This window comes from Gottfriedia sp. OAE603, from assembly GCF_040543965.1.
Taxonomy (GTDB): domain Bacteria; phylum Bacillota; class Bacilli; order Bacillales; family Bacillaceae_G; genus Gottfriedia; species Gottfriedia solisilvae.
Window position 1 is genome coordinate 57672 of sequence record NZ_JBEUNN010000001.1, and the last position, 57671, is coordinate 115342.

Below are 57671 nucleotides of genomic sequence, written 5' to 3' on the forward strand. Positions count from 1 at the left end.
TTGCCAGTATTCAACAAGAGCAAAACCAAATCATTCGGCATGATCAAGGAAGATTGCTCATTGTTCAAGGAGCGGCGGGCAGTGGAAAGACTTCAGCTGCCTTGCAGCGAATCGCGTACTTACTCTACAAATATAGAGAATGGTTAAAAGCCGATCAAATCATATTATTTTCACCAAATGCTATGTTTAACAGTTATGTATCAAGAGTGCTGCCTGAGCTAGGTGAAGAAAATATGCAGCAAGTTACATTTCAAGAATACTTAAGCCATCGATTAAGCGATCAATTTCAAGTCGAGGATAATTATAGCCAATTAGAATATGTTTTAACAAAAACAAGTGATCCTTCCTACCAAGCTAGGACTTCAAATATCCAGTTTAAAGCTTCGACACGCTTTTTTGAGGTTATTAAAGCGTACAGACAGTCACTTGAATTATCTGGAATGATCTTTAAAGGAATTAAGTTTAGAGGAAAAACGCTGGTCTCTGCTAAAGAAATGAAAGAAAGATTTTATAGTAGCGACACATCACTTCGCTTTTACAACAGAATTGAGAAGTTGACAGAATGGTTGAATAAACGAATAGATGAAACAGAGAAAAACGAACTGAAAAAGCCATGGGTAGAAGAAGAAATCGAGCTTCTTAGTAAAGATGATTACCAGAAGGCCTATAAGTTCTTACAGAAAAAAGAAGGCTATGCGAATAATTCATTTGACGACTATGAGAAAGAGTACAAGGTGCTCGGCAAAATGGTTGTTCGAAGAAAGTTAAAGCCATTGCGTAAATGGGTTCAAATGCTCCATTTTGTTGACATGAAGGGTGTTTATAAGCAGTTATTTGCAAATTCAACAAAGATTGAACAGTTAATAGAGGGAGACATTCCTAAGCATTGGGAAGATATATGTCAACTGACGTTTAACATGCTAGATGAAGGTAAATTGTATTATGAAGATGCTACTCCATTTCTACTTTTAAAAGAATTGATTCAAGGTTTTCAGACCAATGCATCAATTAAACAGGTACTAGTTGATGAAGCACAAGATTATTCACCGTTTCAATTCGAGTTTTTAAAACGTCTGTTTCCTGCTGCAAGGATGACAGTACTTGGTGATTTTAATCAAGCAATATTTGCCCATGCCAGTGAAATGGTTAATTTTCACGTACTTAAAGACTTATATGGGCCAGAAGAAACACATGCTATAAACTTGACTCGCAGTTATCGATCAACTAAACCAATCGTTGAATTTACAAAGAATCTTGTTCCTGGTGGTGAACAGATTACGGCTTTTGAACGAGAAGGCGAAGTGCCTGTATTAACACAAGTGTTAAATCGAGATGAACTGCACCGCCAAATAACTTCTAAGATCGTAGAATTGAAGCAACGTAATTACAATACAATAGCTGTTATATGTAAATCCGCTGCGGAAAGTGCAGCTGCCTTCGAGGCCTTAAAAGATATTGAGGGAATCAAGCTTGTTAAGAGCGGGTCGGTTGAGTATGAGCAAGGCATTGTGGTCATACCTGCATATTTAGCTAAAGGTATCGAATTTGATGCTGTAATCATTTATGACGCTTCCAAGGATGTATATGGTGAGGAAAGTTTACGTAGATTGTTTTACACCGCATGTACGCGAGCTATGCACCATTTACAGCTGTACAGTATGGGAGAACCAAGTCCAATTTTAAAACATAGTACAACGAAAAGCTTAGTTCTAAACTAGAAAATAAGTACAGTACTAGCAATCTCTATATTCCATAGAGCTGAAAATTTCTAAAGAGAACTCATTATTAAAGTAATGAGTTCTTTTTTACTTTGTATCTTGAAGTTCATAATTTATTCATAAATCATTGATACCATCACTATGTATTTAAAAGTAGAGGAGGTATAAAATGGAATTTTTAAATAAAAAAGTAATCACACCAGACAATGGTGATTGGGCTGTTGAGGCACGTGGACTAGTCAAAGTATTTGGTGATAATCGCGCGGTAGACGGAGTAGATCTAAATGTGCGTGCTGGTTCGATCTATGGTGTGCTTGGTCCAAATGGGGCTGGTAAGACTACTACAATTAGAATGCTTGCAACTTTATTACGTGCAGACGCTGGTTCGGCAAAAATATTTGGACACGATGTGATCAAAGAGGCTCAGATTGTAAGGCAATTGATTGGCGTGACAGGTCAGTATGCTTCGGTTGATGAGTCACTTAGTGCTACTGAGAATCTAGTCATTTTCTCGCGACTATTAGGGTTAGGGCGAAGAGAGGCAAAGAATAAGGCTGCAGAGTTATTAGAGGAATTTGGATTAACCGAAGCTGCTAAACGCCCCTTAAAAAATTTCTCAGGCGGAATGCGTCGTAGATTAGATTTAGCCGCTAGTCTAATAGCGCAACCACCGCTCATTTTTCTTGATGAACCGACAACAGGGTTAGATCCTCGTACTCGTAATCAAATGTGGGAAACCATCCGCAGATTGGTGAACAATGGGTCAACGGTGTTATTAACGACACAATACTTACAAGAGGCGGATGAACTTGCTGACCGAATTGCAGTTATTGATCACGGTCGAGTTGTTGCGGAAGGTACTGTTGATGAGCTAAAAGCGTCAGTTGGAAGTTCTTCATTACATTTAACAATTCAAAATCCTAGAGAGATCGAAACAGCACGTCTGACGGTGGAAAGACTGCTAAATGTCCAGTCTAAAATATCAAGAGAAGATGGGAAGATTACTGCGCCTATGGCAGACGCGGATAAAGTAACAGATTTACTGATCGCTCTTCGTGAAACGGATATTCAACTGGCCGAATTAAGTGTTCAGAAACCAACGCTGGATGAAGTCTTCTTAACGATTACTGGTAATGATATCGATAAGGAAAATTCTGAGATGTCCCACGAATCAATCAAGGTGGGGGAGGTAAGAGTATGAATCAAACATATCAAAGTACCGTTAACAATCGTCAACTAAAAAACAGAACTAGCTTTCGTCAGTCAGTAAGGAACTCGCTTACAATGGCTTACCGTGGACTGCTAAAGATTAAACGTACACCCGAGCAATTATTCGATGTTACACTTCAACCAATCATCTTCACTCTTATGTTTACTTATATTTTTGGTGGAGCAATTTCTGGTGATGTAAAAAGTTATTTACCAGTCATTATCCCTGGAATACTTGTGCAAACAGTCATTACTACCTCCATTGTAACTGGTGTTCAGCTGCGAGAAGACATGGATAAGGGTGTGTTTGATCGGTTCAAATCACTCCCTATTGCACGAATTGCTCCTTTAGCAGGAGCTTTGTTGGCGGATACAATCCGTTATACAATAGCGACTGTCCTAACGTTTACAATGGGATATATCATGGGCTATCGTCCAGAAGGTGGTCTAGGCTCTGTTATCATTGCGGGACTTATTGTGATTGTTTGTTCTTGGGCAATTAGCTGGATCTTCGCATTCTTTGGCGTGATTGCTCGAACAGCTTCAAGCGTACAAGGTATTTCGATGCTGGTTCTTTTTCCTATGACTTTTCTGTCTAATGCATTTGTACCAGTTGATACAATGCCAAACTGGCTCCAATGGTTTGTAAAAATAAACCCAATCTCTCATCTAGTAACAGCAGTTAGAGAACTTGCTAATACTGGGACAGCAGGTTGGGACTTATCTATCTCACTTATTGGGGCTGCTGTGATTGTAATAATCTTTGCCCCTCTTACTGTTAGTGCTTATATGCGACGAACGTAGTTAAGCTTTAACAATTAAAAATTAACTAAAAATCTAGTTCAAATACTATAGGTTTTCCATAAGTTTACTAACTTGTGGGAAACCTTATTTTTTTGAAGTCAGCCTTTCATTAGAATTTTATAGATTGATGTATGGTATGATAAAGCTCTCTTACGGTTCTTTTCAAAAGATTGTTGTTTTAAAACTACATCTTAACGAAAGGGTCTGTTATTATTAAATATTGATTTTAGCTAAATACATTAATAGTATGAAAAGAGAATTGCCTGTGCGAGAGTAATTGGAATGGAAGGTGCGAAGACTCCTATGGGAAATGCGGGAAACTTGAGCCCCCGGAGGCCAAGCAAGGTAGGCATGCTAAAACCACGAAGTCCTGTCGTAACGCATGCATGAACCACATGGTGTGGATCCGGAGGCTCAGGGTCGTCACGCCCCATGGAAAGCGAAGTACCTGGAATGGAAATCAACATTTTTCTTTAACAGAGCCTAACGAAAGAAAATAGACTATAAAATAATGTAATAGAAATAATAAGAATAAATTCTAAAATAAATGAGGCCAGATTATGGGGAAAAAAAGCTTTATAGATTATCAACTAAGTAATGAAATCGTAAATGCACTGGAACAATTAGGTTTTAAAAATCCTACGGAAGTTCAGAGCAAAGTTATACCTCTTGTGTTAAATAAAACGGACCTAGTAGTAAAATCGCAAACAGGTAGTGGTAAGACAGCATCATACGGTATACCAATTTGTGAACTAATAAAATGGGAAGAAAATAAGCCACAAGCACTTATTTTAACACCAACTAGAGAACTTGCAGTTCAAGTAAAAGAAGATTTTACTAATATTGGTCGATTTAAGAGAATTAAAGCTGTTGCAGTCTATGGAAAACAACCGATAGCCATCCAAAAAACAGAACTAAAGCAAAAAACTCATGTAGTTGTAGGCACACCAGGTCGAGTGTTAGACCATATTGAAAGAGGTACATTAAGCCTAGAACAAATTAAATATCTTGTTATTGATGAAGCAGATGAAATGTTAAACATGGGATTCATTGACCAAGTTGAAGCCATTATCGACGAGATGCCTAGAAATAGGATAACTATGTTATTTTCGGCGACTATACCAGATGAGGTAAAAAATCTTGCAAATCAATATATGAAAACCCCTACAAACATTGAAATTAAAGCAACGGGTCTTACAACAGATAAAATTGATCATTCGCTATTTGAAGTTGAAGAAGAGCAAAAATTATCCTTGCTAAAAGATTTAATGATTGTACAAAATCCTGATAGTTGTATCATCTTTTGCAGAACAAAGGATAGAGTGGATAATTTATATGATCATCTAGCAGATTTAGGTTATAGCTGTGATAAGATTCATGGCGGAATGGAACAAGATGACAGACTGCATGTAATGAATGATTTTAAAAGGGGAGATTTCCGTTATCTAGTAGCAACGGATGTTGCTGCAAGAGGAATTGACATTGATAATATTACTCATGTAGTTAACTATGATCTTCCATTAGAAAAAGAAAGCTATGTCCACCGAACAGGTCGAACTGGACGAGCAGGTCAAAAAGGAAAAGCCATTACGTTTGTTACACCTTTTGAAGACCGATTCTTAGCATCAATTGAAGAATACATCGGTTTTGAAATTCCGAAGATGACCGCCCCTACAAGAGATGAAGTAGAAAATAACATTGCTGCCTTTGAAACGAAAATGAATGTCGAACCGACTATTAAACAAGCTAAAAGTGAAAAGTTAAATAAGAAAATTATGAAATTGTATTTTAATGGTGGTAAGAAGAAGAAGCTTAGAGCGGTTGACTTTGTTGGAACGATTGCAAAAATCGAAGGAGTAACAGTGCAAGATATAGGCATTATCACGATATTAGATACTGTTTCTTATGTTGAAATATTAAATGATAAAGGTCCAATTGTGTTGAAAAAGATGAAGAATACTACAATAAAGGGTAAGTTATTGAAGGTACATGAAGCAAAAAAATAAAGCCTGTACTGTATTAGGCAAAGAAGTCTCCCAGATAAGTTTTTACTATTTGGGAGACTTTTTTAATTGATTGTGTTCTGATATACAATAATAACTTTTACCAAACTGACGCGTAGAGACAAGAAGGCTCACCGCGTACAACTTACTTAAAAGTAAGCATCCTGATCTAAACTCTTTTATCAGAGTCTTTTAAACATGGTCAATTGATTCTGAAGAGCTTACTTCAATTTTTGGTTCTGAAACCTTTGTTAAAATAAAGATGCCTATAACAAATAATATAATCAAACTAAATACGCCCATATTTGAACGTCCTGTCATTTGTGCAGTTAAACCTACTAATAAAGGCCCCATAATCGAAGCGAATTTACCAAATATATTGTAGAAACCAAAAAACTCATTTGATTTTTCTTTCGGTACAAGCTTTGCATAAAAGGATCGACTTAACGATTGAATGCCACCTTGGGAGGTTGCGACAAGCATTGCTAAAATCCAAAAGTCTATAGTTGTTTTTAAGAAGAATGCATAAATACATATGATAATATAAACGATTATTCCAACATAAAGCATTTTTTTACCAGAAAACTTTTCTGATAATCTTCCAAAAAAGATTGAAAAAGGAGCAGCTACAGCTTGTGTAACAAATAAAATAATCAATAGATTTGTTGAGCTAATTCCAAGGTCAGAGCCATAAGCTGTAGACATCGTAATAATGGTTCCAACACCATCAATATAAAAGAAATAAGCTAGTAAAAATAAAAATAAAGCACGATATTGTCGGATATTTTTAAAGGTTTTTCCGAGCCTTTTAAAGCTATTTATAATTGGTTTTTGTTCGGGTTCAATGAAATAAATTTGATGAACAATTCGTAAAATGGGGATTGAAAATAGCCCCCACCAAATTGCTGTAATCAAAAATGCAATTTGACTTGCTGTAGTTGTAGTGATCGGAAGAATTTCCTGTTGTGCTAAAATGATGATCGCAATGCTAATTAGAAAAGGAATTGTACTTCCAATATATCCTAAACCAAAGCCGCGAGCTGATATACGGTTCATTCGTTTCTCAGTAGTGACATCTACTAAAAAGGCATCATAGAAAACATTTGCTCCAGCGGATCCTATAGCCGCAATCGTATAGCAGATTAATAATAGTAACCAATTATCACTAGGAATAAATGCAAGAAGTGCCGTAAAGGATACACCAAGTGTTAAAAAGAAGGTTAAAAACTTCTTTTTAAAGCCCTTATAATCAGCGATTGTTCCAAGAATTGGTCCTAACATTGCCAAAATGAATGTGGAAATTGCAATGGTGTAACCTAAATAAGCAGTAGAATCTGAAGCGCTCATTCCGGCTTTTGTAGCTGCAGCCTTATAAAATAGTGGGAAAACAGCGGTTGTAATAATAATAGAATAAGCTGAATTGGCCCAATCATATAACATCCAACTATTCTCTTGCTTTGTAAAACTCTTCATGAGTTTTTCCTCCTAGTAAACTAGTACTTTCTATTATTATTTTACATAAAAATAAAGCCTATAAATATGAATTGTTATAAAATTTTACATCAGTTTTACACTAATTATTCCTAGTGAATGAGAGAATTGTTAAGAAGTAAATTAAGTGAAGCATAATAGAGTAAAGTCTTACTCCATTTCTCCTAAACAAGCGCTGTATTTTTTATTTCATTAATTTTTAATACTTTGTTAATATCTTGTTCTCCGTGAGTTAAGTATTCGAGGTTACTATGTAGTTAAGTCGACAAATGATACTATGTAAGGACAACTTTTCTTTTAAGTTTGATCTAATTAGGGGGGATTGCATGTCAATCCGATTGAGAATGCTATTATCTTATACAGCTATGCTAGTCGTAACTATTGGACTATTTATTATATCGGGGTTATTAATGATTTTAGCTATAACAGGAGATATGGGTAGTATCAAACACTTATTTGCAAATCATTATTCACATAAACCTATAACGGCTCAAGAAGAAAGTGTATTTTTAGATTTGAAATATTTAGCGTTGAAACAACCTGAACAACTCTTAGATGAAGATACTTTAAAGGCATATGATGAACAGTTAAAGGACGTACAGTCAGCCCTTATTATTCGAAAGGGAGATTCGTTTGTTTATAAGACAGATAAATTAAAATCTATCCATAGTGTGAAGAATCTTCCGAGATTTGAACCTTCAAATATTCATATTAGAGATACAATTAGTTACGGTAAGTATTATTTTTCTTATGTAAAATTTGATTTTTATTTTAATGATAAAGATTTAGGTAGCATTTTTGTAATAAAGAAAGTTAGTCCATACGTGGCTTTATCTAAGAATTTATTTCCAATCTTAATTGGTGTTTTACTTATATTATTAATTGTAACGAATGGCATATTAAACTTCCTGGTAACAAAAAGTATCGTAACACCCTTGTCTGCGTTAAAGCTAGCTACACAAAAAATTAGAGATGGAAACCTAAATTTCAAAGTGACAGCAAGATCAAATGATGAAATTGGACAGCTAAGTGTAGCTTATGAAGAAATGCGTCAGAGGCTAAAGGAATCAATAGATCTACAGTTAAAATATGAGGAAAACCGAAAAGAACTTATTTCAAATATATCCCATGATTTAAGAACACCTATCACAGCCATTAAAGGATATGTAGAAGGTATCAAAGATGGAGTCGCTGATTCTCCTCAAAAAATGGAGAGTTATCTTTCAACAATATATAATAGAGCAACTGATATGGATGCTTTGATTGATGACCTATTTCTATTTTCAAAATTAGATTTAAAGAAGATACAGTTTAATTTTGAAGAAATAGATATGGTACGTTACATTAACTATTTTATAGAGGAACTAAGCTGGGAATTTGAAGAACAGGGTATCGAAGTACGCTTTCATATAAATGAAAACAACCAAGAATTGGTTATTGCAGATAGAGAGAAATTAAAGAGAGTATTCGTTAATATCATTCAGAATTCAATTAAACATATGAAAAGTAATGAGAAAATTATAGAGTTCTCAATAGAAAATACTAATGAATTTATTAAAATTGAAATAAGGGATAATGGTAATGGAATAGAACCAACTTCTATACCTCATATATTTGATCGATTCTATCGAGCAGATAATGCTAGAAATGCTTTAACTGGTGGAAGTGGACTTGGTTTAGCTATTTCTAAACAAATCATTCATGAACATGGTGGAGAAATTTGGGTAGAAAGTGAATTACAGAAAGGAACGAGCATATTTTTTACACTTCAATATGCAAAAAAAGTGAGGGAAGTTAATTGAAAAAGATATTAATAATTGAGGATGATCCAAGTATCGGCGAACTTCAAAGAGACTATCTTGTGATCAATGGATTTAACGTAGAATTGGTCACATCTGGAAAGGAAGGGCTTAACCAAGCACTTTCAATAGATTACGATTTAATCATTTTAGATTTAATGTTACCTCACGTAGATGGATTTGAGATTTGTCGTCAAGTTCGCGCTGTAAAAGAAATTCCTATATTAATCGTATCAGCTAAAAAAGAAGACATTGATAAAATTAGAGGTCTAGGCCTTGGCGCGGACGATTATATCATTAAACCATTTAGTCCGAGTGAACTTGTAGCGAGGGCAAAGGCACATCTAGCGCGTTATGAAAGATTGAGTGGCAACAAGCAAGTTGAAAAAAAAGAAATTCGAATTAGAGGGTTAATTATAGAGGAAGCATCACGGAGAGTCTATGTTAATAATAAGGAAGTTAATCTAACTGCAAAAGAGTTTGAACTATTAACCTTTCTTGCAAAGCATCCTAATCGAGTTTTTAGTAAGGAAGAACTGTTTGAACTGATTTGGGGATTCGACTTAGCGGGAGACATTTCTACTGTTACAGTACACATTCGAAAGATTCGTGGGAAAATCGAAATAACTCCTGCGAATCCACAATATATTGAAACAGTTTGGGGTGCAGGATATCGTTTTACTATTTAAATGAAAAACGGAGAAGTGACTTGATTGAAATTCTTGTGGGGCGGGATAAGCAAGACCCCACAGGCGCAATTGCGCGAACGGTGATGCACCACCTTTAGCCCCACAGAAACCATCCTATAATTGAGAGCATCGATCTTTTAAATAATCTAAAACTTAATTACGATTCTCAATATACTCAACAATTTTTTCACATATCTCATGCGTAATCAATGAGTCACCAATTGAAGGATTAGGTGTTTTATTATGTCTTATACAATCAATAAAATGGTCAACTATTTGATAAAATCCACGCTTATATAGGGTAGGCTCCCAGTCACCAAATTTGGTTGTATTAACTTCATCACGATGATAATGGGTTGTTTCCACAAGACTGTTCACTACAAACTTGTGCTGATTGACCATATACTCAATTGTTTCTTCTGTTACGCCGCTATTCCTATTCATAATTCCGATTGCAGTACATTGTTCTCCAATTAATTGAAGTACGATATGGTCAAGCTTTTCTTCATTTTTTAGATACTCAATTTTTATATCAATCACTTTTGTATCCATCAAATATCTAAGTGTGTCCACGACGTGAATAAAATCCTCTATAATAAATCTTCTAGTATAGTCAGGTGATGCAAATCTATTTTTTTGCATAATCATTAAGCTTGGTTTTCCATGTTCCTTTAGCTCTTTGACTCTTGGAATGAATCTTCGATTAAAACCAACCATTGCAATTTTATCTACTTTTTTTGAAAGCTCGACGATTTGTACTGTTTCTGCATAAATCATTGAAATAGGTTTATCTATGTATACATGAATTCCGTTTTTAAGTAGCGTTTGGGCTATCTCAAAATGAGCCTCTGTAGCGGTGCTGATAAATGCAGCATTGATATTTTTTGTAAGCAATTCTTCAACAGTCAGTGCAGTTTCATGTATTCGGTATTTTTTTGCTAATTGATTTAATGTTTTCGCATTTCTAGTACAAAGCACCAACTCTAGATCTTCTCTTTCTGATAGAACAGGTAAGTAAGCTTTTTTAGAAATATCACCTAATCCAATGATCCCAATTTTCATTTTTCCACCCCACATAATACGTAATGAAAGTATTTTACTATAAGTAAGTGTACTTTACTAAAAGGAAGAAAGAGTAAGGGAATAAGTAGTCAGAACACTCTATTTTTTTAGTCCTAATTGATAGTATAATTAATAATTATACGTAATTTAAGATAAGGTTGGTTATGAATCATGATAAATGGGGTTAATGCAAAAGATGTTGCTAAACTAGCAGGTGTTTCACAGTCTTCTGTTTCAAGAGTGTTTTTTGGTGGGACACCTGTTTCTGAGAAGACTCGTAATAAGGTTTTATCAGCAGCAGAAGAATTAGGATATAATCCAAATGAATTTGCTCGTAGTTTAATCACAAAAAAAACTAGAATTATTGGGCTTGTTATGAAGGGAGTGGAAAATCCTTTCTATCCACAGGTTTTAAAAGAGTTTACGACAGCTTTTAAAAAGCTAGGTTATAGTATTCTATTTGTTCAAACGAATAATGAAGAAATTCAAAAAGAAGATATAGATATGCTATTAAACTATAATGTTGCAGGTATCATTATTACAGATGCAATGCTTTCCTTAACGGTGACGAATGATATTAAGAAAAGTAAAATTCCACTAGTTTTGTTTAATCGAAAAACAGAAAAAAATGATTTCTTGTCTGTTTGTACTAATAATTTAGATGCGAGTCGCCAAATAGCTAATTTTTTACATCAAAAAGGCTGCTCAAATATGGTGTATATTTCAGGTGATCGAAACACGTCAACGAGTAGGGATCGTGAACAAGGCTTTATTGAGACATTAGATAAGTACCAAGTAGAATATAAAATATATGAATCTGATTATTCTTATGAAGGTGGTTATCAAACAGCAAAGAGTATTGTACAAAAAGGTGAGATTCCGTCAGCATTTTTCGTAGCAAACGATATCATGGCTATGGGAGTATTAGATGCGCTTCGTAAACATTCTATTGAAGTTCCTTTAGCTACGAAAGTAGTTGGATTTGATAATATAGCTATGACAAATTGGCCAATTTATAATTTAACAACGTGGGAACAACCAATATCTAAGATGGTTGAAAAAACCGTAAATTATGTGATGGAGGAAATTGATAATTATACTGGCATAGCTGGAAATATAGAAATCGAGGGTCAACTAATTGAAAGAAGTACAACATAAAGTGTTGACTTTTTGTTATTTTAAGAATATTCTCTACATATAGTATCATTGCATGCGTATTCAAAAGTGAATGCGTTTTCTTTTAATTGAAAATGAATACGTATGCAAAAGAGAATAAAGGAGGTATTTGTAATGGTAAAGGTAATTAAAGCTGGTAAATCGAAAGAGGAAGTATCCAAAAATGATTTGGAAGTTTCAAAAATAGTAGCAAAAGCAATTAAAGAGATTGAAACTCGTGGTGATGAAGCAGTTCGTGAGTTTTCGATTAAATTTGATAACTGGTCACCAGAATACTTCCGTTTATCGAGTAAACAAATTGAAGAAATCATCTCTGAAGTACCAAAAGAAGTAATTGAAGATATAAAATTTGCACAAAAAAATATTTGTGAATTTGCTGAGGTACAATTAGCATCGCTTCATGACGTTGAGGTAGAGAATATTCCTGGCGTTATTTTAGGACATAAAAATATTCCTGTGAATAGTGTTGGTTGCTATATTCCAGGTGGACGATACCCAATGGTGGCATCTGCACATATGAGTGTACTAACGGCAAAGGTTGCCGGTGTGAAGCGAGTAATTGCATGTACACCACCAATAAATGGGAAAATTCCAAATGCGACAATTGCAGCAATGTATTTGGCAGGTGCAGATGAGATCTATTTAATAGGTGGAATTCAGGCTATGGCAGCTATGGCAATTGGAACTGAAACAATTGAAGCAGTTGATATGATCGTAGGGCCAGGTAATGCATTTGTTGCAGAAGCTAAACGTCAATTATACGGTCGTGTAGGAATTGATTTATTTGCGGGTCCAACTGAAACATTAGTGATTGCCGATGATACTTCAGATGGCGAAATTATTGCAACTGATCTTCTTGGTCAAGGTGAGCATGGTCCAACTTCACCTTGCGTATTAATTACGACTTCCCAAAGAATTGCAAATGAAACACTTGAAGAAATTGAAAGACAGCTTAAAATACTTCCAACTGCCGATGTGGCGAGTGTTTCATGGAAAGATTATGGGCAAATCTTATTAGTTGATAGCATTGAAGAGGCGGTAATTGAAGCAGATAAGCTTGCTTTTGAACATGTAGAGGTATTAACAGAAGATCCAAATTATTTCTTAGAAAATATGACGAATTATGGTTGTTTATTTTTAGGTCCAGAAACAAATGTTGCATATGGAGATAAAGTAATTGGTACAAACCATACACTTCCAACGAAAGGTGCTGCTCGTTATACAGGTGGACTTTGGGTAGGGAAATTTATGAAAACAGTAACTTATCAAAAAGTGAGCCCTGAAACGACAGCTTACATTGGAGAATATGCTGCACGACTATGCATGATTGAAAACTTCGCAGGTCATGCAGAGCAAGCATTATTACGCGTACGAAGATAATGGAAACGGTGGGGAGAAGTAATACTTTAAAGTAATGACAGGTTACTTATGTAAAAGAACAAAAAAAGTTCAACCATATAAGGTTGAACTTTTTCTTTTTTAATTTTCAGCTAGTTTTTTATTTAATGTTGTATTTGGTTGTTCTACTATTTCTTCAGCTGGTGTTGCTCGCTTAATAAAGAATGCAAGGACCAATGCCACAAGTGCAACAAAGACTGTTACATAGAATGAGAAGTTAATTCCTTCTAACATTGCTTTTGCTGTAATTTCTTGTTTAATTTGAGCTAACATTTCAGGTGAAGGTTTAGTTGTTACATTTTTCATTGCATCCGCAGCCAAATCCTTAGCATATGATTCTGTACGGTTAGACATGATTGTAACTAATAATGCAGTACCAATCGCACCAGATACTTGCTGAAGTGTATTATTCATTGCAGTACCATGCGGATAAAATTGTTTTGGTAATTGATTTAATCCATTTGTTGAAACAGGCATCATTACCATAGACATACCAAACATACGTAATGAGTATAAGATGATTAAGTGTGTATAAGTTGTATCCAAAGTTAATTTGCTTAAGAAGTAAGTTGTTACTGTCATAATAGCTAAACCAATGACCGCAAGTATTCTCCCACCAATTTTATCAAATAATTTACCTGTAATTGGTGACATAATTGCCATTAAAAGTGCACCTGGTAGAAGCATTAAACCAGCATCAAATGGCTTAATTCCACGAAGTGTTTGAGTGTAAATTGGTAGAAGCATCATTGCAGAGAACATTGCCATAGTAACTACGATCGAAATCGCTGAAGATAAGGCAAACATTGGATATCGGTAAATTTTAAAGTTTAACATTGGTTTATCAAGTTTTAGTTGTCGAAGGATAAATAAAACTAATGAAATTGCTCCGACAATCAGTGTTACATATACATATGGGCTATCCCAGCCTTTACTTCCAGCTGAGCTAAATCCATACAATAATCCACCAAATCCTAAACTTGATAGCAATACAGATAGAAGATCTAATCTACTAACTACTTTTTCTTTTTTATCTTTTAGTAAGAAAAAGCCAATAATTAGAATGACTAGAGCAATAGGTGTAACGAAATGGAATAACATTCTCCAATCGTAATGCTCGATTAACCAACCAGATAATGTTGGACCAATTGCTGGTGCACCCATCATAACAAGTCCAAAGAATCCCATTGCAGTTCCTCTTTTTTCGATAGGGAAACTTGTTAACATAACGTTCATTAACAAAGGCATTAAAATTGCTGATCCTGAAGCTTGAATCATACGTCCTGTTAATAATAGAGGGAAAATATGCGCAAATCCTGCCGTAAGTGTACCAATATTAAATAAAAGCATTGCCGCAATGAATAAATGTCTAACTGAGTATTTTTGGATTAAAAATGCTGTAGTTGGTATTAAGATACCATTAACTAACATGTATCCAGTAGATAACCATTGAACTGTAGAAGGCTCTACATCTAAATCCTTCATAATTGAAGGTAATGCGATATTAAGTAAAGTATTATTTAAGAATGCAATAAAAGCCCCGATCATCAAGATTGTAATAATCCCGTATGGTGGACGTTTTTCCATGGACTGTACCATGAATCCCCCTCCTTTGTACCTGTAGTATATTTTTTTGAACTGTATTTCCATATAAGTTTATATGATATACCATTGTTACAAATGTTTCAATTAAAAATCTCTAATGTTTCTACTAGTTTAATTTGATAAAATAATGTACTATGTGTTTTAAACAGAAATTTATTGGGAATTAAAGGTGATTAAATGAACGATAGAAAGCAGCGTGTCATAAAAATAGCCCATGAATTATTTATTGAAAAAGGATATCAAGCAACATCAATACAAGATATTTTAGAATACAGTGGTATCTCAAAAGGAACTTTTTATAACTATTTTTCATCCAAAAGTGATTTATTAGTCGCACTTTTTCAGATGATTTACTCAAAACTTGAACAAGAACGAAATCAGTTGCTTATTGGTCAAGAGCCTTCAAATATAAATATTTTTATTAAACAAATGGAATTGATCTTGCAGACAAATAGAAATAATAAATTATTTACTCTTTTCGAAGAAGTAATCTTTATTAACGATATAGATGTAAAGCATTTTATCAAACAAGGTAATTTTAAAATGCTTAACTGGTTATACGCTCGATTTTTAGATATTTTTGGTGAAAGTAAAGAGCCTTATTTATTAGATTGTGCCATTATGTTTATTGGAATCTTACATCACAATATAAAGTACACTGATTTAGCCGATGAATTAGATTTAAGTGTTCATCAAGTAGTAAAATATAGTGTAGAACGACTTGTAAAAATCGTTGAAGAGGTTTCATTGGCTGGGGAGCAATTAATTAAGCCTGAATTACTAAAAAATTGGATTCCTGCTAGTAAGACAAATGTTACAATTCAACAGGAGTTAAACCAATGTATTTGCAAAATGAAAAAAAAGCTCACTCAATGTGAGGAGCAGGCGAAATACCAAGAGTTACTGGAATTTATTCATAATGAATGCAACCATACAAAAACTCCACGTAAATTTTTAATTGAAAGTACACTAGTTGCTTTAAATAAAGCGCAACCTTTCTTTGAAGAAAAGGAATTACAAAAATTGCATCAATTAGTAGCATTAAATATAAAAAGTAAAAACCCAATAGAGTAGTCTTATTGTGAACTAAACAGGTGGTACAAAATAGACTGTCTTTCTACTTTTTCTCTTTAGAAAGGGATATTATTAATATAATGGGTAAGAAACATAAATAGAGGGTGTCTCTTTGGCCGATGATGTTGACCAAGAGGCACCCTTTTATTTTTTAAAAACTATTCATGTTGTATTATTTTATTTATTTCGTTTATACAAATCCACGCTTTTAAAACCAAATCCTAAAATCATTCTCATTTCTTCACGTCTTTTGGTTTTAGTGCTTTCTTGTTTCGCACTATAAACATATCTAGCCCAATCTTTTTGATAACCAGGAGTAAGAGATTGGAAAAATGTTAATAAATCTGGTCTTGCTTCTAAATCCTTTTCGATGAAAGGGATCATTTCAATATAATCATCTACACATTGGCTTGCTTTAGTAGAAGACTGGACTTTGCTACGAGAATCTTCTTTAAAACCTACAACAGTAAAGGTCTCATCCAATCCTACCATACGAGCAAATTTAATATTACTTGTTCCTATAAAACCGGCTTCATCTGCACCCAAACCTTCAAATAAATCGTCTCGATGTATATATGTTGAATATACTTTGTTACCTTTTTTAGGATAGGCACAATATAAATAACTATTTTTATGTAAGTAGTTGTGTTCAATGACTTTTGTTACGAGCGCCTTCAAAGACGCCATATCAAATACAAATGCAAAAATTAAGTCATAAGTTTCTTCTACTAAGCTTGTGTCATAATTTGCTAATTGCTCAAAATAATTTGCACCACTTGGTAATTGTAAAACAGCTAGCTTATTATATTTTTGCAAGTTTAGTTTTTCTACTATTGTTTTACTCATCAGTATCCACCTCGTATTGGACCGCATCAATTTCATTCTTCATAAAACTATTATAAAGCTGCACTTAAAATTAATGTATCGATAAATTAAATTTTTTGTAGAGAAACAGTTGGATTGCCGATCATTCGTACTAGTGTTGACCATGGAACTGCATTCGATATTGCAGGAAAAGGCATTGCTGATGAAAAGAGTTTACAAGAAGCAATTCGCCAAGCAATAGAGTTAGCGCCAAAAAGAGCGTAATAAGTAAAAGCTCCAGTTCATTTAAATGACTGGAGCTTTTACTGTGTTGAAAATATATGAAAAGATAATTATAGGGCATCTTTTATTACTTTTTTATAATAAAACACAGATAAAATACCAAAAATTGAGTATAGCACTGTATAAAGAACCATAACGATAATCATAGGCGTCCAAACTTCCGTTCCAAATAGGAACCAACCAGATTGAACTGCAAAAGTAGCTATGAAGTAAGCCAACGACTAATGGAATACCAAAGTTAAACACTTGCTTTGAGCGAATTCCTTTAACTAAGTCTGAACGTGAGAATCCAAGCTTCCTTAAAATCGTATAATTTGGTTTCTCATCAACACTTTCATCCATTTGTTTAAAGTATAAAATACAACCAGAAGTGATTAAGAATGCTAAACCTAAAAATCCAACGATAAACATAATTAATCCCATTGTTTGTTTTTGCTCATTACTGATTTCAAGTCGAGAGCTATTCATATATCCATCATTTAAATTATTTTGATTAAAGATTTCATTTGCTTTAACGAGATTTTTTTCATCATTAATATCAATACCGATATAGATTGTCGAATCTCTTTGAATAGATGAATCGATATCTGCTTTTAATTTATTAAAAACCTTATCATCAACGATTGCAGTTGGAAAACCGCCGCTCGTAAAATAATTAGAAATAATATAGTCTTTCTTTAATCCTATATATGATTGTGGTATCTCTTCATGTGGAGTATTAAATTTAATGTGACCACTTTCTTTTAACGTCATAAAGCGTTGCAATAAATCATTGTAGCCTGTAAAAACTGTTTCTTCTTCAGATAAGTTCATTTTAACCGAGTTTTCACTAATGACTGGAATCGGTAAATTATCTGAACTTTTCATAGCAGACGCATCAAGCTTTGATTCTAAAATGCTATCTAAATTTGCACTAACTTGGATAACTTCAATCTGCTTTTCAGTAAATTTAATATTATTTTTTGATAAAGCGTCCGTAAATTGATCAGCGTCTTTTGCATTAGTAATAGAGAAATTGTTAGGTACATTATTTTCTGCAGTTTTTTCAGCTGAATAATAAGAAATATAACTTAAAGATAATAAACCAATAGCTAATCCAGACACAGTCGTGATGATCGTTAATAATAGTGCATTTGATTTCATTCTGAACATAATTGATGATAGTGACAATACATTATTGATCGTTAAATAACCATTCTTACTCTTACGGATGATATTTAATATAAATCGTACTGAGCCTTTATAGAATAAATACGTTCCGATAATAACAGAAGCTAAAATAAAAATCATTGCTAAAAATAGCTCCATTGTTGAAGTAAAGTCTCCGCCAAATAGCTTCGATGAAATAAAATAGCCTGAGATAATTGAGATAATCCCCACAATTCCAATGATAATTTCAAAAACAGACATTTTCTTTACTTTACCTTCTGTTAAGGAGACCACTCTGAATAAAGATAAGATAGTTTGTCTTTTAATAAAGGTATAATTCATTAACATAATGAATAAATAGATGACCAAAAAGACAATAATCGTTTGTATTAATGCGCGACCCGAAAAGTGAAGTGTTGCGATTGCATTAATGCCTGTAACTTTAAATAAAATCATAATAATTAATTTTGAAACTGAAAAACCTAGCAGAATCCCTAAGATTAAAGAAGTAAAATATAGGATAAAATTTTCAACTGTTAAAATACGAAAAATCCTATCTTTTGTCATACCAATTAACTGGAATAGTCCAATTTCTTTACTTCTTCTTTTAATAAAAATGTTGTTAGCATATAGAAGGAAAATAGATACAATTGCTACTAATAAAACTGATGCTGATTTAATTGCCGCAGCACCTTTAATTGATCCTTTTGTTTCATTCATTGAAGGATCATATTGCAAAGTAACAAATGCAAAGTATAGCGCTGCACTAAATATTAATGCAAATACATATAAGTAGTAGTTTTTAAGGTTTTTCTTTAAATTACGGAATATGAGTTGATTAATGCTCATTTTGCACCCCGCCTAACACACCTTGTGTTTTCATGATGTCTTTGAAGAAGTTTTGTCTTGTATCATTGCCTTTGTGTAATTGAGTATAAATTTGTCCGTCTTTTATAAAGATGACTCTATGACAATAGCTTGCAGCTACAGGATCATGAGTAACCATAACAATTGTTGCTTTTCTTTTTTCATTTAGTTCACTTAGTTTATTAAGTAAATCTGATGCAGATTTTGAATCTAATGCGCCAGTTGGTTCATCGGCAAAGATGATACTTGGCTCATGAATAAATGCTCGAGCTGCAGAAGTACGTTGTTTTTGTCCTCCAGAAATCTCATTAGGATATTTATCTTTTAACTCAAAGATACCTAATTCTTTTGCAACTGCTTCAAACTTTTGATCAGCTTCGGTTGGAGTTGCCTTTGTAATTGTTAAAGGTAATATTATGTTTTCTTTGACTGTTAACGTATCAAGTAAGTTATATTCTTGAAATATAAATCCTAAATAGTTTTTACGAAATTCTGCTAATTGTTTTTCTTTCATTCCAGAAATTTCGGTACCTTCGATCGTGATTGTTCCGCCATTAATTTTATCAATTGAAGAGAGAACATTTAGTAAAGTCGTTTTACCTGATCCAGATGCTCCCATAATGCTTACGAATTCACCTTTTTCAATCGTAATATCTAAACTCTTTAATACTTCTTGTTTATTAAACTTATTTCCGTAACTTTTATGGATTTTCTTAGCTTCTAAAATACTCATTCATCTCCACACTCCTTTTATATCGATAAACTTAGTATAGAAGTTTTTCTTAGTTGTTTCCTTTGATTAAGCGAACAATCAATAAAAGCATGTGACAATTTTGTCACATGCTTTTAATATTTACAAATTCATTTTGTTTTGGAAACGTTAAAGTGAAGACAGTTCCTTTTGCCAATTCTGAACTGACATCAATTTGGATTAATAATGATTGTGCGGCTTTCCGCGCCAAATATAATCCCATTCCCGTAGCTGCATTGTCTTGATGTTGAGTAGTAGAAGTAAAACCTCTATCAAATATTCTTGGTAAATCTTTTGAATCAATCCCTCGACCAAAGTCTTTAATCGTAAGAGTCATATGATCATGTTTTAGTTTGCTACTAACTATAATATCTGATGCATTACTGTATTTAACTGCATTCGTTAATAGTTGTCTAATAATGAAAGAAAGCCATTTTCCATCACTTAGCACTTCGGTTTCTTCAAGTTGTATATCAAATCCAATTCCTTTTTGTATACACCATGACTGTAAAGTTTTTATCTCAGTAAATATGATAGGTTCTAACTGTAGTTTTTCAATATACAAGTCGTTTTCGATAAAAGGAATTCTTTTTTGATGAAGCTGTTGATCTAGTAAAAAATGAATACGTAGCCATTCAAAAGTTAAATGCGTTTTTAATTTTTCGTCTTGCAATCGATCAAACATTAAATGCATTGCAGTTAATGGTGTTTTCACTTCATGGATCCAAGACAGAAGCTCATCCTTTTCTTGTTCTAATGCAGTTTGATTATATAATGCAATTTTTTTTAACTGTTCTGTTTGATTTGTAATACTTGTCTCAACCAAATGTTCAAAAGGACTCTCTGGTTCAGCTAATCCCGTCAAATCAAGATTATCTTCGCGTTCAATAAGGCTTCTATAAAATCTTGTTTCCTTTGGATATCGTAAAAACCAAAAAAAAGATAAAAACGACAATTGATAAAAAGACAATATAAAGAATCGGTGTAAAAGGAATAGCTGTATCAATAGATGCGACAAATAGTAAAAAAAGTTGAAGTAAAACAAATAAAGCAATCCAACTTAATCTTTCTAAGAGAAATCTTTTAATCATTGATATTCCTCTTCAAGGGCGATATAGCCTTGTCCCACCTTGGTTTCAATAAATCGACCTAAATTAATTTCATCCAATCTTTTTCTTAATCTATTTACATTTACAGTAAGTGTATTATCACTAATAAAACGCTTATCGTCCCATAAGTCATTGATGATGTCTTCGCGGCTAACGATTTTATTCTTTTGTTCTATTAACAGCTTTAAAATAAATATCTCATTTTTTGTTAGCTCTATTAACCCTGTTTCATTTGAAACGGTATTCTTCTCATAGTCGACTGTTGCTCCACACCAAGTTTTTAATGCAATTTTCTCAGTGTTATAGTTATAAACACGTCTAAGAGTCGCTTGTATTTTGGCAATTAAAACATCAAAGTGAAATGGTTTTTGCATAAAATCATCAGCGCCCAATTGCATAGACATGACCATATCAGACGGATGATCTCGAGAAGATAAAAAGATAATTGGTATATTTGAATGAGATCGTATCATTCGACACCAGTGGAATCCATCGTATTTAGGTAACTGTATATCAATGATGACTAAATCTGGTTTAATTTCAGTAAACTCTTGAAACACTTTACTAAAATCAGATATTCCGTGGACATCATATGACCACTGAGATAATCGATCTTTTATTTCGTTAAAAAGAGACGAGTCATCTTCAATTAATAAAAGTTTAAACAAAAGGTTCACCACACTTCTTAAGTCTTTTCCATTAATTGTAAAGTAAAACTAAACTGATTGCCATAAACGGTTAGTATTTATAATGGTTGTCAACACAATAAAAGCTCATTTCTGTATAAGAAATGAGCTTTTATATTAATCTAGTTATAGTAAAGAGAGATTAATCTAATTAGCGATTATCGATCTTTTCTGGGTATAAATCATGGTTCATCATACGATGTTCAGCCATCTTTTCATATTTTGTACCAGGACGACCATAGTTACAATAAGGGTCAATTGAGATTCCACCACGAGGTGTGAACTTGCCCCAAACTTCGATATAACGTGGGTCCATTAATTTAATTAAGTCATCCATAATGATATTCATGCAATCTTCGTGGAAGTCACCATGATTACGGAAGCTAAAGAAATAAAGTTTTAATGATTTACTTTCTACCATTTTTTGTTCTGGAATATAGCTAATATAAATTGTTGCAAAATCTGGTTGACCAGTTTTTGGGCAAAGTGAAGTAAATTCTGGGAAATTAAACTTAACGAAATAATCTCGGTCAGGGTGAGTATTATCAAATGTTTCTAAAATTCCTGGATCATATTCAAATAAATATTTAGTATTATTACTCCCTAATAACGATACGTCTTCTAAAGTACCTTTTGATCTTCCTACCATTTTTGTTAAACTCCTCTCTTATTTCCCCATACAAATGCATGTAATTGAGGTAAAACCTTTACATTTTTAAACACTTTTGATTTCATTGTTTCATCTATAAGCCACTCATAACGATTTAACATGTGTTGTAATAAAGATTCATCATCTGCGTTTAACCAGCTATTTCCTACTTGTAGAAAAAACGGGATTTGAGGATACTTTTGATGAACAGTTTCTGCGAAAGCTAAATCCTTTTCATCAAAAATAACTACTTTTAAGCAAGTTTTTGGATGATGTTCAAGTTGTTGAATAATGTTTGTTAATACATCAAAATCAGTATTCATACCACTACTTGGTGGTTTTGGTGATAAAGTCACTTCGTCTATTAAAGGTAACCATGTTTGCCATTTGCTCCCCTGTGTCTCAAGCGCCAACGTCATCTGCTTATCTTTTAAGAAGTCGACGATAGGTCCTAGAGAGGGAAGAAGGGCAGGGTTACCACCTGAAATCGTAATATGTGAGAAGGTATCTCCGCCTAACTCTACTAAACGATTCCATACATCCTCGGCAGTCATCCAATTAATATTCTCTTTCTCACTACCATCCCAAGTGAAGGATGAATCACACCAGCTACATGAATAATCACATCCAGCTGTACGAATAAACATTGTTTTCTGTCCAATTGCCATACCTTCACCTTGTACAGTAGGGCCAAATATTTCAAGTACAGGAATTTTACTCATTAATCATCCACTCCCTACGAGCTTCTGCGTAGCTTGTAGGCGTTTCATATAAACGAACAAACTCTACTCTAATGTCTTGTGCTGGATTCGTTTCATCTTTTAAAGCATTTTCCATTTGCTGAAAGATCCAAACGACCATGTTTTCAGCTGTTGTATTCATTGGAGGAAGCATTTCATTTAAGTAACGATGATCTAAATAAATTTCGATTTTTTCTTTCCAAATCTCTTTAATATCACCAAAATCAATCACTAATCCAATATCATCGACAAAACCACTAATACCAAAAATGACTTTATATGTGTGACCGTGTAAATTTTTACATTTTCCTTCATAGCAATGTAAGTGATGTGCGGCATCAAAAGTAAATTCTTTATTTACAAGTACACGTTTATGATGGTATTTTAAGTCTTCTTTTTTTATATGTTCATCTATTTTATGGAGTCTCTCAACTATGCGAAAATCAAACATGCTCAGAGGCTCCTTTCATTTCTAAATAACGATCTAATCCAGCTTTACGAAGCTCGCAAGCAGGGCATTCACCACAACCATCAGAAATGATGCCATTATAACAAGTTAATGTTTTATTTCTAACGAATTCGAATGCATTTAAGTCATCAGCTAATTTCCACGTCTCAGCTTTATCAATCCACATAAGTGGTGTATGGATCACAAATGGATAATCCATTGATAGGTTAAGTGTTACATTTAATGATTTAACAAAGATATCACGGCAGTCTGGATAGCCGCTAAAGTCAGTCTCACAAACACCTGTAATGATATGTCTTGCGCCTTTTTGTTTTGCTAGAACAGCTGCAAAAGACAAGAATAGTAGATTACGACCATCAACAAATGTCGAAGGTAATTCGCCTTCTTCATGTGTAATATCAATATCTGATCTCGTTAAAGCATTTGGTGCAAGTTGATTTAATAAAGACATATCAAGTATATGGTGGGGAATGTTTAATTCCTTACAAATATCTGCAGCGACATCTAACTCTAATTTATGACGTTGATTATAGTTAAAAGTAACAGCCTCAACTTCTTTAAATTGCTGCATTGCCCAAAATAAACAAGTCGTACTATCTTGGCCACCGCTAAATACAACGATTGCTTTTTCATTTTTCATATTTCTTCTCTCCTTTACGTGTTTAAAAAGAAGAGGGCATCCCGAATAACAAAAATAAAAACAATACGACAAATATTGTTTTTCGCCTTATTTTTTTGTAGAGGGGAGTTTGCGACCTCTACCATAAGTAATTTACTTATGGATTTGTATTAAATTATCTATTAACAATTGTACGTAAGAAGTACAATCACAATTACTATTATAATAGTTTAAAGAGAAAAGAACAAAAACTTTTCTAGAAAAGTAAAAAATTACAAAACGTAACTAAGTGTTTTTATCTATAAGATTGTTGCATTCAGAGTTTAAACCAAATAAGAAAGGAGTTGATTACAACGGAAGGTGCAAGACTCCAGTGAGAGATTGAGGAAAGGCTAAAGACCCGTAAGGCAAGTAAGGTAGCCATGTTAAAACACGAAGTTCTGTCGTAATGCATGCATGATCCACATCGTGTGGACACGAGGCTCAATCTTAGCCCCACAAAAAAGAGAGCGAACTGGAGTTGTAATCAACTAAGGCAATCATAAATATCAACAGTGGATATGAAAAAAGCATAACTAAAAGTAATCATAAAAGAAGTTTGGTCTATTCATTAGAATAATCTACACTGTATACATTTTTGTAAACAAGTATACAAATTGTAAACGGTTGTACACATAAACGTATGCATGTTTACAAGTATACAAATCTATATACATGCTTTCATTTAAATGAGTTTACGGTTTTGTATACAAGATGACAAATAAATCGTCTAGTTTACATTTTCATGTTAGTTAAGAGAGTATGATTGACCCTTAAAATAAACTCAGATAACCTTTTAGTCAGAATTAAATTAATTATCTGTAAAAAAACATGGTGAAAGGGATGATTTATTTGGTAAACGCTCGTATTGCTGCAATTGATGTAGGTAATGATTCACTTAAAGGCATATTCGGAAAGATGGAACATGAAATTAATATTCCTAATATTGTTGCGAGAGATATTGAAGATCGCCCAATAATTGGTGTAGAAGAATTGAATAATCAAGATCCAAACGATGGCATACATATTCGAGTACATTCACCGACTCTGAAAGATAATAATTCTATTTATCGTGTTGGATACTTAGCAACAAAAAGCAATAATGCTACGGAGCTAGATCCAGGTAGTAATAAATCAGAAGAAGATCAAACCTTAATTATGTTATTCGCTGCACTAGCACTAGATGCTGCTAGAGAGGAGAATAAACAAAACTTTAAACGGTCAAATCAAGTGATTGAGGCTACTTATACATTGGGGACAGGCCTTCCGTTAAGAGAGGTGAAGGAAGGGAAGGACGTTGCATATCGTTCTCGTTTACTAAGCTCGGTACACCAAGTTGAGTTTCTAGTAACACCCAAGTATCAAGGACTGAAAATTAATATTAAGTTTGAAGAAGTGAAAATCTATCCTGAAGGATTTGCAGCTTATATTAATTTAGTAATGGACCAGCATTTAAATATTATTAATAAAGAACTAATTGATAAAAGAATCCTCATTCAAGATATCGGAGGGCTGTCTACTGATATCGCAGTCATAAAAAATAGGAAAGTAGATGACGATAAAGCACAAGGATTTAACCTAGGTGTTTCAGAATCTCTTGAGCAGATACGTGAGGAAATACGTTCAAAATATGGCATAGAGTTAGATAGTAGAAGAGATGTTGTCGAAATCATAACGAAGAAAAGTGACCGGAACCATATTATGGTGAAGGGAAGTAGGACAAGCGTTCATGACATTGTTGATAGAATTCTATTAGAATTAGCGAAAAAACAATACCGTCATTTACGAAATATGTGGCAGAGGAACTCTCAAACAGAAATTTGCTATTTTATTGGTGGAGGATCAATTATCTTAAAAGATTATTTAGTCGCGTTAAATAATAACCTCGATGGCTATCAAATTGATTTCTTTGAAGATGAAAAAGAAAGTATTTGGATGATGGTTAATGCCTATTACAAGCTAATAGCTGATTTTTCAAGAAGAAATCAGAGGGAAAAACAAAGTGAAGAACAAAAAATGGCAAAGACAAAGTAAGGTGACTTTATGAAGAAGGAAAAAGAGTTAACGAGAGGACAACCTATTACATTTCGTATCCCTTCTGATACACCTAATCACATTTTGAAACATTTACAAAGCTTAAAGGAAAGTGAAAGAAGAAATTTCTCAAGTAAAATTGCCGAGTTCACTTTGAGAGGAGTGAACGATGAAATCTCGATACAAAAAGAGACGATTACAATCCCACTTCCAAATCGATTAAATAAAGCCCAAAGAGACTGGTTAAAGCATGAACAGTCTGAAGCGTTACTTGGAAGTATTGTCTATCAACTATTATCAGATCCAATCAGGACTGTATCATTGCTGACCTCATTAAATAGTGGTGCGATATATACGTATGAACAGAATGATGAAATTGCAGCTGCTAAATTAGAGTGGAAGTCAATTCCAAGTGAAAATAAATCGGATGAGGATAATCCAAGAGATGTACGAGGTATTGATATAGACGACTTTACATGGGAGAGTGAGCAGGAGATAGAGCAGACAAAACATAAAAATGAGAAAGAAGATTTGGATGACCTTCTAGGTGACTTTCTTGCACAAATGAATAAATAAATAATACAAAAGGAACCGAAAGTATTACTACGGTTCCTTTTGCTTTTTCAACTTAACTTATTGCACATCATTTTGAGAAATTTGTGATAAAGCTTCCCCAGCACTTTCATCTGATTGATCTTGAACGGCCAAGTCCCCTAGAGAGAGCATGCCTACAAGACTTCCGTTTTCAACAACAGGTAATCTTCTAATTTGGTGTTGCGCCATTAAGCTAGAAGCTTCTTGAAGATTAGCATCTGCATCAATTGTTACGATGTTATTAGACATGACTTGAGAAGCATGTCCGTTTCCATTTTGTCCAATACCACGTAGTGCCAAGTCGCGGTCCGTAATCATACCGACTACTTGACCGTTCTCAACAACTGGTATTGCACCTACATTTAAAGATTCCATTTTGCTTGCAACTGCTTGTAATGAATCTTGATTAGAGCAGCTTTCTACATTGCTTGACATAACGTCTCTGACTTTCATTTTAAAACACCTCCATTAAGACTGTAACAAAGATATTATTTGGGAAATGGTCAGAAATATACTATATAAATAATACTGAGTAAAAAACGTGCGGCTAAGTTTTATTAAAAATACTCAACAATAAGTGTTTTTTAAGCTGTCTGTAATGATTTTTTCTTTAATAATTCTGGAAGGGCAATACCAGCTAAAATTAAGAAAACGCCTATATATTGTGCCGTACCAATTGATTCTCTTAACACAAGCGCTGACATCAAAACAGCGGTCGGTAGTTCTGTCGCTCCTAAAATAGATGCTAAGCCAGACCCAGTTAATGGCACGCCTTTTGAAAACATAAATGTAGAGAAGAATGGACCTAAAAAACCTAGAATGATGCCGTATTTTAATGTGATTTCAACAAAAAATTTTCCGTCACTAAAAAAGTTAGGAGGGAGAAAAAGGGCACATATTATAAAACCGCCTGTAATCATAAGAGCAGTTTTTGTAACAGGGTTAGTTTGTACTGCAACTCTTCCACTTAAGAGAACGAATATAGAATATGAAATGGCAGATAACAACCCAAAAAGTAAGCCTAGGATGTTTATTTGCTGGATACCGGTCGAAAAGACATTTGTTGCAAAAAGAGTTCCAATTATTAATGGGATTAGGGAGAGTACCTTTCCTTTCTCGGGAAATTTTCGGTTAAGCAATGCTTCTAAGAAAACGCCGATCCAAGTAAATTGAAAAAGTAATACAATAGCAAACGAGGCTGTGATATATTGAAGAGACAAATAATAAAACATTCCTGTTAATCCAGTAGTCGATCCTAATACAGTTAATAATAATATATCTTTTTTTGCAGGCTTTACATATGTCTGAGTAGTCGACTTCTTTTTAAGAAACTTATTTATAAGAACAATAGACCACAATAAAATAGCCCCAACAAACATTTGAATCCCAACAACATCATTCACAATAAAACCATCATTATATGCTAGTTTTACGAATGTAGACAATACTCCATAACATGCAGATCCAATGATGATATACAATATTCCTTTCAAAATGACACCTCATTTACGAATTAAAAAAGTAAAGAGGGATAAGCCCCTCTTTACTTCTAATTTTCTAATTAAAGCTCTTCTAAAATACCTTTTACTAGTCCTACAAATTTAGTGCGTACCATGCTTGCAACTTCGATTACTTCTTCATGGTTTAATGGTTGGTCTAGAATGCCGCATGCCATGTTAGTTAGGCAAGAGATTCCAAGAACTTTCATGCTACTGTGAACAGCAACGATTGCTTCTGGTACTGTAGACATCCCAACAGCATCAGCACCTAATGTACGAATCATACGAATTTCAGCAGGTGTTTCATATGAAGGTCCACTCCACCAAGCATAAACACCTTGTTGTAATTGAACGTCTTGTTTTTCAGCTACTTTTAATGCAAGCGCGCGTAATTCTTTATTATAAACTTCTGATACATCCGGGAAACGAGTTCCAAGTTCAGGGTTGTTTGGTCCGATTAATGGGTTGTTTCCAACTAGATTGATATGGTCAGTAATTAACATTAAATCACCAGGATTAAAGCTTGTGTTAACTGCGCCACATGCATTTGTAACAATTAATTTTTCAACTCCAAGAGCTTTCATTACGCGTACTGGGAACGTTACTTCATCTAATGTAAATCCTTCATAATAATGGAAACGGCCTTTCATTGCGACTACAGCATGTCCTTTTAATTCTCCGATTACTAATTCATTAGCATGACCGACAGCTTCAGATTTAGCAAAGTGAGGAATCTCGCTATAAGGGATTGTAACTGAATTTTCGATTTCATCTGCAAGTGTTCCTAATCCGGAACCTAAGATTAACCCAACTGTTGGGCGGTAGTTTGTTTTGTTTAGGATAAATTCTTTTGTTTCTAAGATATGTTCTGTTTTATGCATTTTTATTTCCTCCTTGAATGAGTTAATAATTTGTATTCATAAAAATTTAATGTAATAGATGATTTCTTTCAATATTAGTCTAAATGATTTTTTCCTAATTGTAAATGGACTAAATACCATTTTGGTAAAAAGTTAAGTGGTTTCAGAAAAAATACTATTATCAATCGACTAAAATAGATATACTTATTTTATAAAATAAAAAAAGTTGATTGATTGTAAGTGATGCTTGCAGAATAAATCGGGTAAGATATTGATAATGAAAAAGCTTTGGAGGAAAACGATGCTAAGGCAATTTGTAGGAGTACATTCGCCAAAATTAAAAAGTTTAAAGCTTTTATATAGCTTAATTCGAAAACTAGGTCCAATAAAAGTAAGCTCACTAACTGAGCTAACTGGTTATAAACATACAACTTGTGTGAGATTATTAGACGAATTGGTACAAGCCGGACTGATTATAGATAGTGGGTTAGGTGTCTCTAGCGGTGGAAGAAAGCCCGTAATGTACGTAGTAAATCCTACGTCGAACTATATAATTGGAGTAGAGATTACAAATTTATATACTACTGTTTTATTATTAGATTTACATTTAAATATTTTAGAGACTAAGAAACTAAAGATGGATCAAGGAAGTACTGGAGAATTTACTCTGAATTTTGTAACGAACTGTGTTGATCAATTATTAGTTCAAAATGATATTAGTAGAGAAAAATTATTAGGGATTGGAATAGGATTACTAGATCCAATCGATTCAGAAAAAGGAACAATCATTAATTCTGACTCATTTATTGCTGGTGGGTGGGAAGATTTAAATATCATAAACTACTTAGAGAAAACGAATCAATGTCCAGTTTTCATTAATAATGGAACAAATTTAGCTGCTTTAGCTGAATATCGATTAAAGTATGGAAAAGAAACAGATAATATTATATTTGTTTCAAGTGATATGAGTATAAGATGTGGTGTAGTTCAACAAGGAAGATTACTCAGTCATAAAAATGAAATGGACGATGCATTTGGTCATATGATCATTGACGTCCATGGACAACGTTGTTCATGTGGGTCCTATGGTTGTCTTCAAGCTTATAGCAGTTTACCTGCCATTCGTGAAGAGGTGATTAAACGTATTAAACGGGGAGAGTCTTCCCATCTTCAAGATTGTGTTGAAGATATAGAAGAAATTAGTTTGCACCAAACTTTAGATGCATTAGAACAAGAAGATCGTTTAAGCTTAGAAGTGTTAAAGGATGCAGCTTATTATTTTGGAATAGGACTGGCTAATCTGATTTTTTTACTAAGACCAGATATTGTCATTTGTGGAGGTACATTAGTTCCAAAGCCATTTTTTTTCGATATTGCATCTGATATAGCGAGATCAAGAATGAAACATTACCCAAATAGTCCAATTCAAATAGTGAAATCAACTACGGCTTACAATATCGTTGCACAGGGTGCAGGTTGTATGGTGATTGATTTTTATACTGAAGAAAGTTTTTCATAAAATAAAGCTCGGTTCCTTAGATGCAAATGGGGAATCGGGCTATTTTTGTTATGTCTATTAATCCTCACTCATTAATGGAACGTAATATTTTTGGAACTATAAATAGTAATAAAACTCATATAACTGACTTATTATAATGCATTAAATAAATTTGCACTAAAAACTGAAGTAACTTTTTGTTGAATAAAAATGAAAGTTGTTTGTGAGCGTTTTCAAAAAAACGCTTGCTTTCCTGTACGTACAGGAATATACTTATCTTGTACGTACAGGGTCTAGATAAAAAGAGAAACATAAGAGGAGGGGTATTGAAATGGGTCGTTATAGTGATGATGCAAAACAATTACTTCAACATATCGGTGGCAAAGAGAATATCGCAACAGTTACACATTGTGCAACGCGTATGCGTTTTGTATTAAAAGATGTAAAAAAAGCTGATGAGATAAAGATACAAGATCTTAAATTAGTTAAGGGAACATTTACACAGGCAGGTCAATTCCAAGTTATTATTGGGAACGAAGTATCAATGTTTTACAATGATTTTGTAGAATTGGCTGGTGTTGATGAATCTTCTAAGGAAGATGCAAAAGTTGCAGCAAGACAAAACATGACTTGGTTACAACGTGTACTTGCGCATTTAGCAGAAATTTTTTCTCCATTAATTCCTGCAATTGTTGTTGGGGGTCTAATTTTAGGATTCCGAAATATTATTGGTGATATTAAGTTACTAGAAGATGGAACAAAAACGATTGTCGAAACTTCACAATTTTGGGCTGGTGTGCATTCATTCTTATGGTTAATAGGTGAAGCAATCTTCCACTTCTTACCTGTTGGTATCACATGGTCGATAACAAAGAAAATGGGCACAACTCAAATTTTAGGGATCGTTCTGGGGATTACACTTGTTTCTCCACAATTATTAAATGCATATGCAGTTTCTGGTGGAGCAGAAGCACCATTCTGGGACTTTGGTTTCGTTAAAATTGACATGATTGGTTATCAAGCTCAAGTTATTCCGGCTATTTTAGCAGGTTTTACATTAGCATTTTTAGAGAGAAGTATTAGAAAAGTTGTTCCAAGTGCAATTTCAATGATCGTTGTTCCATTCTTAGCACTTGTACCAACAGTGTTAATTGCTCATGTTGTTTTAGGACCACTTGGTTGGAAAGTTGGTTCAGTAATTTCACATGTAGTTTACTCTGGATTAACATCATCATTTGGTTGGTTATTTGCTTTAGTATTTGGATTCTTCTATGCTCCATTAGTAATTACAGGCTTACACCATATGACGAACGCAATTGATTTACAGTTAATGAGTGAGCTTGGTGGAACAAACTTATGGCCAATGATTGCTTTATCAAATATTGCTCAAGGTTCTGCAGTATTAGCAATTATTTACTTAAATAGAAAAAATGAAGAAGAAAAACAAATTTCAATTCCAGCGGCGATTTCTTGTTATTTAGGTGTAACAGAACCCGCAATGTTTGGTATTAACTTAAAATATGCTTATCCATTCTTAGCAGCAATGATTGGATCTGGAATCGCTGGCATTATTTCAGTTGGTTCTGGCGTTATGGCAAACTCAATTGGAGTAGGTGGCTTACCTGGTATTCTATCTATTCAACCAAAACATATGGGAATGTTTGCAGTAGCAATGTTAGTTGCAATCGTTATTCCATTTATTTTAACAATTATCTTTAACAAGAAAAAACTGCTAGTAAAAAATTCATAATTATTTAAGAGGAAGGAAAAGTTACTTTTCCTTCCTTTCAAAGTTTACAATCAAGGAGATTATTAAAAATGAAGGATTTTAAGAACAGTGTTGTATACCAAATTTATCCAAAGTCTTTTTATGATTCAAATGGAGATGGCTTTGGAGACTTAAATGGCGTGACAAAAAAACTAGATTATTTAAAAGAATTAGGTGTCGACTACATTTGGCTTACCCCATTTTATGTATCTCCGCAAAATGATAATGGTTATGACGTTGCAGATTATCGTAATATTGATCCTGCTTATGGGTCAATGAACGATTTTGAGGAACTAGTACAGGCTGCAAAAGAACGAAACATAGAGATCATGTTAGACATGGTATTTAATCATACGTCATCAGAGCATGAGTGGTTTCAAAAAGCGCTAGCAGGAGATAAAAAATATAAAGATTATTATATTTTTAAAGAAAGTAAACATGGAGAAGAACCAACGAATTGGATCTCAAAGTTTGGTGGTTCTGCATGGGAGAAAATAGAAGGTTCGAATGAATATTATCTACATCTTTTTGATAAGACACAACCAGATTTAAATTGGGAAAATGTCCAGGTTCAAAAGGAAGTATTTGATATTGTGAATTTTTGGATAGATAAAGGTGTCAAAGGCTTTCGTTTAGATGTTATTAATTTGATTTCAAAGCCAGATCAATTAGAAGATGATGAAAATGGCGATGGTAGAAGATTCTATACAGACGGACCAAAAATTCATGACTATTTAAAGAAATTAAATAAAGAAACGTTCGGAAAAACGGAAGATATTATAACAGTTGGAGAAATGTCTTCTACTTCAATTGAACACTGCATTCAATACTCAAATCCAGAACAAAAAGAATTATCAATGGTATTCAATTTCCACCATCTTAAGATAGATTATAAAGATGGAGAAAAATGGTCTGTAATGGACTTCGATTTTATGGCACTAAAAAATATTCTTGATTCATGGCAAAAAGGAATGCAAGAGGGTAATGGTTGGAATGCATTATTTTGGTGTAACCATGATCAACCACGAATTGTTTCCCGTATTGGAAATGATCAGGAGTACCATAAAGAATCTGCAAAAATGCTTGCTACTGCGATGCATTTATTAAGAGGAACACCTTATATTTACCAAGGCGAAGAAATAGGTATGCCAAATCCAAAATTCGATCAAATCGAACAATATAGAGATGTAGAAAGTTTGAATTACTATGAGATATTAAAATCCGAAGGCGTATCAGAGTCAGACATAATTAATATTTTACAAAGTAAATCAAGAGATAATTCTCGTACACCAATGCAGTGGGATGACTCAGACCATGCTGGTTTCACAACGGGAACACCTTGGATTCCTACCGGTAAGGATTTTATTGAAATAAATGTAGAAAATGCGCTAAGTGATCAAAATTCAGTTTTTTATCATTACAAAAAGCTTGTCCAACTACGAAAGCAGTTTGACATTATTGCAGAAGGCGATTATGAGTCACTTATAATGGATCATGAAAATATATTTGCTTATGCACGTAATTTAGGAAACCAAAAACTAATCGTCATTAATAATTTCTATGCAAACGAGACGATATTTAATTTACCTGACAACATTGATATTACCGACTATAAACGAAGCATTTTAATTTCGAATTATGATGATTCTAGCCTGGATTTAAATGAAATTCGTTTACGTCCTTACGAGTCAATCTGTTACCTTCTTGAGAAATAAGGAAGATTATAATAAAATTTTCCTAGGTGATGAATATGAATGCGAAATATATTTCTATCTACCATAAGTTAATTGAGCAGATAGAAAAAGGCATTTATTCGGTTGGTAGTAAAATACCTTCTGAAAAATGTTTAATGGAACAATTTGATGTGTCTAGAGATACAATTAGAAAATCATTACAAATGCTTGAACAAAATGGTTATATCAATAAGGTAAAAGGTAAAGGTTCATTTATTTTAGATACTGCTAAGTTTAATTTTCCAGTAACTGGATTAATTAGCTTTAAAGAATTATCAGCACAAATTGGAAGAACAGCTGAAACGATTGTTGAAAAGCTAGAATTGAAGAAACCCAGCAAATTTATCAAAGAACAATTACTAATTGATGATGAGACATCTATCTGGAAAGTAATCAGATCTAGAAAAATTGATGGGAAAAAAATTATTCTTGATAAAGAATACTATAACGGTGAATATGTAGAGAAACTTTCAAGAGAAATTTGTGAAGGCTCAATCTTTGACTATATAGAAAACACACTATCATTAAATATTGGCTTTGCAAAAAAAGAAATCGTTGTACAAACTTGTAATGAGGACGATCGAAAGTACTTAGATCTGGATGGCTATGATATGGTTGTTGTTGTGAATACATTCGTTTATTTAGATGACGGATCACTTTTACAGTATGGCCAATCTCGTCACAGACCAGATAAGTTTAAATTTGTCGATTTCGCTAGACGTATTCAACAGAATATCTAATGTAAATATCTCTAAAACCTTGTCTCACTTGGACAAGGTTTTTCTTTTGATAGTAGAAAATAGATGTTAAGTGAAAGGTAAGGAATAAATTGCCTTTATGGAAAGTGTATACTATGCTAAATAAAGCAATGAAAAGACTATGAAAAACGATGATTATCAAATGTTTTCACTATCCATTTTAATTAAAATCGATTATGGAAATACTGAGATAAAATATGAGAATAACTGGTGAAAGCATGAAAAATGAATTGCAATTAAAGGTGAAACAAAAATTTGTAAAAGATTATAAGAATGGATATCCACTTATTTCAAAAGAATCCATTATGAATAGTAAAGATTTAACGAGTGAAGGAACAGTTATTAAGCTAGTAGATGAACGTAATCAATTTATTGGAAAAGGTTATTACGGCAAGCAAAATAAAGGCTTAGGTTGGTTACTTAGCTTCGATCAAAGTGAAGAAATAGGTCCAAGATTTTTTAAAGATAAGATTCAAACTGCTATAGATACTCGAGGCACTTTTTACAATAATCCCGATACAACTGCTTTTAGAGTATTTAATGGTGAAGGTGACGGTATTGGCGGATTAATCATTGATTATTATGATGGCTATTATGTAATTAGCTGGTATAGCGAAGGCATTTACCAATTTAAAGACTATATCATTGACGCTTTAACAAAAATAGTTGAATTTAAAGGTATTTATCAGAAAAAACGTTTTGACGCAAAAGGTCAGTACATTGAAGAAGATGATTTTGTTACGGGAGAAAAGGGCGAATTTCCAATTATCGTAAAAGAAAATGGGGTTCATTTTGCAATCTATTTAAATGATGGCGCGATGGTAGGCGTATTTCTAGATCAGCGTGAAGTGCGTAAGTTAATACGTGATAAATACGCTTATGGAAAAAGAGTACTCAATACATTTTCATACACAGGCGCATTTTCTGTATTTGCTGCGATTGGTGGAGCACAAAAAACAACAAGTGTAGATTTAGCGAATAGAAGTTTACAGAAGACTAAAGAGCAATTTAGTATAAATAACATCGATCCAAGTACACAAGACATCATAGTTGAAGATGTATTCCATTACTTCAAGTACGCAGTTAAGAAAAACCTTTTATTCGATATGGTGATCTTAGACCCGCCAAGCTTTGCTAGATCAAAAAAACATACGTTCAGTGCGGAAAAAGACTATAAAGATCTTCTAAAAGAGGCAATTACAATTACTGAAGATAATGGAGTCATTGTAGCATCAACAAACTGTAGTTCCTTTGGGATGAATAAATTTAAAAGCTTTATAGACACTGCTTTTAAAGAATTAGGTGGTCAATATAAATTAATGGAGGAATGCTCACTTCCAGATGATTTTAAAACGAATAAGCACTTTAAAGAAGGAAACTATTTAAAGGTAGTATTTATTAAAAAGTTAAAGGCTTAATCTATCAGGTAAATATTTTTAAACAAGTTATCTAAAGTCATGACGATTTATTAAGAAGTTGATTGGAACGGAAGGTGCTCGACTCCTGTGGGAGTAGCGGGACAGGTGAGACCCCGGAGGTGCGTAGCGCCGAGGAGGCTCAGCGCACGCCCCACGGAAAGCGAGCATCCTGGAGTGGAAATCAACAACTTTTTTTAACCGAGCTAACCATAAAAAAACGCATAGTAGTAACTAATGCGTTTTTTCTCATTCTTATAGGATTTGCCTTAAGCTTTTTTCTCATATAATTTAATGACTTCAATCATGACATTTGTTGCTTTAATCATATTATCTACTGAGATATATTCAAACTTTCCATGGTAGTTTTCTCCGCCAGTGAAAATATTAGGAGTTGGAAGCCCCATGTATGAAAGCTGAGATCCGTCAGTACCTCCACGAATTGGTTCTACAATAGGTGTAATATCTAAGTTCTTCATCGCTTCATAAGCAATATCAACTACGTGTTTAACTGGTTCGATTTTTTCTCTCATATTGTAATACTGGTCGTTCATTTCTATTGAGATACTGTTTTCACCGTAAGTTCCTCTTAAGCGATTAACAATACTGTTTAATGTTTCTTTTCGTTGTTGAAATTTTTCTTTATCGAAATCTCTGATAATGTATTGTAATTTCGTTTCCTCAACATCACCTTCAATTGAGATTAAATGATAGAAACCATCATATCCATCTGTATATTCTGGGGCTTCTTCTACTGGTAGTGACTGATTAATTTCCATGGCAATTTTTGTGGAATTAATCATTTTACCTTTTGCTGTGCCTGGGTGAACGCTTTTACCTTTTACAGTTATAGTCGCACCAGCTGCATTAAAGCTTTCATACTGAAGTTCTCCTAGTGGACCACCATCCATTGTGTAAGCATACTTTGCATCAAATGCTTTCACATCAAATTTATGTGGGGCCTCTACCAATCTCTTCATCAGGCGTAAAAGCAACACGAATTCGACCATGCTTTATTTCGGGATGTTGTACTAAATATGCCATTGCTGTCATGATTTCAGCAATACCAGCTTTATTATCTGCGCCAAGTAGTGTTGTGCCATCCGTTGTGATTAACGTATGTCCTTTATACTTGCTAAGCTCAGGAGATTGTTTTGGAGATAAGATAATATTCAGTGAATCATTTAAAACGATATCTTCACCATCATAATTTTCAACGATCTGTGGGTTAACATTCTTACCAGTGAAGTCAGTAGCTGTATCAACGTGAGCTAGAAATCCAATAGTAGGAATGTCCTTTTCAGAGTTAGCGGGCAAAGTAGCCATTACATATCCATTTTCATCCATCGTAACGTCAACTAATCCAATTTCTTTTAATTCTTCAACTAGCATACGTCCCAATGTTAATTGTCCTGGTGTAGAAGGGCATGTATTGCTGCTTGAGTTTGATTGTGTGTCTACTTTAGCATAACTAATTAAACGATTCATTAATTCATTTTTCATTTGAATAGCTCCTTTTCTACATGTAAAAATGCGCTTACATTTACTAGTTTAACGACTAAGCTTACTAGTTTATTTTAGTTTGTTCTGTATTTGAAAGTAAAATATTATGCGGTAGATTTTAACGATAATATACTTCTAGCGATTAAAAATTGCGCACTATAGTATGTAATCATAATCAATTCATGACTGTAACGAACGGTTTGTACAAATAGATCCCACGAAAGAATAGAGTCAGAGATAATAAATAAAACGCTGCCGATAATTGCCCATTTATTCCCAGTCATGATAGCAGTAAATACCATGGTAGAAATAGCAATTGTATAAGCAATTACTGGAATGATTAAACCACGATCCCCTTTATCGATTAGCGCTGCAGTTATATTGGAGCACATTAAAAAAGCATATATGGCAATAGGGATAATAGATAACATCCGTTTCATTGAGTAATTCCAGCTTGAAATAAAACCTGCAGTGTAAAATAGATGTCCAATTAAAAATGCACTTAAACCAATGACAAACCAAATTAACGTACCATCACCAATCATACAAAAAAATAAACCAGTGATGATGAGTGTACGATACTTCGATGAATGAACAGGCTTCAAAGAAAAAGCAAAATACAAAATTAACAGCATGGGAATTAATTTAAATAAAATTTTGATACCAATTGGTTCAGAAGGTATGAAAAAAATATAGAGCAAGCCAAAAACGAGAATCAATAACGGTAGAAATTTTTTCAAAACAAACCAGCCCCTTTCTAGAATTTTCCTTTTTACTAATTATTATTAATGAAAAATGAATAGAATGCTATCAGAATATATGATTGGTACAGCGCAGTACTGTAGAAGATATGGTACAAATTTTATACAAAAAAAGACTGCCGAGACATACCCGGACAGTCTGGATGTTACGACCAACTTATGAAGCAATCGAAATGCCATGTGAATGAGCGATTTTCCCATTAGAGTTGGAAGATTTAGCAATGATAACAGTAGTGCCTGTTTGAATTTGTTCAAAAAGCCATGCAATCTCGCTGTTGTGCATACGAATACAACCATTGCTAACTGATTTTCCAATTGAGCTTTCCTTATTATTTCCGTGGATTCCATAAGAGTTTCCTGGAGAATCACCCACACTTAATCCCATCCAACGTTTTCCAAGCGGATTTCTTGGATCACCACCAGGAATATTTTCTTTATACCAAGGTCGATTTTTAATTTTATTTAAGATTTTAAATTTACCAGTTGGTGTAGGAGTTGATGATTTACCAGTTGCTACACTAAATGTTTTAACAAGTTTTCCTTTATTGTAATATGATAGTTTATTAGATTGGGTATTAATAATAATTAACTGGCCATTTGAAATAGGTTGATTGCTTTGTACCTCAATAATAGCAGGCTTACTTTGATTTCCAGCTAAGTCTTGAGAAGTAACTTTAATGCTAGCATAAGCATTTAACTTGTTAACTCTAAATGAATACGTACCAATACTATTTGCTGTTGTTTTTGCAACGTAACCATTGTTAACGTATAGCTTTACAGTTGCTTTTGGTTCTGTTTTCCCAGTAATGATCGTTGCATTCTCTTTAAGAGACTTAATCGAAGGAGCTAATGGTGCTGTACGGTCAATTACACGAACTGATAAAGGTTTACTTTCATTGTTACTCTTATCAATTGTAATGACTTTAAGAACAGCATTTGCTTTTTGTTTAGTGATTTTCACGTTAAATTTTCCATATGAAGTCACAACACCCTTACCAATTAGCTTGGTACCGTTATAAACCTTAACATTTGCATAGGCTTCTGACTTACCAGTGATATATTGTGACTGGTCAGAAACTGCAGAAATAGACGATACAGATGGTGCGATTAAATCAGAGACTAATATTGTAGTAGATTGACTTTCTATATTGTTACTTAAACCAATTACAGTAATTTTCGTCCCAGCCTTAATTGGTTTTACTGCATAAGAATATTCACCACTTGAATTTGTAGATAAAGTTTTCAAAAGCGTATTATTCTTTAAAATCTGAACTTCACTATTTGGAAGAAATACTCCCTTAATAGATGTTGACTTATTTGACAGATTATCAATAGTAGGAGTAGGTAAGTCTACAATTGAATATTTAATCAGTTTATCTGACATAGTTAAATCTTGTTCATCTAGTTTCATAGATGTAAGTTGGTAAACTCCTTTTTCAAAGTCGCTCGTAATTTTTATTTTCCCAGAATAGTAATTATCAGATGTTTTTATAAAAGTAACTTCATTCTTTTTTGTTCCATTTGAAAAGAATAAAGATATATGTCCAAAATTTTTCTTCGTCGTTAGCCCAATATCGATTGTTTGGCCGTAAGCAGCTTCAGTTGTATTCATTGTGAGATTATCTATATATTTAGAGAACTCATTATTAGTAAAACTGGAAGTGAACGAAGTAGCATTAGCAGTCGGTAAAAGGAATAAAAACATTCCGAGAAGTACAGATACGATCTTATTAGTCATTGTCTCTCTCCTTATAATTGGAATTACTTACTAAATTTGCTCTTAATCTATTTAAATCCTTTATTTTTTTAGAATTATAAAACGTCAAATTTCTGCAAAAAAAATAATCAACTAAAAATGACCATCATTAATTCTTTCACTCATGATTTTCACAATAGGATTTATTCTTTACTCCAGATCACTCTCCTAAAATCTTGATGTATGTATCATATGATTTAAATGTTTCTAATTTTGTCATAGGATGTTTCTATGTTGTAAACTTTTTAATGTGATTCTGAGAATGAATGATAAAATTCAAACAAAAAAAGCATAAAGGGAAACGTCCCTTTATGCTTGTCATCAAATTACTTATTTTACTTATGTCAGAACCAAGCTAACAATAATCGCTGATAAAACACTAACTAAAGTAGCCCCATAAAGTAACTTCAATCCAAATCGTGCAACGGTATTACCTTGTTTTTCGTTTAATCCTTTAACTGCTCCGGCAATGATACCAATTGAAGAGAAATTAGCAAAGGAAACAAGAAAAACTGAAATAATCCCAATCGTTTTTGCAGAAAAGCTTTTGGCCACATTTGATAATGCATCCATTGCAACGAATTCATTTGTAACTAATTTAGTAGCCATGACGCCACCAGCTTTGATGATATCTGATGATGGAATACCCATTAAGAATGCGATTGGTGCAAAAACATAACCTAGAATTTCTTGGAATGTAATACCGAAAATTAAATCAAAAACATTATTAATTAATGAAATCAGAGCAACAAATCCAATTAACATTGCAGCTACAATAATAGCAACTTTAAATCCATCTAAAATGTATTCTCCAAGCATTTCAAAAAAAGTTTGTTTTTCCTCTTCTTGAACAACCAATATATCCTCTTCATCTGATACTTCATAAGGATTAATAATTGATGAAATAATAAAACCACCAAATAAGTTCAATATAATGGCAGTTACGACATAACGTGGTTCAATCATTGTCATATATGCACCAACAATAGACATTGAAACAGTCGACATTGCAGAGGCACACAAAGTATAGAGACGATGAGGCGCTAATTGACCTAGTTGTTTTTTGACTGTAATAAACACTTCGGATTGTCCGACAATCGCGGAGGCTATGGCATTATATGATTCCAATTTTCCCATGCCATTTATTTTACTTAAAAGTAAACCGATACCTTTCATTATGAAAGGTAATATTCTTGTATATTGTAGAATTCCAATTAATACGGAAATGAAAACAATTGGTAATAGTACATTTAAGAAGAAAACAAATGCACCTTCATTCGCGACCCCACCGAAAACAAAGTTAATCCCGTCGGCTGCATATAGAAGTAACTTATCGAACACTTTAGCAATCGCTTGAATAATTTTAATACCAATGACTGTTTTTAAGAATAAGTAGGCCAAAATAACTTGAACAACAATCATTATGATAATCGGACGAATTTTAATGATTTTCCGATTCGTACTAGCAATATATGCAAGAGCTAGCGTAACAACCAACCCTACTAACGCAATTAAATAGCTCATATAAATCCTCCTGGACATATTAAATGAAATGACCTTTAGACATGATGAATTAGAATTACCCAAAATATCATATACGTTAATATGTGCTAGAAGGGACAAAGTTATGAAGAAGAACTGAAATATGCGGATAAAGACAAAGTATATTTCCTTCAGATCATCACTTATAACATAAGAACTAAGTAGACTTTAAAAAAGTAACCGACCGATTGGGTTTGGAATAATCCGTTTAGAAATGATAAAGTTAGTACAAAGAAAATGTGAAATATTAAGGAGTAATTTATGAGTAAAACGGTTGTTTTAGCTGAGAAACCTTCAGTTGCAAGAGATATCGCCAAGGTACTAGACTGTCATCGCAAAGGGAATGGTTATTTAGAAGGTAATAAGTATATAGTAACGTGGGCATTGGGCCATCTCGTTACATTGGCAGATCCTGAGGGGTATGACCATAAATATAAATCTTGGAATTTAGAAGACTTACCAATGATACCTGAAAAATTAAAATTAATTGTCATTAAAAAAACAAGTAAACAGTTTCAATCTGTAAAAACACAATTATTAAGAAAAGATGTAACAGATATTGTAATCGCTACAGATGCGGGGCGCGAAGGTGAACTTGTAGCAAGATGGATTTTACAAATGGCTAAAGTGAATAAACCAATCAAAAGACTGTGGATTTCTTCTGCGACAGATAAAGCGGTTAAAAAGGGATTTAGTAGCTTAAGAAGTGGAAAAGAATATGAAAATTTATTTCAATCTGCAGTAGCAAGAGCAGAAGCAGATTGGATTGTTGGGATTAATGCTACCCGTGCCCTTACATGTAAGCACAATGCTCAGCTTTCTTGTGGAAGAGTACAATCTCCGACCCTTTCTATGATTTATGAGCGAGAAAAGGAAATTAAAGCATTTAAACCGCAAACATATTATGGGCTACAAGTAATCGCAAATAATGTAACGTTTACGTGGCAAAACAGTAAAACGAAGGACACAAAAATAAAAACGAATGATGAGTTACAGAAACTAGTAGAGAAAATGAAAGGCAAACAACTGATCGTCAAAGAAGTATCGACTAGTCAGAAAAAAACTTTTGCACCTGGGTTGTATGATTTAACAGAGCTTCAAAGAGAGGCAAATAAAAGATTTAATTTTTCTCCTAAAGAAACGTTGTCAATCATGCAAAAACTATATGAGCATCATAAAATAGTTACTTATCCGCGTACAGACTCTCGCTACTTGTCTTCAGATTTAGTTGATACATTAAAAGAGAGATTACTTGCGTGTAATATGAAGCCGTACGGAAAAATAATTATGAAGCTTACAAATCAGCCGATTAAAGTAAATAAATCATTTGTAGATGATACAAAGGTTTCTGATCATCATGCAATCATTCCAACTGAAGAAGCACCCATACTTAGTGAGCTTTCATCAAAAGAATATAAGATCTATGAATTAATTGTCAGTAGATTTTTAGCAGTATTACTTCCTCCATTTGAATATGAGCAAACAAATGTTATCGCTGAGTCTGAACAAGAAACGTTTATTGCGAAAGGAAAAAGAGTACAATCTCTTGGCTGGAAGGAAGTTTTTCAAGATCAAGAAGAGAAGGATCAGAAAGAAGAGCAAAAGCTTCCAGTCATTAAACAAAAAGAGACTTATGAAATGTCTAGATTTATTGAAACGAAGGGCCAAACGAAACCACCTGCGTTTTTTAATGAAGCTACTTTATTAAGTGCAATGGAGAATCCAGTTCAATTCATGTCTGGAGAAAGTAATGAGTTGAAGAAGACAATCGGAGAAACTGGCGGATTAGGTACTGTTGCAACACGAGCAGATATTATTGAAAAGTTATTTAGTAGTTTCCTAATTGAGAAAAAAGGTAAGGATATTTTTATCACAAATAAAGGGAAACAGCTTTTAAATTTAGTGCCTGAGGAATTAAAATCACCTGCATTAACCGCAGAGTGGGAACAAAAACTTCAAGCAATCTCAAAAGGAACATTATCTAAAAACAAATTTATGAATGACATGATTGCATTTGCTTCTAATGCTGTGAAAGAAATTAAGCAAACAGAACAAACATTCAAGCATGATAATATGAGCAGTACGAAATGCCCTGATTGTGGAAAACTGATGCTTGAAGTCAATGGAAAAAGAGGGAAGATGCTTGTATGTCAAGATAGAGATTGTGGACATAGAAAGACTATTTCACAATCAACAAATAGTAGATGCCCAAACTGTTTCAAACGATTAGAGCTAAGAGGAGAAGGTGAAGGGCAAATATTCGTTTGTTCATGTGGTCACCGTGAAAAACTTTCTACTTTTAAAGAAAGACGATCAAAAGAGAAAAACAGTAAGGTTTCGAAAAAAGATGTACAAAAATATTTAAAACAACAAAATAAGCAAGATGATGAACCATTTAATAATCCATTTGCAGAAGCGTTGGCAAAATTAAAAAAACAGTAGTCAGAATACCAAAAACCAGGTAATTGAATTATTCCGTACCTGGTTTTTTTCTATTATCTGCATAAGTGTTCACTATTTCGACATAATGATCATCAAAATAGCTCTCTAGTTCACTTTTCAACTTTTTTGAAAGGATAGGGCTTTTCCCTGAGGTTGACACAGAAACAATTAGATCTCCTCTTCTCACAACAGCGGGTGTATGAAAATCACTATTTTTTTGGTCACTTACATCATTAAACCATTGAAAATCCGTTGTACATTCTTTAACAAATTGATTGACCTTTTTATCATTAGTTGCAGCAATAACGATATGAGCTTTTTTTATGTCGTCTTTTTCAAATCTTTTATTGATATGTGTTATAGAAGGGAATTCTTTGAAATCCTCAATGATTTGGGGGCTAATAATGGTAATTGCTGCGCCACTTTTAACAAATGCCTTCGCTTTACGAAATGCAATTTTCCCTCCACCGATGATGACAATTTTTTTACTCGATAATGTAAATAATAAAGGAACCATTTCCGCCATATGATCGCTCCTCAGGATATGTTGAATTCAGATGTAATATATTAATATCTATTAATTTTATCATAGACCAACTAAATTTTAGACTTTTCCTGGTTTATATAGATTAAAATAAAACATTCGCTAAATTACTAAATAATATACGAATCTATGAAAACGTTTCGACAAGTTATGTATAAGTATTTCTTTTTTTCAAAAATACTATATAATAGGATTTGTAGCAGAGTAATCCAAAAAAATTTTTCTATTTTACGAAAGCGGTTGCATAAAAATGAAACCGTTAACAACAAATATAATTTATATAGGTGAAAAAAATGAAAAGACTATTTGATGTAAACGAATGGAAAATTGTAGAAACAGAATTGCATAAAGAAGAGTTTCGTCTTGCAGAAAGTATGGTTAGTTTAGGAAACGGTCACATGGGAATGAGAGGAAACTTTGAAGAAAAGTATTCGGGCGATTTCCACCGTGGATCATATGTGGCTGGAGTTTGGTTCCCAGATAAAACGCGAGTTGGCTGGTGGAAAAATGGATATCCAAATTATTTTGGAAAAGTAATCAACTCAACAAACTTCATTGGTATTAATGTATTGATCGATGGAGAAGAACTCGATCTAAATACTGCCGTTGTAAAAGAGTTTTATAGAGAATTAGATATGCAACATGGTGTATTAACGCGTAAGTTTACAGTCGTTCACGGAGAAAAGGAAACAGACATTGAGGTAATTCGTTTCTTATCTGTCGCTAAGAAGGAATTAGCTGTTATTAAATATACAGTTACTGCTAAAAATTACACTGGTGACATTACATTTGTACCTTACTTAGATGGTGATATCCGTAATGAGGATTCGAATTACGATGAAGATTTCTGGGTAGAAGTTAATAGAAATGTAGAGGACTATTTTGGCAGTCTTCAAATGAAAACAAAAGATAATCCGTTTGGTTCGCCTACATTCCAGGTAGCAACTACGATGGGGATTACAGTACAAACTGAAAATGCAAAAATCGCATCAATTTTAAAAAGTGAAAAAGAAGAATACGTTGATAATACAATTGTTATTAATGTACCAAAAGGCGAATCTGTCAGTCTTGTTAAATATGTCGCTGTAACGACAGACCGAGACTATGATGCAAATGAATTAGTTACAAAAGGAAAATTAGTAGTAGAACAAGCAATAGCATATGGTTTTGAAGCAGAACTAGCAGATCATAAAAAAGGTTGGCTAGATCGTTGGGATATTGCAGATGTGATGATTAGTGGTGATGCTGAAGCGCAACAAGGTATCCGATTTAATTTATTCCAGTTATTTGCTACTTACTATGGTGAAGATGCACGATTAAATATCGGTCCAAAAGGATTTACAGGTGAAAAATATGGTGGAGCAACGTATTGGGATACTGAAGCTTATGCAATTCCATTGTATTTATCAACTGCTAATCAGGAAGTCTCACGAAACTTACTAGTTTACCGTCATAATCAATTAGAAGGCGCTTATCATAATGCAAAACAGCAAGGACTAAAAGGTGCATTATATCCAATGGTTACATTCACGGGTATTGAATGCCATAATGAGTGGGAAATTACATTTGAAGAAATTCATCGTAATGGAGCAATTGCATATGGTATCTATAATTATGTGAATTATACTGGCGATAAAGCGTATTTAAACGAATATGGGATAGACGTATTAACCGGCATTTCTAGATTTTGGGCTGACCGAGTGCATTACAATAAAAAGAAAAATGTATATATGATGCATGGTGTAACTGGACCAAATGAATACGAAAATAATGTGAATAATAACTGGTATACAAATCGAATTGCTAGCTGGACTTTGGAGTATACATTAGAAGTAATTCAGCACTTAAAGAGCAATGGGTTTGAAAGCCGTGTAAATGGGATAAATATTACTAAAGAAGAAATTGAAAAGTGGCAAGATATAATCAACAAAATGTATTACCCGTATGATGAGGAATTGAATGTTTTCGTACAACATGATACATTCCTTGATAAAGATTTAATGACTGTAGATCAGTTAGCACCAGAACATCGTCCATTAAACCAAAACTGGTCATGGGATCGTATTCTTCGTAGTTGCTTTATAAAACAAGCTGATGTATTACAAGGGATGTACTTCCTAAATGATCGATACTCAATGGATGAAAAACGCCGTAACTTTGAGTTTTATGAGCCAATGACAGTACATGAATCATCCCTATCACCTTGTGTACATTCCATTTTAGCTGCAGAATTAGGTATGGAAGAAAAAGCGTATGAAATGTATAATCGAACTGCAAGGCTAGATCTTGATAATTACAATAACGATACTGAAGATGGTCTTCATATTACTAGTATGACTGGTTCATGGTTAGCGATTGTTCAGGGCTTTGCTGGAATGCGTACAGCGAATGAAACACTATCTTTTGCACCATTTATTCCAAGCACTTGGACGAATTACTCGTTTAAAATTGTCTATCGTAAACATCGTTTAACAATTGAAGTTAATCAATCAAATGTTGTTATTACACAAACTGGTCCTACTTTACAATTAAAACTTTATGGTAATGAAGTGACAATTCCTGAAAATGGAGAATTAACAGTAGCGATTCAAAAGTAGTAACGATTCGTTCAGAGAGAGAACAAGGCATTCTCTTTCTGAATTTTTTTAATGAAGCTTAAAGTGATTTAAAGGAGATGCAGAAAATGACAAAGGAATTACAAGCAATAATTTTTGACTTAGATGGTGTAATTACAGATACTGCTGAATATCATTACTTAGCTTGGAAGCAACTAGGTGAAGATGTAGGAGTACCCTTTACTCGCGAATTTAATGAAGAATTAAAAGGTGTATCTCGTATGGATTCACTAGAAAAAATTCTGGCATTAGGCAATAAACATAATGATTTTACAGCAGATGAGAAAATGTCATTAGCTGAAAAGAAAAACGAACATTATGTTTCATTAATTCAAAATATTTCTCCTACTGATATCCTACCGAAAATCGAAGAATTAATAGTGGATATTAAAAAGATGGGTCTAAAATTAGGACTAGCTTCTGTTAGTAAAAATGCGTTAGCTGTAATGTCATCTCTAGGGTTAAAAGAACAGTTTGATGTAATTGTAGATGCTGCAACAATCAAAAAAGGTAAACCTGACCCAGAGATCTTTTTAAGAGCGGCAGAGTTATTAAATGTAGATCCAAAAGCTTGTATTGGAATTGAAGATGCAGCAGCTGGGGTTGACTCTATTAAAGGTGCAGGAATGTTTGCTGTTGGAGTTGGTTCAGAACAGTCATTATCAAAAGCTGATATTGTTTACGCTTCTACTTCAGAATTGTCATTAAAAAAAATCATCGAAGTATATAACAAATAAAATAATTGCAACGAAGAAAGAGGTGAATTTTTGATTCATCTCTTTTTTATTTTTGATTCTTTTCTAAAGGTTCTTTTCTGAAAGATTGTTGCTAAGAAGATAAAGATAAAAGGATAATTATGGTAAAATAAATCTGTAATGAGGTGAGGGACAATGAAGTTACCAAAATGCATGAATTGTAACTATAAGCTTTCTTGGACACAGACATTTAAACAAACAATGATTGTAAAGAGAGACCCTTTACAATGCCAACACTGTAACCATGAATTATTCTTTACTGCCAAGTCGAAGAAAAGGTTATTTCTATTAGTAGCACTTTTCCCCATTTTATTTGTAATTCTGACTGCCTTTCAAGTTCCAATGATACTATCTATTCCATCATTAATTATTTACCCTACTTTTATTATGCTAATTACACCATTCCTTATTGAGGTAAGGAATGACGAAGAGGCTCTGTTTTAAAAAGGGCAATATAAAACCTTTTTATTAAATTTCACTATATCTACATATAATTACTATGCAATACACTATTATTTCTGTTAGGATAATTAGTATTATTTTTATTGAAAAGATAATGATAAGTATGGAATGAATATTATTAGAAAAGGTGAGTAATATGTTTAACAAATTAAAGAAATTATTTGGTACAGGTGAAAATGAAAATCCATCAACTGTTGAATCTACAACATCAGTATCGAAAGAAGTTGCAATTAAAGCACCTTTAACTGGTGAATTCAATGATTTATCAGAAGTTCCAGATCCTGTTTTTGCCGAGAAGATGATGGGTGACGGTTTTGCAATTACACCAAGTGAAGGTGTTGTTGTATCACCTGTAGATGGAGAAATCGTTCAAGTTTTCCATACAAAACACGCAGTTGGCATCCGTTCAAATGAAGGTTTGGAAGTTTTAATTCATGTAGGATTAGAAACAGTTAAACTAGAAGGTCAAGGATTTGAAGCTCATGTGACTGAGGGCCAAAAAGTAAAAGCGGGAGATCAGTTACTAACATTTGATCTAAACTACATAAAAGAAAATGCAAAAAGCACGATAACTCCTGTTATATTCACTAATGGAGATATTGTCGAAAATATCGAAATAAATGCATCAGGAGCAATTCAAGCTGGCTCTACAGTTGCTAATGTTACATTAAAATAAAAAGCCCAAAATGAAATGAACCCCATTGTTGACACAATTAACAATTGGGGTTCATTTCAAAAAGGGCTTTTTTTTATGCAGTTCTTACTTTAAATTGACGTTTTCGCTTCACATTTAAACCAATAAAAAGTGGTTTTATAGTTGGTTGATTTTCAATGATGAATCGTTTTAATAGTAATGGTACTACTATACCAATCATGGTAAAGAAAAGTGGACCATAATCGAAAAACTGTGAAAATACTGCGTTTGCAAACAAGTGAATATACATAATCGTTAATGATTCTTTCCCGCATATTGTACAAGGTTTGATGATTTTTACCTTCGCCATGATCTGACATAAATAAAGTAAAGCTATACTCATCGTGATGGGAATGATCGCGTCTAAATATAAGTGGTCGTATCGTAAATATTTTAAGCTTAAATGATAATCCAATTTATTTAAGTGATAAAGACTCATAAAGATTATGCTGCAGAAAATGCTTAGTATACCTATATAATTAGGAATTGACGAGATGAATCTTTTTGCAAAGTAGCCGAAACCTAAAAAGAAAATCGCTAAAAATGCAACGTCTATATTCCACGGTATAAAAATATTATTAAAAGTTGATTTTCCGATTAACGGTATTAAATTAATTGTTTCGAAGTGTGCGATTAAGTAATAAGAAATAACTACCAATAAACGTGTAAGATTTTTCTTGAACATTAAGCATGTGATTGCAAATAAAATTTGAGTGATAAATAAACATGTCACATACCAAAAGACACCATGTATACCAGTAATAAATCTTCCACCAATTAACAATGAAGCTCCTTCGTTAATAATGGTGGATAAATGAATTGGACCTTCTTGTGCTTGCAAAATTAGTTTATACATACTAAATAAGAGTAAATACGTACAGTATGGTACAAGTAATCTGAAGGCTAGTTTTTTTATATAAAATTTTAGCTCACCAAATGAATTAACAGGTTTAAATAAATATCCACTTATCATAAAAAATAGCGGCATATGAAACCAATAAATAAACGTTATTGATTGCGGACCACCTTCAGAAGAATGACCATAAACAACTAATAAGATCCCGATCATTTTGGCCACATCTAACCATTGTTCTCGTTCTTTTTTCATATGATCACCTAATTATTTTTTTTAATTGCCACCATATTGTAACCAAAAATTATTACAGAGCTAAAACATTGCCATTACAATAAAGTTATAAAAAGTAACATTTTTATGTGAAATGCTATGAAGGTAGCCTTGGGCAAATAGTTTTTAAATCTACAATATTAATTAATATATTATTTTAAAAGCATTAAAAATTGTTAATAATTGGAAATTTCGACACAAAAATATAATATGGGAGGTTATACTGAAACAGGCAAAATATTGTGCCTATACTCATTAAAACGATAAATATTAATTCATGTAATTAGATGAGGTGAAAAAGTGGATTCAATCATTGAAGTAAAAAATTTACAAAAAAAGTACGGGGACTTTTATGCAGTAAATGGAATTAGTTTTGAAGTTGTTAAAGGAGAAGTTTTTGGTTTGCTTGGTCCAAACGGAGCAGGTAAATCGACTACTATGGAAATGCTTGTTGGACTAAGAAAACCTGATGGCGGTACGGCTACAATCGCTGGACATTCAATTGGTAAGGATGCTAGCAAAATCAAGCAAGAAATCGGTATACAGCTACAATCTACATCTTTATTCGAGCTACTAAAGGTTAAAGAAATCATCGAATTATATGCCAGCTTTTACCCATCTCATATACCGATACAACCGCTTATTGATGAGATGCTATTAACAGAAAAACAAAATAGTTTGGTCAAAGGTTTATCAGGTGGTCAAAAACAGAGATTAGCAATTGCATTAGCACTTATACATGATCCACAAATTATATTTTTAGATGAACCGACTACTGGACTAGATCCACAAGCTCGTAGGACTTTATGGGATATCATTCTTACATTAAAAGAACGTGGGAAAACAGTCGTTTTATCTACACATTATATGGATGAAGCACATGTATTAGCGGACCGAATTGGTATTATGGATCAAGGGAAACTGATTGCATTGGATACGCCAAATAATTTAGTCAGTTCAATTGAAGCTGAAAGTGCGATTGAATTTAAAACGAAATCGCCAGAGAGAGTAGATGAATTTAATCATTTGGAAAGTGTAACGAATATTGTAGTCAATCATGATTTTGTTACATTGTATACACGTAATCTCCAACTTTCATTAATTTCATTGTTAGAGTATACAAAAGAAAAAGACATCTCTATTTCAGATTTATCAACAAGATCTGCGACGCTCGAAGATGTATTCTTAAGCATGACTGGAAGGGGGTTACGTGAAGAATGAGAGCTTATTACCAACTTACTTTAGCGCAGCTCAGAATTTATGTGCGTAATCGCCAAGCTTTAATATGGACTTTATTATTCCCTTTTTTCTTTATGATCATTTTTGGGCTAATGTTTAATGATGGAAATACAACTACTTATTCGGTTAACTTAATTGATTATGATAAAACTCAAGCAAGTAAGGAAATCGTTTCGATACTAAATAAGCAGAACTCACTGAAAATTCATCAAAAAAGTGATGAAGATAAAGCGAGAAAGTCTTTATCTGATGGGAAAACGGATTTTGTCATCTTGATTAAAAAAGGCTTCCAGGATCAAGTTACTTCTAAGAAAAATGTCCCTGCACAAATTCAAGTTCTCTATAATGAGAGCAAAATGGGACAATTACAAGGTGGAATTGCTACTATTACGGCTAATATTGATGGAGCAAGTAAGCAAATGGCTGGATATACGCCGAAAGTAGTCACAACATTAAAAGGAGTAGAAGGAATTACTCTGTCATATTTAGATTTTCTTGTGCCTGGAATTATCGCGATGCAAATCATGAATAATAATATGAATGGAGTTGCGGGGCAAATTGCGTCTTGGAGAGAACGTGGTGTTTTAAGACGAATGCAAGGAACGACCTTAAAAGCTTCTACATTTATTGCAGCCCAAATTACAGCAAGGTTAATCCTTAATAGTTTACAAGCTATATTAACAATTTTAATAGGCTATTATGGTTTTGATGTAAGTATTAGAGGATCATTTCTTTTAGTTGTCCTATTTGTTGTATTAGGGACTTTAACATTTATGAGTATTGGTTTTATTATCGCCAGTTTAGCTAAAAGTCCAGAAAGCGCAGGACCAATTGCTGGATTTATTTCATTCCCGCTTATGTTTTTAGGTGGTGTATTTTTCCCTGTAAACAATATGCCTGAATACTTGCAACCTATTATAAAAACAATACCAATCACCCATTTATCCACTGCCATGCGTGATATTATGAACATCGGAGCAACTTTCGGTGACCTAGCAAGTGATTTTGGCTGGTTATGTGTATGGATGATTGTAAGCTTTTTAATTGCTGCAAAAACCTTTAGGTGGGAATAATGATAAACAGTTAATGATTCATAATAGATAATAAAAAGACCTTCAACTTCGATTTGAGATTGAAGGTCTTTTTTATTGTCTTCAAGATTATTAACAAATCGCATAGTTTTAAATTATATATAGCATACTACAAAAAAATGAAGATATTAGGTGAGTTGTCAGTGAATGCAATCCTTGAGATTTATAGACGCGATTTGAAACGTATCGTAACGAATTGGGCAGCTTTAATGATTATTATAGGGCTTATTTTTTTACCTTCTATGTATGCGTGGTTTAATATTAAATCTGCTTGGAATCCTTATGGGAATACAAAAGGTTTAAAAGTAGCGATCGTTAATGAGGATCGTGGAGCTACAGTTTTAAATAAAAATATCAACATCGGTAATGAAGTTGTTTATGCCCTAAAGAATGAGCCTACATTAGGATGGAGATTTACCAATCAAGAAGATGCAAGTAAGGGAGTAAAGCACGGAAGTTATTATGCTAGTATAATCATTCCAAGCGATTTTTCAGAAAAAATAAGCACTGTCATAACAGATAACCCTCAAAAACCGGAACTATTATATAGTGTAAATGAAAAGTTAAACATTATTGCACCTAAATATACAGAAAAGGGAGCAAGTGGAATTGCCAGCGAAATCACAAAAAAATTCGAGAAAACAGTCAGTACTGAAGTGCTAAGTGTATTTAATAAAATCGGCATTGACTTACAGTCAAATCTACCTTTGCTTAAGAAAACTGAGAAAACGATTTTTTTATTAGAAGAGGATCTACCAAAAATTGAGCAAGGTGTAAGAAAAGCACTCATTCATATGAATAACATTCAATCTGTTATTCAAGCAGCAAACCAAGATTTACAGTTAATCAATGAACTTGCTTCTAATGCGGAAATGTTTACAAATGATATCACTAATTTTCTTAAAAATATTAATAAATCAATTCAAAATGTTACACCGTTTATAAAGCAGGCACTCTTTCTACTTCAAAATCAGTCATCTACGATTCAAAATCTAGTGAATCAAATGCAAAATAAAGATATTAGTAACGTTGACGCTCTAAAATTTACCCACGAATTAGAAGAGCATTTGGCTAACTCAAGCAAGACGATGAACGATTTGATTCAATTTCTTACTACATATAACAATGGTACTTCTATAGATTTAAGTAAAGAATTAGATTCCTTAAAACTAGTGCAATCAAACGTAAGTAGGCTTCAAGATGCAACTAATGATGTAAATAAAGCTCTTGAGTCAGGGAGAGAAGTTCCACGAGATGTACTGAACAAAATGAACATATATGCAAGTAATATAAATGATAGCCTTGCTAATCTAACTAATAGATTTGATACTGATTTTGCACCGAAAATAAATAATATTAGCAAGTTAGCGAATTCATCAATCAATAATATTCGAACAGTTTTAAATGATACAAAAAAAAGTATACCAGCTATTAAAGCAGTCTTAAATGATACATCAAAATTAATATCAATGAAAAAAGGCGAAGTACAACAATTAGTTAATGATTTTCCAATGGTTGAAGAAAAAATAAAAAACCTCGCAAATAAAATTAGAGATGCAAAAAAACAGGGTAGTATCGAAGATTTAATTGATTTCCTTCGCACTGATATTGAAAAAACAAGTGATTTTTACTCAAATCCCATTAAGATCAAAAATGAAAGGATTTACCCAATACCCAACTATGGTACTGGTATGACCCCTTTTTATACGACACTTTCATTATGGGTAGGGACTTTATTGCTCGTCTCTTTGTTAACGACAGAAGTACATGAAGAACAGCAGTACAAAAGTAGGGAAGTTTACTTTGGAAGGTTCTTAACGTTTATATCAATTACGATTTTACAATCTATCGTTGTAACTGTTGGTAACTTTTTAATTTTAGGGACATATGCAGCCAATAAAGGTTATTTTATATTATTTGGAATCTTTATCAGCATTGTTTTTACATTTATTGTCTATACATTTGTTTCTGTATTTGGAAATGTTGGTAAAGGGATTAGTATTATTTTTCTTGTTCTACAAATTTCAGGAGCGGGTGGAGTATATCCTGTGCAAGTAACACCTACATTTTTTCAAATCATTAATCCGTACTTACCTTTTACCTATGCAATTAGCTTACTAAGAGAAGCTACTGGTGGCATTTTATGGTCAACTGTATATCGTGACTTGATAGTATTATTAATCTATATTGTGCTAGCTGTGTTACTTGGTGTAGTTCTGAAAGGACCAATAAATAATAAGGCGCAAAATATTATCAGCCTCTCTAAAAAAAGCAAAATCATTCATTAATGTATTTGAAATACAAGGAGATGAGAAATTCATTGAATCTTGTCAGTAAGTGCTATAACATAAGTGGGAGTTAAATTGTAATAGTTTTTGATAAGTAGGTGTTTTTAAATGAAGGTATCAGTTGTAATTTACTGTCATAATGTTGGAGAAAGTTTAGAGAAATTCCATGTGAATTTATCGAACACATTAAAACTACTCCGTGAAGACTATGAGTTGATTTATATTAATGATGGAAGCGAGGATGATACATTACTTGCTCTTCAAGTGATTTCAAATCATAGTAAACATATGAAATATATTTCTTTTAGTCGCTTTTTTGGTAGAGAGGGTTCTATTTGTGCAGGTTTTGAGCATGCCAAAGGTGATGCGGTCATTCTAATGGATGGTAGCTTTAATCATCCTACAAATATGATACTTGAAATGGTTGACGAATATAAAAAAGGGTTCCATCAAGTAGTCGCAAAAAGAAAATTAGAAAATGGTGTAATGAAAAAAGCGAAAAGAAGTATTGGTGAAAAATTTATAAGTAAATTGATAGATCCAGATCTACTTCAAAATGATGCTCAATTTCGCTTGTTAAGTAGGAAAGCGGTAAATGCCATATTAAGTATGCCAGAGACAAACCGTTATTCTAAAGGCATGTTTAAATGGATTGGCTATAACATAAAAACGATTGAGTATGAAGTAACTTCACGTGTAATGAATAAGGAAGCTGAAACAAAAAGATTCGATGTGTTAAAAAACAGTATTGAATATATTCTTAGTTATCATACAAAACCGTTAAGATTTTTAACAAAGCTTGGGCTAATGCTGATTATTTTTAGTCTTATATTCTTCATTATGATGAGTTTTAAAGTACTATTTATTGGTGTTCGAATTCCAGGCTTATTTACCATTTCAAACATAATTATGCTTTTTGGTGGTACACAATTATTGATTACTGGGGTTATTGGTGAGTATATTGGTAAAACGTATTTTGAAACAAAAAGAAGACCTCATTATATTGTAGAAGTTTCAAACTATGAAGAAGTTTAGATATGTGGTAGAAATTAGGAAATTCGACAAGAATCTTGTCGAATTTCTTTTTTCATGTTTAGATAAAGAAAGAAAAAGAACATAAAATTAAGGCAAAACTTGGAGAGAAATAATGGGGAAAATGAAAAGTATTTTACCAGGGTTTATACTATGCCTTTTGATTGCAATCATTAGTCAAGTAATGTCGTTTATCATACCAGTCGGTGCAGCAACTTTTTCAATTTTAATTGGTTTAATGATTGGTAACACTTTTGGCGTCAAATCAAATTATCAGAATGGAAGAAAGTTTGCAGAAAGCACTTTGTTAGAAGTATCTATATTCTTGCTTGGAGCAACAGTTAGCGTCCAGATGATTCATTTATTAGGTTTTAAAGGATTATTAATGATTGTGATCCAGATGACGCTTGTATTAATTTTTACAATTTGGATTGGTAAAAAACTAGGCTTCGGAATTAATTTTAGCTATTTAATGGCTAGTGGGAATGCTGTATGTGGTTCATCAGCAATAGGTGCCACTGCACCAGCTATACATGCATCGCAAGAAGAAAAAGGATTAGCTGTAACAATTGTGAATTTGATGGGAACAGTTTTAATGTTTATCCTACCGCTTATCGCTGCCGTTCTATATCACTCTGAAACTTTGCCTACAGCAGCTTTACTAGGCAGCACGTTGCAATCTGTTGGACAAGTAGTTGCGAGCGGGAGTTTAGTAAATGACGACGTTAAAAATTACGCGACGATTTTCAAACTAATTAGAGTTATTTTCTTAGTTGCTGTAGTTATTATTTTATCGAATAGTAAACGAAAAACAATGACTGATCATACCAATGAAAAACTGAAGGTGAAATTTCCATGGTATGTAATCGGTTTTGCAGCTCTTTGCGTGTTATATAGTATAGGCGTATTGCCTAGTTGGTTATCAAGTGTTTCGAATCAATCTAGTCATCTATTAGAAATTATCGCTTTGGCGGCAATTGGATTAAATGTAAACATAAAGTATATTTTACAACAAGGAAAAAAGTTATCCTTATATGCCTTATTAATAGTAGGATTTCAAATATTATTAGCCATCATGTTTATTCAAGTATGGTATTAAGTTACACGTTTCAACAAAAAATTGAATCATTGACTTATTTCTCGGGAAATTTCGTCAAGAAAGGTGGTATTTCTTTGTTTCAATTATCTTCAGAATGGAGAAAAATCTTAAATAATGAATTTGATAAGCCATACTTTAGAGAATTAATAGAATTTATCGAAACCGAATATAGTGAGAAAAGAGTTTATCCTGAAAAAGAACATATTTTTCAGGCATTAAATGAATGTTCATATGAAGAGTGTAAGGTAGTCATAATCGGCCAAGATCCTTACCATCAACAAGGGCAAGCACACGGCTTAAGTTTTTCCGTTTTACCTGGCGTGAAAATTCCTCCTTCTTTAAGAAATATA

45 protein-coding genes and 4 pseudogenes (2 of these 49 cut by a window edge) are annotated in these 57671 nt (G+C 33.2%); 28 read left to right on the forward strand and 21 right to left on the reverse strand.

Features of this window, described 5'->3' with window-relative positions:
- From helD to ABID96_RS00280, 4 genes are all read left to right on the forward strand, one after another.
- Window positions 1-1718, forward strand: partial view of an RNA polymerase recycling motor HelD gene (gene helD, locus ABID96_RS00265; protein ID WP_192603651.1) — the 3' portion only. The gene continues 619 nt to the left of window position 1, outside the view; the window shows 1718 of its 2337 coding nt (coding positions 620-2337); its start codon lies beyond the left edge, outside the window; its stop codon occupies window positions 1716-1718.
- A 169-nt stretch (window positions 1719-1887) separates the two neighbouring features.
- A complete protein-coding gene (locus ABID96_RS00270; protein ID WP_192603650.1) occupies window positions 1888-2919 on the forward strand; it encodes an ATP-binding cassette domain-containing protein in 1032 nt (343 codons plus the stop codon).
- A complete protein-coding gene (locus ABID96_RS00275) occupies window positions 2916-3731 on the forward strand; it encodes an ABC transporter permease (RefSeq protein ID WP_192603649.1) in 816 nt (271 codons plus the stop codon). Before ABID96_RS00270 ends, ABID96_RS00275 begins: the two co-directional genes overlap by 4 nt.
- Window positions 3732-4291: 560 nt before the next feature.
- The gene (locus ABID96_RS00280; protein ID WP_192603648.1) at window positions 4292-5737 is read left to right on the forward strand and encodes a DEAD/DEAH box helicase; all 1446 of its coding nucleotides are present in this window, start codon (window positions 4292-4294) and stop codon (window positions 5735-5737) included.
- A gap of 189 nt (window positions 5738-5926) precedes the next feature.
- On the opposite strand, the gene ABID96_RS00285 is transcribed toward ABID96_RS00280, so the two are convergent.
- A complete protein-coding gene (locus ABID96_RS00285) occupies window positions 5927-7207 on the reverse strand; it encodes an MFS transporter (protein WP_192603647.1) in 1281 nt (426 codons plus the stop codon).
- Between the two features lie 344 nt (window positions 7208-7551).
- On the opposite strand from ABID96_RS00285, the gene ABID96_RS00290 reads away from it, so the two are divergent.
- Window positions 7552-9027: a sensor histidine kinase gene (locus tag ABID96_RS00290; protein WP_192603646.1), complete on the forward strand. Its 1476-nt coding sequence runs from the start codon at window positions 7552-7554 to the stop codon at window positions 9025-9027.
- Complete coding sequence (locus ABID96_RS00295; RefSeq protein WP_192603645.1) at window positions 9024-9713, forward strand: response regulator transcription factor; 690 nt, start codon at window positions 9024-9026, stop codon at window positions 9711-9713. The genes ABID96_RS00290 and ABID96_RS00295 overlap by 4 nt, the downstream gene beginning before the upstream one ends.
- Window positions 9714-9866: 153 nt before the next feature.
- On the opposite strand, the gene ABID96_RS00300 is transcribed toward ABID96_RS00295, so the two are convergent.
- Window positions 9867-10775 (reverse strand): Gfo/Idh/MocA family protein, encoded by a 909-nt coding sequence (locus ABID96_RS00300; protein ID WP_192603644.1) that lies wholly within the window; start codon window positions 10773-10775, stop codon window positions 9867-9869.
- Between the two features lie 171 nt (window positions 10776-10946).
- Between ABID96_RS00300 and ABID96_RS00305 the strand changes: the two genes are divergently transcribed.
- Window positions 10947-11933, forward strand: a complete 987-nt coding sequence (locus ABID96_RS00305; RefSeq protein WP_192603643.1) for a LacI family DNA-binding transcriptional regulator — start codon at window positions 10947-10949, stop codon at window positions 11931-11933.
- Between the two features lie 132 nt (window positions 11934-12065).
- A complete protein-coding gene (gene hisD / locus ABID96_RS00310) occupies window positions 12066-13331 on the forward strand; it encodes a histidinol dehydrogenase (protein WP_377896496.1) in 1266 nt (421 codons plus the stop codon).
- A 99-nt stretch (window positions 13332-13430) separates the two neighbouring features.
- Here hisD and ABID96_RS00315 read toward each other — a convergent pair whose 3' ends face one another.
- On the reverse strand, window positions 13431-14948 hold the full coding sequence (locus ABID96_RS00315; protein WP_192603641.1) for a DHA2 family efflux MFS transporter permease subunit: 1518 nt from the start codon (window positions 14946-14948) through the stop codon (window positions 13431-13433).
- Between the two features lie 183 nt (window positions 14949-15131).
- Between ABID96_RS00315 and ABID96_RS00320 the strand changes: the two genes are divergently transcribed.
- Complete coding sequence (locus tag ABID96_RS00320; RefSeq protein WP_192603640.1) at window positions 15132-16028, forward strand: TetR/AcrR family transcriptional regulator; 897 nt, start codon at window positions 15132-15134, stop codon at window positions 16026-16028.
- A 177-nt stretch (window positions 16029-16205) separates the two neighbouring features.
- Here ABID96_RS00320 and ABID96_RS00325 read toward each other — a convergent pair whose 3' ends face one another.
- A complete protein-coding gene (locus ABID96_RS00325; RefSeq protein WP_192603639.1) occupies window positions 16206-16874 on the reverse strand; it encodes a YdeI/OmpD-associated family protein in 669 nt (222 codons plus the stop codon).
- Between the two features lie 105 nt (window positions 16875-16979).
- On the opposite strand from ABID96_RS00325, the pseudogene ABID96_RS00330 reads away from it, so the two are divergent.
- Window positions 16980-17117: pseudogene (locus tag ABID96_RS00330) on the forward strand (4-hydroxythreonine-4-phosphate dehydrogenase PdxA); the annotation flags it as partial.
- Between the two features lie 68 nt (window positions 17118-17185).
- Here ABID96_RS00330 and ABID96_RS00335 read toward each other — a convergent pair.
- The 8 genes and pseudogenes from ABID96_RS00335 to queC all read right to left on the reverse strand — a co-directional run bounded on the left by ABID96_RS00335 (window position 17186) and on the right by queC (window position 24195).
- Window positions 17186-19133: pseudogene (locus ABID96_RS00335) on the reverse strand (FtsX-like permease family protein).
- The gene (locus ABID96_RS00340; protein WP_192603637.1) at window positions 19123-19884 is read right to left on the reverse strand and encodes an ABC transporter ATP-binding protein; all 762 of its coding nucleotides are present in this window, start codon (window positions 19882-19884) and stop codon (window positions 19123-19125) included. Before ABID96_RS00340 ends, ABID96_RS00335 begins: the two are co-directional and overlap by 11 nt.
- Before the next feature lie 103 nt (window positions 19885-19987).
- A pseudogene (locus ABID96_RS00345) lies at window positions 19988-20993 on the reverse strand (sensor histidine kinase).
- The gene (locus ABID96_RS00350) at window positions 20990-21679 is read right to left on the reverse strand and encodes a response regulator transcription factor (protein WP_192603635.1); all 690 of its coding nucleotides are present in this window, start codon (window positions 21677-21679) and stop codon (window positions 20990-20992) included. Before ABID96_RS00350 ends, ABID96_RS00345 begins: the two are co-directional and overlap by 4 nt.
- Window positions 21680-21848: 169 nt before the next feature.
- Window positions 21849-22346: a preQ(1) synthase gene (gene queF / locus ABID96_RS00355; RefSeq protein WP_088001569.1), complete on the reverse strand. Its 498-nt coding sequence runs from the start codon at window positions 22344-22346 to the stop codon at window positions 21849-21851.
- 5 nt (window positions 22347-22351) lie between these two features.
- On the reverse strand, window positions 22352-23068 hold the full coding sequence (queE, locus tag ABID96_RS00360) for a 7-carboxy-7-deazaguanine synthase QueE (protein ID WP_192603634.1): 717 nt from the start codon (window positions 23066-23068) through the stop codon (window positions 22352-22354).
- Entirely contained in the window at window positions 23061-23537 is a 477-nt protein-coding gene (queD, locus tag ABID96_RS00365; protein ID WP_192603633.1) for a 6-carboxytetrahydropterin synthase QueD, read from the reverse strand. The genes queE and queD overlap by 8 nt, the downstream gene beginning before the upstream one ends.
- Complete coding sequence (queC, locus tag ABID96_RS00370) at window positions 23530-24195, reverse strand: 7-cyano-7-deazaguanine synthase QueC (protein WP_192603632.1); 666 nt, start codon at window positions 24193-24195, stop codon at window positions 23530-23532. Before queC ends, queD begins: the two co-directional genes overlap by 8 nt.
- 861 nt (window positions 24196-25056) lie before the next feature.
- Here queC and ABID96_RS00375 point away from each other — a divergent pair.
- Window positions 25057-26247 (forward strand): Alp7A family actin-like protein, encoded by a 1191-nt coding sequence (locus ABID96_RS00375; RefSeq protein WP_430510670.1) that lies wholly within the window; start codon window positions 25057-25059, stop codon window positions 26245-26247.
- Between the two features lie 9 nt (window positions 26248-26256).
- Window positions 26257-26823: a hypothetical protein gene (locus ABID96_RS00380; protein WP_192603631.1), complete on the forward strand. Its 567-nt coding sequence runs from the start codon at window positions 26257-26259 to the stop codon at window positions 26821-26823.
- Window positions 26824-26880: 57 nt separating this feature from the next.
- Here the strand turns inward: ABID96_RS00380 and ABID96_RS00385 are convergent, their stop codons facing one another.
- From ABID96_RS00385 to ABID96_RS00395, 3 genes are all read right to left on the reverse strand, one after another.
- Entirely contained in the window at window positions 26881-27294 is a 414-nt protein-coding gene (locus ABID96_RS00385; RefSeq protein ID WP_192603630.1) for a CBS domain-containing protein, read from the reverse strand.
- A gap of 131 nt (window positions 27295-27425) precedes the next feature.
- On the reverse strand, window positions 27426-28334 hold the full coding sequence (locus ABID96_RS00390) for an EamA family transporter (RefSeq protein ID WP_192603629.1): 909 nt from the start codon (window positions 28332-28334) through the stop codon (window positions 27426-27428).
- A 68-nt stretch (window positions 28335-28402) separates the two neighbouring features.
- Complete coding sequence (locus tag ABID96_RS00395; protein ID WP_192603628.1) at window positions 28403-29221, reverse strand: purine-nucleoside phosphorylase; 819 nt, start codon at window positions 29219-29221, stop codon at window positions 28403-28405.
- A 280-nt stretch (window positions 29222-29501) separates the two neighbouring features.
- Here ABID96_RS00395 and ABID96_RS00400 point away from each other — a divergent pair, with 280 nt between their 5' ends.
- The 5 genes from ABID96_RS00400 to ABID96_RS00420 all read left to right on the forward strand — a co-directional run bounded on the left by ABID96_RS00400 (window position 29502) and on the right by ABID96_RS00420 (window position 36375).
- A complete protein-coding gene (locus ABID96_RS00400; protein ID WP_192603627.1) occupies window positions 29502-30719 on the forward strand; it encodes an ROK family protein in 1218 nt (405 codons plus the stop codon).
- A gap of 310 nt (window positions 30720-31029) precedes the next feature.
- Window positions 31030-32448, forward strand: coding sequence for a PTS system trehalose-specific EIIBC component (gene treP / locus ABID96_RS00405; protein WP_192603626.1), 1419 nt, complete (start codon window positions 31030-31032; stop codon window positions 32446-32448).
- 68 nt (window positions 32449-32516) lie between these two features.
- Complete coding sequence (treC, locus tag ABID96_RS00410) at window positions 32517-34181, forward strand: alpha,alpha-phosphotrehalase (protein ID WP_192603625.1); 1665 nt, start codon at window positions 32517-32519, stop codon at window positions 34179-34181.
- Window positions 34182-34216: 35 nt separating this feature from the next.
- On the forward strand, window positions 34217-34939 hold the full coding sequence (gene treR, locus ABID96_RS00415) for a trehalose operon repressor (RefSeq protein WP_192603624.1): 723 nt from the start codon (window positions 34217-34219) through the stop codon (window positions 34937-34939).
- Between the two features lie 236 nt (window positions 34940-35175).
- Window positions 35176-36375 carry a class I SAM-dependent rRNA methyltransferase gene (locus ABID96_RS00420; protein WP_192603702.1) on the forward strand — a complete coding sequence of 400 codons (1200 nt, stop codon included), beginning with the start codon at window positions 35176-35178 and terminating at the stop codon, window positions 36373-36375.
- A 266-nt stretch (window positions 36376-36641) separates the two neighbouring features.
- Here the strand turns inward: ABID96_RS00420 and pepT are convergent.
- The 4 genes and pseudogenes from pepT to ABID96_RS00440 all read right to left on the reverse strand — a co-directional run bounded on the left by pepT (window position 36642) and on the right by ABID96_RS00440 (window position 41916).
- Window positions 36642-37875 (reverse strand): annotated as a pseudogene (gene pepT, locus ABID96_RS00425) (peptidase T).
- A 104-nt stretch (window positions 37876-37979) separates the two neighbouring features.
- Window positions 37980-38615, reverse strand: coding sequence for a lysoplasmalogenase (locus ABID96_RS00430; protein WP_192603622.1), 636 nt, complete (start codon window positions 38613-38615; stop codon window positions 37980-37982).
- A gap of 178 nt (window positions 38616-38793) precedes the next feature.
- A complete protein-coding gene (locus tag ABID96_RS00435; RefSeq protein ID WP_192603621.1) occupies window positions 38794-40374 on the reverse strand; it encodes an Ig-like domain-containing protein in 1581 nt (526 codons plus the stop codon).
- Window positions 40375-40731: 357 nt separating this feature from the next.
- Entirely contained in the window at window positions 40732-41916 is a 1185-nt protein-coding gene (locus ABID96_RS00440) for a NupC/NupG family nucleoside CNT transporter (protein ID WP_377896498.1), read from the reverse strand.
- Between the two features lie 279 nt (window positions 41917-42195).
- On the opposite strand from ABID96_RS00440, the gene ABID96_RS00445 reads away from it, so the two are divergent.
- Window positions 42196-44376, forward strand: a complete 2181-nt coding sequence (locus ABID96_RS00445) for a DNA topoisomerase III (RefSeq protein WP_192603619.1) — start codon at window positions 42196-42198, stop codon at window positions 44374-44376.
- 28 nt (window positions 44377-44404) lie between these two features.
- Here the strand turns inward: ABID96_RS00445 and ABID96_RS00450 are convergent, their stop codons facing one another.
- Complete coding sequence (locus tag ABID96_RS00450; protein ID WP_192603618.1) at window positions 44405-44902, reverse strand: precorrin-2 dehydrogenase/sirohydrochlorin ferrochelatase family protein; 498 nt, start codon at window positions 44900-44902, stop codon at window positions 44405-44407.
- 311 nt (window positions 44903-45213) lie between these two features.
- Here ABID96_RS00450 and ABID96_RS00455 point away from each other — a divergent pair, with 311 nt between their 5' ends.
- The 4 genes from ABID96_RS00455 to ABID96_RS00470 all read left to right on the forward strand — a co-directional run bounded on the left by ABID96_RS00455 (window position 45214) and on the right by ABID96_RS00470 (window position 49428).
- Window positions 45214-47517, forward strand: coding sequence for a glycoside hydrolase family 65 protein (locus ABID96_RS00455; protein WP_192603617.1), 2304 nt, complete (start codon window positions 45214-45216; stop codon window positions 47515-47517).
- Between the two features lie 86 nt (window positions 47518-47603).
- On the forward strand, window positions 47604-48272 hold the full coding sequence (gene pgmB / locus ABID96_RS00460; RefSeq protein WP_192603616.1) for a beta-phosphoglucomutase: 669 nt from the start codon (window positions 47604-47606) through the stop codon (window positions 48270-48272).
- Window positions 48273-48425: 153 nt separating this feature from the next.
- Window positions 48426-48734, forward strand: a complete 309-nt coding sequence (locus tag ABID96_RS00465) for a TIGR04104 family putative zinc finger protein (protein ID WP_192603615.1) — start codon at window positions 48426-48428, stop codon at window positions 48732-48734.
- 154 nt (window positions 48735-48888) lie between these two features.
- Window positions 48889-49428 carry a PTS sugar transporter subunit IIA gene (locus ABID96_RS00470; RefSeq protein ID WP_192603614.1) on the forward strand — a complete coding sequence of 180 codons (540 nt, stop codon included), beginning with the start codon at window positions 48889-48891 and terminating at the stop codon, window positions 49426-49428.
- Window positions 49429-49501: 73 nt separating this feature from the next.
- Here the strand turns inward: ABID96_RS00470 and ABID96_RS00475 are convergent, their stop codons facing one another.
- Window positions 49502-50554 carry an acyltransferase family protein gene (locus ABID96_RS00475; RefSeq protein ID WP_192603613.1) on the reverse strand — a complete coding sequence of 351 codons (1053 nt, stop codon included), beginning with the start codon at window positions 50552-50554 and terminating at the stop codon, window positions 49502-49504.
- 318 nt (window positions 50555-50872) lie between these two features.
- Here ABID96_RS00475 and ABID96_RS00480 point away from each other — a divergent pair, with 318 nt between their 5' ends.
- The 6 genes from ABID96_RS00480 to ABID96_RS00505 all read left to right on the forward strand — a co-directional run.
- On the forward strand, window positions 50873-51793 hold the full coding sequence (locus ABID96_RS00480; protein WP_192603612.1) for an ABC transporter ATP-binding protein: 921 nt from the start codon (window positions 50873-50875) through the stop codon (window positions 51791-51793).
- Window positions 51790-52884 carry an ABC transporter permease gene (locus tag ABID96_RS00485; RefSeq protein WP_192603611.1) on the forward strand — a complete coding sequence of 365 codons (1095 nt, stop codon included), beginning with the start codon at window positions 51790-51792 and terminating at the stop codon, window positions 52882-52884. The genes ABID96_RS00480 and ABID96_RS00485 overlap by 4 nt, the downstream gene beginning before the upstream one ends.
- Before the next feature lie 161 nt (window positions 52885-53045).
- A complete protein-coding gene (locus ABID96_RS00490) occupies window positions 53046-55190 on the forward strand; it encodes a YhgE/Pip domain-containing protein (protein ID WP_192603610.1) in 2145 nt (714 codons plus the stop codon).
- A 108-nt stretch (window positions 55191-55298) separates the two neighbouring features.
- Window positions 55299-56225 (forward strand): glycosyltransferase family 2 protein, encoded by a 927-nt coding sequence (locus tag ABID96_RS00495; RefSeq protein ID WP_192603609.1) that lies wholly within the window; start codon window positions 55299-55301, stop codon window positions 56223-56225.
- A gap of 112 nt (window positions 56226-56337) precedes the next feature.
- Window positions 56338-57321, forward strand: coding sequence for a YeiH family protein (locus ABID96_RS00500; RefSeq protein WP_192603608.1), 984 nt, complete (start codon window positions 56338-56340; stop codon window positions 57319-57321).
- A 74-nt stretch (window positions 57322-57395) separates the two neighbouring features.
- A protein-coding gene (locus ABID96_RS00505; RefSeq protein WP_377896501.1) for a uracil-DNA glycosylase crosses the window boundary here: on the forward strand, window positions 57396-57671 show its 5' portion. It continues 393 nt past the right edge of the window; the window shows 276 of its 669 coding nt (coding positions 1-276); the start codon lies at window positions 57396-57398; the stop codon falls past the right edge of the window.

Bases quoted from the DNA above. Each gene is read 5' to 3' on its own strand.
- ABID96_RS00270 (WP_192603650.1), top strand. From the start codon at position 1,888: ATGGAATTTTTAAATAAAAAAGTAATCACACCAGACAATGGTGATTGG.
- ABID96_RS00275 (WP_192603649.1), top strand. From the start codon at position 2,916: ATGAATCAAACATATCAAAGTACCGTTAACAATCGTCAACTAAAAAAC.
- ABID96_RS00280 (WP_192603648.1), top strand. From the start codon at position 4,292: ATGGGGAAAAAAAGCTTTATAGATTATCAACTAAGTAATGAAATCGTA.
- ABID96_RS00285 (WP_192603647.1), bottom strand. From the start codon at position 7,207: ATGAAGAGTTTTACAAAGCAAGAGAATAGTTGGATGTTATATGATTGG.
- ABID96_RS00290 (WP_192603646.1), top strand. From the start codon at position 7,552: ATGTCAATCCGATTGAGAATGCTATTATCTTATACAGCTATGCTAGTC.
- ABID96_RS00300 (WP_192603644.1), bottom strand. From the start codon at position 10,775: ATGAAAATTGGGATCATTGGATTAGGTGATATTTCTAAAAAAGCTTAC.
- ABID96_RS00305 (WP_192603643.1), top strand. From the start codon at position 10,947: ATGATAAATGGGGTTAATGCAAAAGATGTTGCTAAACTAGCAGGTGTT.
- hisD (WP_377896496.1), top strand. From the start codon at position 12,066: ATGGTAAAGGTAATTAAAGCTGGTAAATCGAAAGAGGAAGTATCCAAA.
- ABID96_RS00315 (WP_192603641.1), bottom strand. From the start codon at position 14,948: ATGGTACAGTCCATGGAAAAACGTCCACCATACGGGATTATTACAATC.
- ABID96_RS00320 (WP_192603640.1), top strand. From the start codon at position 15,132: ATGAACGATAGAAAGCAGCGTGTCATAAAAATAGCCCATGAATTATTT.
- ABID96_RS00325 (WP_192603639.1), bottom strand. From the start codon at position 16,874: ATGAGTAAAACAATAGTAGAAAAACTAAACTTGCAAAAATATAATAAG.
- ABID96_RS00340 (WP_192603637.1), bottom strand. From the start codon at position 19,884: ATGAGTATTTTAGAAGCTAAGAAAATCCATAAAAGTTACGGAAATAAG.
- queF (WP_088001569.1), bottom strand. From the start codon at position 22,346: ATGGTAGGAAGATCAAAAGGTACTTTAGAAGACGTATCGTTATTAGGG.
- queE (WP_192603634.1), bottom strand. From the start codon at position 23,068: ATGAGTAAAATTCCTGTACTTGAAATATTTGGCCCTACTGTACAAGGT.
- queD (WP_192603633.1), bottom strand. From the start codon at position 23,537: ATGTTTGATTTTCGCATAGTTGAGAGACTCCATAAAATAGATGAACAT.
- queC (WP_192603632.1), bottom strand. From the start codon at position 24,195: ATGAAAAATGAAAAAGCAATCGTTGTATTTAGCGGTGGCCAAGATAGT.
- ABID96_RS00375 (WP_430510670.1), top strand. From the start codon at position 25,057: ATGATTTATTTGGTAAACGCTCGTATTGCTGCAATTGATGTAGGTAAT.
- ABID96_RS00380 (WP_192603631.1), top strand. From the start codon at position 26,257: ATGAAGAAGGAAAAAGAGTTAACGAGAGGACAACCTATTACATTTCGT.
- ABID96_RS00385 (WP_192603630.1), bottom strand. From the start codon at position 27,294: ATGAAAGTCAGAGACGTTATGTCAAGCAATGTAGAAAGCTGCTCTAAT.
- ABID96_RS00395 (WP_192603628.1), bottom strand. From the start codon at position 29,221: ATGCATAAAACAGAACATATCTTAGAAACAAAAGAATTTATCCTAAAC.
- ABID96_RS00400 (WP_192603627.1), top strand. From the start codon at position 29,502: ATGCTAAGGCAATTTGTAGGAGTACATTCGCCAAAATTAAAAAGTTTA.
- treP (WP_192603626.1), top strand. From the start codon at position 31,030: ATGGGTCGTTATAGTGATGATGCAAAACAATTACTTCAACATATCGGT.
- treC (WP_192603625.1), top strand. From the start codon at position 32,517: ATGAAGGATTTTAAGAACAGTGTTGTATACCAAATTTATCCAAAGTCT.
- treR (WP_192603624.1), top strand. From the start codon at position 34,217: ATGAATGCGAAATATATTTCTATCTACCATAAGTTAATTGAGCAGATA.
- ABID96_RS00420 (WP_192603702.1), top strand. From the start codon at position 35,176: ATGAAAAATGAATTGCAATTAAAGGTGAAACAAAAATTTGTAAAAGAT.
- ABID96_RS00435 (WP_192603621.1), bottom strand. From the start codon at position 40,374: ATGACTAATAAGATCGTATCTGTACTTCTCGGAATGTTTTTATTCCTT.
- ABID96_RS00440 (WP_377896498.1), bottom strand. From the start codon at position 41,916: ATGAGCTATTTAATTGCGTTAGTAGGGTTGGTTGTTACGCTAGCTCTT.
- ABID96_RS00445 (WP_192603619.1), top strand. From the start codon at position 42,196: ATGAGTAAAACGGTTGTTTTAGCTGAGAAACCTTCAGTTGCAAGAGAT.
- ABID96_RS00450 (WP_192603618.1), bottom strand. From the start codon at position 44,902: ATGGCGGAAATGGTTCCTTTATTATTTACATTATCGAGTAAAAAAATT.
- ABID96_RS00455 (WP_192603617.1), top strand. From the start codon at position 45,214: ATGAAAAGACTATTTGATGTAAACGAATGGAAAATTGTAGAAACAGAA.
- pgmB (WP_192603616.1), top strand. From the start codon at position 47,604: ATGACAAAGGAATTACAAGCAATAATTTTTGACTTAGATGGTGTAATT.
- ABID96_RS00465 (WP_192603615.1), top strand. From the start codon at position 48,426: ATGAAGTTACCAAAATGCATGAATTGTAACTATAAGCTTTCTTGGACA.
- ABID96_RS00470 (WP_192603614.1), top strand. From the start codon at position 48,889: ATGTTTAACAAATTAAAGAAATTATTTGGTACAGGTGAAAATGAAAAT.
- ABID96_RS00475 (WP_192603613.1), bottom strand. From the start codon at position 50,554: ATGAAAAAAGAACGAGAACAATGGTTAGATGTGGCCAAAATGATCGGG.
- ABID96_RS00485 (WP_192603611.1), top strand. From the start codon at position 51,790: ATGAGAGCTTATTACCAACTTACTTTAGCGCAGCTCAGAATTTATGTG.
- ABID96_RS00495 (WP_192603609.1), top strand. From the start codon at position 55,299: ATGAAGGTATCAGTTGTAATTTACTGTCATAATGTTGGAGAAAGTTTA.
- ABID96_RS00500 (WP_192603608.1), top strand. From the start codon at position 56,338: ATGGGGAAAATGAAAAGTATTTTACCAGGGTTTATACTATGCCTTTTG.